60 protein-coding genes and 1 pseudogene (2 of these 61 running past the window's edge) are annotated in these 54,261 nt (G+C 58.0%); 33 read left to right on the top strand and 28 right to left on the bottom strand.

The features are described from left to right. Positions 1–155: the 3' end of an MFS transporter gene (locus GKN89_RS11850; protein WP_063919282.1), read on the top strand. The gene continues 1,105 nt to the left of window position 1, outside the view; only the last 155 of its 1,260 coding nucleotides appear in the window; its start codon lies off the left edge, out of view; the stop codon is at positions 153–155. Beyond that, positions 152–1,594, top strand: coding sequence for a glycoside hydrolase family 32 protein (locus GKN89_RS11845; protein WP_063919281.1), 1,443 nt, complete (start codon positions 152–154; stop codon positions 1,592–1,594). Before GKN89_RS11850 ends, GKN89_RS11845 begins: the two co-directional genes overlap by 4 nt. Positions 1,595–1,635: 41 nt before the next feature. On the opposite strand, the gene GKN89_RS11840 is transcribed toward GKN89_RS11845, so the two are convergent. The 3 genes from GKN89_RS11840 to GKN89_RS11830 all read right to left on the bottom strand — a co-directional run bounded on the left by GKN89_RS11840 (position 1,636) and on the right by GKN89_RS11830 (position 4,640). Next, positions 1,636–2,637 carry a LacI family DNA-binding transcriptional regulator gene (locus tag GKN89_RS11840; RefSeq protein ID WP_063919280.1) on the bottom strand — a complete coding sequence of 334 codons (1,002 nt, stop codon included), beginning with the start codon at positions 2,635–2,637 and terminating at the stop codon, positions 1,636–1,638. 69 nt (positions 2,638–2,706) lie between these two features. Then, entirely contained in the window at positions 2,707–3,270 is a 564-nt protein-coding gene (locus tag GKN89_RS11835) for a HutD family protein (RefSeq protein WP_063919279.1), read from the bottom strand. After that, positions 3,270–4,640, bottom strand: coding sequence for a formimidoylglutamate deiminase (locus tag GKN89_RS11830; RefSeq protein WP_019454849.1), 1,371 nt, complete (start codon positions 4,638–4,640; stop codon positions 3,270–3,272). Before GKN89_RS11830 ends, GKN89_RS11835 begins: the two co-directional genes overlap by 1 nt. Positions 4,641–4,820: 180 nt before the next feature. On the opposite strand from GKN89_RS11830, the gene hutC reads away from it, so the two are divergent. The 4 genes from hutC (at position 4,821) to GKN89_RS11810 (ending at position 9,538) form a co-directional block, all read left to right on the top strand. After that, positions 4,821–5,576 (top strand): histidine utilization repressor, encoded by a 756-nt coding sequence (hutC, locus tag GKN89_RS11825; RefSeq protein ID WP_025160260.1) that lies wholly within the window; start codon positions 4,821–4,823, stop codon positions 5,574–5,576. A gap of 157 nt (positions 5,577–5,733) precedes the next feature. After that, on the top strand, positions 5,734–6,957 hold the full coding sequence (gene hutI, locus GKN89_RS11820) for an imidazolonepropionase (protein WP_154747034.1): 1,224 nt from the start codon (positions 5,734–5,736) through the stop codon (positions 6,955–6,957). Beyond that, positions 6,954–7,757 (top strand): N-formylglutamate deformylase, encoded by an 804-nt coding sequence (gene hutG / locus GKN89_RS11815; protein WP_154747033.1) that lies wholly within the window; start codon positions 6,954–6,956, stop codon positions 7,755–7,757. The genes hutI and hutG overlap by 4 nt, the downstream gene beginning before the upstream one ends. A 245-nt stretch (positions 7,758–8,002) precedes the next feature. Further along, positions 8,003–9,538 carry a serine hydrolase gene (locus GKN89_RS11810; protein WP_154747032.1) on the top strand — a complete coding sequence of 512 codons (1,536 nt, stop codon included), beginning with the start codon at positions 8,003–8,005 and terminating at the stop codon, positions 9,536–9,538. A 3-nt stretch (positions 9,539–9,541) separates the two neighbouring features. On the opposite strand, the gene GKN89_RS11805 is transcribed toward GKN89_RS11810, so the two are convergent. Both GKN89_RS11805 and GKN89_RS11800 read right to left on the bottom strand, forming a co-directional pair. Then, the gene (locus GKN89_RS11805; protein WP_154747031.1) at positions 9,542–10,072 is read right to left on the bottom strand and encodes a chorismate mutase; all 531 of its coding nucleotides are present in this window, start codon (positions 10,070–10,072) and stop codon (positions 9,542–9,544) included. A gap of 121 nt (positions 10,073–10,193) precedes the next feature. After that, positions 10,194–10,700 (bottom strand): anti-virulence regulator CigR family protein, encoded by a 507-nt coding sequence (locus tag GKN89_RS11800; RefSeq protein ID WP_019454842.1) that lies wholly within the window; start codon positions 10,698–10,700, stop codon positions 10,194–10,196. A 442-nt stretch (positions 10,701–11,142) separates the two neighbouring features. Here GKN89_RS11800 and GKN89_RS11795 point away from each other — a divergent pair, with 442 nt between their 5' ends. Beyond that, positions 11,143–11,322, top strand: a complete 180-nt coding sequence (locus tag GKN89_RS11795) for a hypothetical protein (RefSeq protein ID WP_025160261.1) — start codon at positions 11,143–11,145, stop codon at positions 11,320–11,322. A 54-nt stretch (positions 11,323–11,376) separates the two neighbouring features. Here GKN89_RS11795 and GKN89_RS11790 read toward each other — a convergent pair whose 3' ends face one another. The 5 genes from GKN89_RS11790 to GKN89_RS11770 form a co-directional block, all read right to left on the bottom strand. Further along, positions 11,377–12,255, bottom strand: coding sequence for a nucleoside-specific channel-forming protein Tsx (locus GKN89_RS11790; RefSeq protein ID WP_046898557.1), 879 nt, complete (start codon positions 12,253–12,255; stop codon positions 11,377–11,379). A 374-nt stretch (positions 12,256–12,629) separates the two neighbouring features. Beyond that, a complete protein-coding gene (locus GKN89_RS11785; protein WP_025160263.1) occupies positions 12,630–12,902 on the bottom strand; it encodes a hypothetical protein in 273 nt (90 codons plus the stop codon). 73 nt (positions 12,903–12,975) lie between these two features. Beyond that, positions 12,976–13,869, bottom strand: coding sequence for an aromatic amino acid DMT transporter YddG (gene yddG / locus GKN89_RS11780; RefSeq protein ID WP_154747030.1), 894 nt, complete (start codon positions 13,867–13,869; stop codon positions 12,976–12,978). A 91-nt stretch (positions 13,870–13,960) separates the two neighbouring features. Continuing rightward, on the bottom strand, positions 13,961–15,331 hold the full coding sequence (locus GKN89_RS11775) for an APC family permease (protein ID WP_019454837.1): 1,371 nt from the start codon (positions 15,329–15,331) through the stop codon (positions 13,961–13,963). 307 nt (positions 15,332–15,638) lie between these two features. Continuing rightward, entirely contained in the window at positions 15,639–17,057 is a 1,419-nt protein-coding gene (locus GKN89_RS11770; RefSeq protein WP_019454836.1) for a glutamine synthetase family protein, read from the bottom strand. A 219-nt stretch (positions 17,058–17,276) separates the two neighbouring features. Here GKN89_RS11770 and puuD point away from each other — a divergent pair, with 219 nt between their 5' ends. The 4 genes from puuD to GKN89_RS11750 are packed head-to-tail and all read left to right on the top strand — an operon-like array spanning position 17,277 to position 21,396. Then, a complete protein-coding gene (gene puuD / locus GKN89_RS11765; protein ID WP_025160264.1) occupies positions 17,277–18,038 on the top strand; it encodes a gamma-glutamyl-gamma-aminobutyrate hydrolase in 762 nt (253 codons plus the stop codon). Further along, positions 18,035–18,592, top strand: a complete 558-nt coding sequence (puuR, locus tag GKN89_RS11760) for an HTH-type transcriptional regulator PuuR (protein ID WP_019454834.1) — start codon at positions 18,035–18,037, stop codon at positions 18,590–18,592. The genes puuD and puuR overlap by 4 nt, the downstream gene beginning before the upstream one ends. 15 nt (positions 18,593–18,607) lie before the next feature. Then, positions 18,608–20,104: an aldehyde dehydrogenase PuuC gene (puuC, locus tag GKN89_RS11755; protein WP_019454833.1), complete on the top strand. Its 1,497-nt coding sequence runs from the start codon at positions 18,608–18,610 to the stop codon at positions 20,102–20,104. An 11-nt stretch (positions 20,105–20,115) separates the two neighbouring features. After that, positions 20,116–21,396 (top strand): FAD-binding oxidoreductase, encoded by a 1,281-nt coding sequence (locus GKN89_RS11750; protein WP_019454832.1) that lies wholly within the window; start codon positions 20,116–20,118, stop codon positions 21,394–21,396. 43 nt (positions 21,397–21,439) lie between these two features. Here the strand turns inward: GKN89_RS11750 and GKN89_RS11745 are convergent, their stop codons facing one another. Together GKN89_RS11745 and GKN89_RS11740 are read right to left on the bottom strand one after the other, a co-directional pair. Then, positions 21,440–22,195 (bottom strand): SDR family NAD(P)-dependent oxidoreductase, encoded by a 756-nt coding sequence (locus GKN89_RS11745; protein WP_016928044.1) that lies wholly within the window; start codon positions 22,193–22,195, stop codon positions 21,440–21,442. A 314-nt stretch (positions 22,196–22,509) separates the two neighbouring features. Beyond that, positions 22,510–22,938: a universal stress protein gene (locus GKN89_RS11740; RefSeq protein WP_019454831.1), complete on the bottom strand. Its 429-nt coding sequence runs from the start codon at positions 22,936–22,938 to the stop codon at positions 22,510–22,512. Between the two features lie 269 nt (positions 22,939–23,207). On the opposite strand from GKN89_RS11740, the gene GKN89_RS11735 reads away from it, so the two are divergent. Next, positions 23,208–23,825, top strand: a complete 618-nt coding sequence (locus GKN89_RS11735; RefSeq protein ID WP_019454830.1) for a LysE family translocator — start codon at positions 23,208–23,210, stop codon at positions 23,823–23,825. Here the strand turns inward: GKN89_RS11735 and GKN89_RS11730 are convergent. The 3 genes from GKN89_RS11730 to GKN89_RS11720 all read right to left on the bottom strand — a co-directional run bounded on the left by GKN89_RS11730 (position 23,815) and on the right by GKN89_RS11720 (position 25,971). After that, positions 23,815–24,459, bottom strand: a complete 645-nt coding sequence (locus GKN89_RS11730) for a Qnr family pentapeptide repeat protein (protein WP_154747029.1) — start codon at positions 24,457–24,459, stop codon at positions 23,815–23,817. The two genes, GKN89_RS11735 and GKN89_RS11730, sit on opposite strands and share 11 nt — an antisense overlap. 75 nt (positions 24,460–24,534) lie before the next feature. Further along, positions 24,535–25,608 carry an SMP-30/gluconolactonase/LRE family protein gene (locus tag GKN89_RS11725; protein WP_154747028.1) on the bottom strand — a complete coding sequence of 358 codons (1,074 nt, stop codon included), beginning with the start codon at positions 25,606–25,608 and terminating at the stop codon, positions 24,535–24,537. A gap of 153 nt (positions 25,609–25,761) precedes the next feature. Beyond that, entirely contained in the window at positions 25,762–25,971 is a 210-nt protein-coding gene (locus GKN89_RS11720; RefSeq protein ID WP_025160266.1) for a hypothetical protein, read from the bottom strand. Positions 25,972–26,112: 141 nt separating this feature from the next. Between GKN89_RS11720 and GKN89_RS11715 the strand changes: the two genes are divergently transcribed. Further along, a complete protein-coding gene (locus GKN89_RS11715) occupies positions 26,113–26,463 on the top strand; it encodes a GFA family protein (RefSeq protein ID WP_019454826.1) in 351 nt (116 codons plus the stop codon). 12 nt (positions 26,464–26,475) lie between these two features. On the opposite strand, the gene GKN89_RS11710 is transcribed toward GKN89_RS11715, so the two are convergent. Together GKN89_RS11710 and GKN89_RS11705 are read right to left on the bottom strand one after the other, a co-directional pair. Beyond that, complete coding sequence (locus GKN89_RS11710) at positions 26,476–26,892, bottom strand: DUF2000 domain-containing protein (protein ID WP_004941246.1); 417 nt, start codon at positions 26,890–26,892, stop codon at positions 26,476–26,478. Positions 26,893–26,990: 98 nt separating this feature from the next. Further along, positions 26,991–27,449: a hypothetical protein gene (locus tag GKN89_RS11705; protein ID WP_019454825.1), complete on the bottom strand. Its 459-nt coding sequence runs from the start codon at positions 27,447–27,449 to the stop codon at positions 26,991–26,993. 231 nt (positions 27,450–27,680) lie between these two features. Between GKN89_RS11705 and GKN89_RS11700 the strand changes: the two genes are divergently transcribed. Beyond that, a complete protein-coding gene (locus GKN89_RS11700) occupies positions 27,681–28,889 on the top strand; it encodes a CynX/NimT family MFS transporter (protein WP_154747027.1) in 1,209 nt (402 codons plus the stop codon). Here the strand turns inward: GKN89_RS11700 and GKN89_RS11695 are convergent. Continuing rightward, positions 28,864–29,766, bottom strand: coding sequence for a LysR family transcriptional regulator (locus tag GKN89_RS11695; RefSeq protein ID WP_154747026.1), 903 nt, complete (start codon positions 29,764–29,766; stop codon positions 28,864–28,866). The two genes, GKN89_RS11700 and GKN89_RS11695, sit on opposite strands and share 26 nt — an antisense overlap. 122 nt (positions 29,767–29,888) lie before the next feature. Here GKN89_RS11695 and GKN89_RS11690 point away from each other — a divergent pair, with 122 nt between their 5' ends. Beyond that, on the top strand, positions 29,889–30,629 hold the full coding sequence (locus GKN89_RS11690; RefSeq protein WP_154747025.1) for an SDR family NAD(P)-dependent oxidoreductase: 741 nt from the start codon (positions 29,889–29,891) through the stop codon (positions 30,627–30,629). Between the two features lie 16 nt (positions 30,630–30,645). After that, positions 30,646–30,855, top strand: a complete 210-nt coding sequence (locus GKN89_RS11685; protein WP_063919266.1) for a 4-oxalocrotonate tautomerase family protein — start codon at positions 30,646–30,648, stop codon at positions 30,853–30,855. 85 nt (positions 30,856–30,940) lie between these two features. Here the strand turns inward: GKN89_RS11685 and GKN89_RS24305 are convergent, their stop codons facing one another. Beyond that, positions 30,941–31,078, bottom strand: coding sequence for a hypothetical protein (locus GKN89_RS24305; RefSeq protein WP_019454820.1), 138 nt, complete (start codon positions 31,076–31,078; stop codon positions 30,941–30,943). A gap of 294 nt (positions 31,079–31,372) precedes the next feature. Here GKN89_RS24305 and GKN89_RS11680 point away from each other — a divergent pair, with 294 nt between their 5' ends. The 3 genes from GKN89_RS11680 to GKN89_RS11670 all read left to right on the top strand — a co-directional run bounded on the left by GKN89_RS11680 (position 31,373) and on the right by GKN89_RS11670 (position 33,155). Continuing rightward, positions 31,373–32,488, top strand: coding sequence for an AI-2E family transporter (locus tag GKN89_RS11680; RefSeq protein WP_063919265.1), 1,116 nt, complete (start codon positions 31,373–31,375; stop codon positions 32,486–32,488). 94 nt (positions 32,489–32,582) lie between these two features. Further along, positions 32,583–32,795, top strand: a complete 213-nt coding sequence (locus GKN89_RS11675) for a hypothetical protein (protein ID WP_063919264.1) — start codon at positions 32,583–32,585, stop codon at positions 32,793–32,795. A 66-nt stretch (positions 32,796–32,861) separates the two neighbouring features. Next, entirely contained in the window at positions 32,862–33,155 is a 294-nt protein-coding gene (locus tag GKN89_RS11670; RefSeq protein WP_154747024.1) for a hypothetical protein, read from the top strand. A gap of 158 nt (positions 33,156–33,313) precedes the next feature. On the opposite strand, the gene tolA is transcribed toward GKN89_RS11670, so the two are convergent. Next, positions 33,314–33,757: a cell envelope integrity protein TolA gene (tolA, locus tag GKN89_RS11665; protein ID WP_063919262.1), complete on the bottom strand. Its 444-nt coding sequence runs from the start codon at positions 33,755–33,757 to the stop codon at positions 33,314–33,316. 219 nt (positions 33,758–33,976) lie between these two features. Here tolA and GKN89_RS11660 point away from each other — a divergent pair, with 219 nt between their 5' ends. Both GKN89_RS11660 and uspF read left to right on the top strand, forming a co-directional pair. Beyond that, the gene (locus tag GKN89_RS11660) at positions 33,977–34,522 is read left to right on the top strand and encodes a GNAT family N-acetyltransferase (protein ID WP_063919261.1); all 546 of its coding nucleotides are present in this window, start codon (positions 33,977–33,979) and stop codon (positions 34,520–34,522) included. Positions 34,523–34,755: 233 nt separating this feature from the next. After that, complete coding sequence (uspF, locus tag GKN89_RS11655; protein ID WP_154747023.1) at positions 34,756–35,211, top strand: universal stress protein UspF; 456 nt, start codon at positions 34,756–34,758, stop codon at positions 35,209–35,211. Between the two features lie 316 nt (positions 35,212–35,527). Here the strand turns inward: uspF and umuC are convergent, their stop codons facing one another. Both umuC and umuD read right to left on the bottom strand, forming a co-directional pair. Continuing rightward, positions 35,528–36,796: a translesion error-prone DNA polymerase V subunit UmuC gene (gene umuC, locus GKN89_RS11650; protein WP_154747022.1), complete on the bottom strand. Its 1,269-nt coding sequence runs from the start codon at positions 36,794–36,796 to the stop codon at positions 35,528–35,530. Between the two features lie 2 nt (positions 36,797–36,798). Then, the gene (umuD, locus tag GKN89_RS11645; protein WP_154747021.1) at positions 36,799–37,254 is read right to left on the bottom strand and encodes a translesion error-prone DNA polymerase V autoproteolytic subunit; all 456 of its coding nucleotides are present in this window, start codon (positions 37,252–37,254) and stop codon (positions 36,799–36,801) included. 319 nt (positions 37,255–37,573) lie between these two features. On the opposite strand from umuD, the gene GKN89_RS11640 reads away from it, so the two are divergent. The 4 genes from GKN89_RS11640 to GKN89_RS11625 all read left to right on the top strand — a co-directional run bounded on the left by GKN89_RS11640 (position 37,574) and on the right by GKN89_RS11625 (position 41,013). Beyond that, a complete protein-coding gene (locus GKN89_RS11640; RefSeq protein WP_230328967.1) occupies positions 37,574–38,419 on the top strand; it encodes a hypothetical protein in 846 nt (281 codons plus the stop codon). Between the two features lie 450 nt (positions 38,420–38,869). Next, on the top strand, positions 38,870–39,496 hold the full coding sequence (locus GKN89_RS11635; protein WP_154747019.1) for a hypothetical protein: 627 nt from the start codon (positions 38,870–38,872) through the stop codon (positions 39,494–39,496). A gap of 252 nt (positions 39,497–39,748) precedes the next feature. Continuing rightward, complete coding sequence (locus GKN89_RS11630) at positions 39,749–40,879, top strand: DUF4238 domain-containing protein (RefSeq protein WP_154747018.1); 1,131 nt, start codon at positions 39,749–39,751, stop codon at positions 40,877–40,879. Then, positions 40,876–41,013, top strand: a complete 138-nt coding sequence (locus GKN89_RS11625) for a hypothetical protein (protein WP_154747017.1) — start codon at positions 40,876–40,878, stop codon at positions 41,011–41,013. The genes GKN89_RS11630 and GKN89_RS11625 overlap by 4 nt, the downstream gene beginning before the upstream one ends. 568 nt (positions 41,014–41,581) lie before the next feature. On the opposite strand, the gene GKN89_RS11620 is transcribed toward GKN89_RS11625, so the two are convergent. Both GKN89_RS11620 and GKN89_RS11615 read right to left on the bottom strand, forming a co-directional pair. After that, the gene (locus tag GKN89_RS11620) at positions 41,582–42,646 is read right to left on the bottom strand and encodes a hypothetical protein (RefSeq protein WP_154747016.1); all 1,065 of its coding nucleotides are present in this window, start codon (positions 42,644–42,646) and stop codon (positions 41,582–41,584) included. Further along, positions 42,643–43,269 carry a DNA-binding protein gene (locus tag GKN89_RS11615; RefSeq protein WP_370520197.1) on the bottom strand — a complete coding sequence of 209 codons (627 nt, stop codon included), beginning with the start codon at positions 43,267–43,269 and terminating at the stop codon, positions 42,643–42,645. Before GKN89_RS11615 ends, GKN89_RS11620 begins: the two co-directional genes overlap by 4 nt. 434 nt (positions 43,270–43,703) lie before the next feature. Between GKN89_RS11615 and GKN89_RS11610 the strand changes: the two genes are divergently transcribed. Then, positions 43,704–44,081: an Ltp family lipoprotein gene (locus GKN89_RS11610; RefSeq protein WP_049300669.1), complete on the top strand. Its 378-nt coding sequence runs from the start codon at positions 43,704–43,706 to the stop codon at positions 44,079–44,081. Between the two features lie 240 nt (positions 44,082–44,321). Here the strand turns inward: GKN89_RS11610 and GKN89_RS11605 are convergent, their stop codons facing one another. Next, positions 44,322–46,571, bottom strand: coding sequence for a P-loop NTPase fold protein (locus GKN89_RS11605; protein WP_154747014.1), 2,250 nt, complete (start codon positions 46,569–46,571; stop codon positions 44,322–44,324). 2 nt (positions 46,572–46,573) lie between these two features. Next, positions 46,574–47,644: a hypothetical protein gene (locus GKN89_RS11600; protein WP_154747013.1), complete on the bottom strand. Its 1,071-nt coding sequence runs from the start codon at positions 47,642–47,644 to the stop codon at positions 46,574–46,576. Between the two features lie 585 nt (positions 47,645–48,229). Between GKN89_RS11600 and GKN89_RS11595 the strand changes: the two genes are divergently transcribed. The 3 genes from GKN89_RS11595 (at position 48,230) to GKN89_RS11585 (ending at position 50,075) form a co-directional block, all read left to right on the top strand. Continuing rightward, positions 48,230–48,565, top strand: coding sequence for a hypothetical protein (locus tag GKN89_RS11595; protein ID WP_154747012.1), 336 nt, complete (start codon positions 48,230–48,232; stop codon positions 48,563–48,565). 53 nt (positions 48,566–48,618) lie between these two features. Beyond that, positions 48,619–49,083: a hypothetical protein gene (locus tag GKN89_RS11590; protein WP_230328966.1), complete on the top strand. Its 465-nt coding sequence runs from the start codon at positions 48,619–48,621 to the stop codon at positions 49,081–49,083. Between the two features lie 227 nt (positions 49,084–49,310). After that, positions 49,311–50,075: a site-specific integrase gene (locus GKN89_RS11585; RefSeq protein ID WP_195934007.1), complete on the top strand. Its 765-nt coding sequence runs from the start codon at positions 49,311–49,313 to the stop codon at positions 50,073–50,075. 152 nt (positions 50,076–50,227) lie between these two features. Here GKN89_RS11585 and GKN89_RS11580 read toward each other — a convergent pair. Together GKN89_RS11580 and icd are read right to left on the bottom strand one after the other, a co-directional pair. Beyond that, positions 50,228–50,458, bottom strand: a pseudogene (locus GKN89_RS11580) (IS3 family transposase); the annotation flags it as partial. Between the two features lie 504 nt (positions 50,459–50,962). Next, positions 50,963–52,216, bottom strand: a complete 1,254-nt coding sequence (icd, locus tag GKN89_RS11575) for an NADP-dependent isocitrate dehydrogenase (protein ID WP_015377612.1) — start codon at positions 52,214–52,216, stop codon at positions 50,963–50,965. A 132-nt stretch (positions 52,217–52,348) separates the two neighbouring features. On the opposite strand from icd, the gene rluE reads away from it, so the two are divergent. From rluE to mnmA, 4 genes are all read left to right on the top strand, one after another. Continuing rightward, entirely contained in the window at positions 52,349–52,975 is a 627-nt protein-coding gene (gene rluE / locus GKN89_RS11570) for a 23S rRNA pseudouridine(2457) synthase RluE (protein WP_025160268.1), read from the top strand. Between the two features lie 22 nt (positions 52,976–52,997). Beyond that, positions 52,998–53,336 carry a lysozyme inhibitor LprI family protein gene (locus tag GKN89_RS11565; protein ID WP_019454810.1) on the top strand — a complete coding sequence of 113 codons (339 nt, stop codon included), beginning with the start codon at positions 52,998–53,000 and terminating at the stop codon, positions 53,334–53,336. Between the two features lie 9 nt (positions 53,337–53,345). Then, entirely contained in the window at positions 53,346–53,792 is a 447-nt protein-coding gene (locus GKN89_RS11560; protein WP_019454809.1) for an NUDIX hydrolase, read from the top strand. A 106-nt stretch (positions 53,793–53,898) separates the two neighbouring features. Next, a protein-coding gene (gene mnmA, locus GKN89_RS11555) for a tRNA 2-thiouridine(34) synthase MnmA (RefSeq protein WP_019454808.1) crosses the window boundary here: on the top strand, positions 53,899–54,261 show its start. 738 nt of this gene lie beyond the right edge of the window; 363 of the gene's 1,101 nt are visible here — the first part of the coding sequence; its start codon is at positions 53,899–53,901; its stop codon lies off the right edge, out of view.

Genomic DNA, 54,261 nt, shown 5'->3' with positions numbered 1-54,261 from the left:
GTTATGACCGCATCGGCTTTGCCGACACCTATCTGCTGATGGGGTGCGCGGTCGCCGCCACGACGCTTGTCTCCTGTTTCCTGCTGCGCGGCGAACGTTCCGCCAGCGCAACCCCCTTTCAATCCGCCATTAAATCAAGTGAGTCTGTCCAATGAACACTGCCTTAGCTCAAGCCGACCATGCGGTCGAAGCCCTGCGCGCAGAGCGCCGAGACGAATACTACCCGCAGTTCCATCTCGCGCCGCCCGCCGGCTGGATCAACGATCCCAACGGCCTGATCTGTATTGACGGCGTCTATCATGCCTTCTTCCAGCATCACCCCTATAGCGAGCACTGGGGCCCCATGCACTGGGGGCACGCGACCAGCCGCGATCTGATCCGCTGGCAGCACCAGCCCATCGCCCTGGCGCCCGATGCGCCCTATGACAAAGACGGTTGCTTTTCCGGCTGCGCCGTGGATGACAATGGCGTGCTGACGCTGATTTATACCGGCCACGTGTGGCTGGGCGAGCCCGGCGACGACAGCCAGGTGCGGGAAGTGCAATGTCTGGCCACCAGCGAAGATGGCATACGCTTCGTCAAGCACGGGCCCGTGCTGGCCCCGCCGGACGGCATTCAGCATTTCCGCGATCCGAAAGTCTGGCGCGAGAACGGCGAATGGTGGCTGGTGATCGGTGCCAAAGAAAACGGCCTGGGCCAGGTGCGCCTGTACCGTTCTGCAGATCTGCGCGCCTGGTGCTTCGATCGGGTGCTGGCCGGTGCGCAGGCGGCGCATCAAGGGTATATGTGGGAATGCCCGGATTTCTTCCCGCTGGGGGAACAACACCTGTTGTTGTTTTCCCCGCAGGGACTGGCGGCACAGGGCTACCGCTACCGCAATCGCTTCCAGAGCGGCTATCTGCTCGGCCACTGGCGGCCTGACAGCGACTTTAGGGTGACCCAACCCTTCTGCGAGTTGGATGCCGGCCACGATTTCTATGCGCCGCAGACCTTCACCGCCGCCGACGGCCGTCGGCTGCTGCTTGCCTGGATGGATATGTGGGAATCCCCAATGCCCAGCAAAGCGCACCGTTGGGCCGGTGCCCTCACCCTGCCGCGTGAGCTGACGCTGGCCGCCGACGGCAGCGTCAGCATGAACCCGGCGCGTGAACTGACGGCGCTGCGTCGAGAATCGCACATCTTTTTGGCACAGACGCTGACCAATCAGCATCTGCCGCTGGCGGACGACGTGCAGGAGCTCATCCTGACGTTGAGACCGGCCGACAACGACGCCGAGCGTTACGGGCTGGCCATCGGGAGTGCGGCGCGGCTGTTCGTCGACAATCAGGCGCACCGGCTGGTGCTGGAACGTTTTCATGAAAACCGCGCCCTGTGCACCTGCCGCAGCGTGCCGCTGCCAGAAGGTGAGACCCTGTCGCTACGGATCTTCATTGACCGCTCATCGCTGGAGATCTTCGTCAATCAGGGGCAAGCCTGCCTGACCAGCCGAATTTATCCGACGGAGGGCGATCGCCGCCCCAGCCTGTTCGCCGAAGGCGGCCGGGCAGAGTTCGAGCCCATCACGGGATGGCAGTTGGCAAGCATCTGGGGATAATGGGAATAAGCACCGGGCGCACAGCGACGCATCCGGTGCGCTTACAGCGAACCACGCTCCAACAGTGGGCAAGGCACTTTCACCGTCTCACGCTGCTCCCGCTGCTCAATCACATGCAGCGCCGCAAGGCGGCCCAGCTCGTAATGCGGCAGCTGCACCGTCGTCAATGCCGGCAGGAACAGCTCGCCGGTGCCGACCATATTGTCGTAACCCAGCACCGCTACCTGTTGCGGTATGTGCCATCCTTGCGCCAGCAATACCTGATACACCAGAAAGGCTATCCGATCGTTCCCGCACACCACGACATCGCAATCGCGCCTTCCTGCAGAGAAATGCCGCTCCAGCAGCGCGACGCAGTCGCGATAGCTTTGGTCGCCGCCGCTCAGATCGAGATGATACTGCCGCAGCTGTTCAACATCGCGCCCCGCTTCGCGCCAGGCGCGTTCCAGACCGCGACGGCGCAGGCCCGCCGCCAGCGTATCCGCCGGTAAATGAATGCACAGTGGCGCGCGATAGCCTTTGGCGATCAGCGCGCGCGTGGCGTCATACTGTCCTTGCTCGTCATCAGGAATATAGCTGGCGATCGCATGCGTCGGGCTAACGCAGTTGGCCAGCACCAGCTTTTTGTCCAGCAGTTTGGCCGGCAATGTCACCTCGCGCAGCCCCATCGTGGTGAATATCACCCCATCCGGACGATGCGCCAGCAGCAGATCGACGGTCTGTTCGGCGTTGTCGTCGGCGAACAGGTTGACGACGAAGCTGTTCCAGCCTCGCTCGCGGGCGGTTTTCTCAATCGACAGGATCATTTCCACCGAGAACGGCGTCGTGGCGGTGTCCAGCGCCAGCACGCCGAGCGTCTGCACGCGATTTCCGTCACCGCGAATACGCCGCGCCGACAGATCCGGCACGTAGTCCAACTGGTCGATAGCCTGTTTGACGCGGCGGTAGGTTTCCGGCCGCAGCTTGCCGGGTTCATTGATGGCGCGGGACACCGTCATCAGCGAGACTCCGGCAAGTTTTGCGACGTCTTTCAGCGAAGCCATGCGCCCTTCTTTATGATTAATGGGGAAAAGTGAATAATCCCATAACCGGGCGCAGGACTCTACCTTGCGTTAGCAGGCTGTGATGTTCGCCCACAGGATAGCGCCGTCGGCCGTCAACGGCTTCACCTCGCCGCTCGCCGCCTGCGCCGCCCACCAGACGCCCTCGCGCGCGCTCAATTCGCCGCCCCCCGGCAGCGACCAGACCCCGCTCAGCACATACAGCACGCCCGCCCGGTTGGGTGACAGGGTGACGGGCGCCGTGCTGCGCCGCACCTCGGCCGCCTGCCGGCCGCGGCGCGTCATGATGTTGAAATCCTGACTGGCGCCGCCCAGCAGCGTCGCCTCCAGCGCCACGTCGCCCGAGAATGCGAACGGCTCCCCAACCTGCGCCAGCTGATGATCGATATGCCCGGCGCTGTACAACCGCACGCCGTCGCCTTCCAGCAGCGTAATCGAACGGTCGATGCCCGCAAAGGCGGAAAACGGCCCATCCTGCGCGATGGTGGCGATGCTGGCGCGCCAGTCGAAATTCTGCTCGCCCGGCGGCCAGCTGACGATTTCACGGGTTTCCCCGCCGCCGTTGCGCCATGGGCTGACCGGCAACGCGGCGAAGTTGAAACGGTTCAGGCTCATTACGCCTCCTGCTGGAAGGTTTTCAACACCTGCAGGAACTCGGCGCCGCTCTGCTGCTGCAACGCATGCCGCCCCTGCTCGATCACCTGTCGGCCGCCGACGAACACATCGCGAATTTGTTCCTTGCCGCCGGCGAACAGCCAGCGGTTGAGGATTGAGGCGTCAGGCGCCGCCGCCAGATACGGATCGTCGCCGTCCAGCACCAGCCAGTCGGCGCGATAACCGCTCTGCAATCGGCCGATCGGCGCGCCGCACGCCTGCGCGCCGCCCTGCAAGGCCTGGTGGTACAGCACATCGCCCACCGCCGGCTGCTGCGGCGTGGTCAGGCGGTTGCGGCGCTGATCGCGCAGCCGCTGGCCGTATTCAAACCAGCGCAGCTCTTCCACCACGTTGAGCGAAACATGGCTATCGGAACCGATGCCCCAGCGCCCCTCCTGCTGCAGATAGGCGTCGCCGGGGAAAATGCCGTCGCCGAGGTTGGCTTCGGTGGTCGGGCACAGGCCGGCCACCGCGCGGCTGCGCGCCAACGCTTCCAACTCGCTGCGATCCAGATGAGTGGCGTGCACCAGGCACCAGCGCTGATCCACCGGCAGATGGTCATACAGCCAGGCCACCGGGCGCTGCCCGCTCCACGCCAGGCAGTCATTCACCTCTTTTTGCTGTTCGGCGATATGAATATGCACCGGCAAGGTGCGATCCGACGCGGCCAAAATCTGCTGCATCTGGCCGAGCTCCACCGCGCGCAGCGAGTGGAAACACAGCCCCTGATTCTGCAGCGGGCGATCCGCCAGCTGGCGGGCAATCACCTGCTGCTGTTGCAGATAGCCTTCGGTATCCTGGATAAAACGTTTCTGCCCCGGCTGCGCCGGCTGCGCGCCGAAACCGGCGTAGCTGTAAAGCACCGGCAGCATCGTCATGCCGATGCCGGCCTGATGCGCGGCCGCGCTGAGGCGCCCGGTCATCTCACCGCGATCGGCGTAAGGCTTGCCGTCGGCGTCGTGATGCAGGTAGTGGAATTCGGCCACCTGGGTGTATCCGCCCTTGAGCATTTCGATATACAGTTGACGGGCGACCACCTCCACCTGTTCCGGCGTCAGGCGCTGCACCAGGCGATACATCAAATCGCGCCAGGTCCAGAAGCTGTCCTGCGGGTTGCCCGCCACTTCCGCCAGCCCGGCCATCGCGCGCTGGAAAGCGTGCGAGTGCAGGTTCGGCATCCCCGGTACCGCGTCGCCGTGCAGCCGGGTGCAGCCTTGCGGTTCTGCGTTGGCGGTGACTTGAGTCAGATAACCTTGCGCATCGACGTCCAGCCGGACGTTATGCGCCCAGCCCTCAGGGAGCAAAGCGCGTGGGGCAAAATAAGCAGGCATGGCAGTATTCCACTGTTGGTGTAACGGTGAATGAGGCGCGGCGATGGCGCGCATTCAGGAATTTTTGTCGGTCGTCGGCAAGTTTCTGGCGCGACGGCTCCTAGTTGTATATACATATACATACGCCGACATCAACAGTAAACTGGTGTTATTATTTTTTTATTTGACGAGGTTAACGTCGTGGCTGAACAACAGACCGTGTTACAACTGGCGGCTGCAATGAGCGATGCCCCCGCCCCGATCTACCAACGGGTCAAACAGGCGATCGTGAATCAAATTCGTGCGGGGCATTGGCAACCGCACCAGCGCGTGCCCTCCGAAAGTGAACTGGTGGCGGAACTGGGCGTCAGCCGCATGACCATCAACCGCGCGCTGCGCGAGCTGACCAGCGAAGGTTTTTTGATCCGCATGCAGGGCGTCGGCACCTTCGTCGCCGAAGCCAAGGCGCATACCGCGCTGCTGGAAGTGCACAACATCGCCGACGAGATCGCCGCGCGCGGCCATCGCCACAGCAGCAAAATCCTCGAACTGAAGGCCCGGGCGGCCAGCGATGAAGAAGCGACGGCGCTGGGCATTCAGCCCGGCCAGCGGCTGTTCTATTCGCAGATTGTGCATTACGAAAACGACGTGCCGGTGCAGGTGGAAGACCGCTGCGTCAACCCGCTGGTGGCACCGGATTACCTTAAACAGGATTTCGACCGCGTCACCCCTTACACCTACCTGACCCAGGCCGCGCCGCTGACCGCCGGCGAACACATCGTCGAAGCGGTGATCCCTACCCGGCGCGAGCGCGAGCTGCTGCAGCTGGAGGATCACGAACCCGGCCTGCTGATCCACCGCCGCACCTGGTCCGGTAAAACCGTGGTGACCTCGGCGCGATTGCTGTACCCCGGCAGCCGCTATCAGCTGTTCGGCCGCTTCACCAGCGAAGTCTGAACCCCGGCGGGCGCGCCCTGCGCCCGCATCTCCGCTGTCGATCACATCCTGATAACAAAATCTCGCCCGCCTCTTGTGACATCCCGGTGAATGCGTTAGGTTGTTTTTAATTGTATATACAACCATGTGGGAGCTGCGGCTCCGGCGGAGGAAAGCAATGACGTCTGAGATTCACTGTGACAGCCTGTGGCACGGCGCCGATATCGTCACCATGCGCGACGGCAACTATCACACCCTGACCGACGGCGCGATCGCCGTGCGCGACGGCAAGATCGTCTGGATTGGCGAACATGCGGCGCTGCCGCCAGGCCTGATCGCGGACGAAACGGTGAAATTCGACGGCGGCATCATCACCCCCGGCTTTGTCGACTGCCACACGCACCTGGTGTTCGGCGGCAACCGCAGCGGCGAGTTCGAACAGCGGTTGAACGGCGTAAGCTACGCCGACATCGCCGCGCAGGGCGGCGGCATCATCTCCACCGTCAAAGCCACCCGCGAAGCCGACGAAGCGCAGCTGCTGGAGCAGGCGCTGTTCCGCCTGCGGCCGCTGCTGGCGGAAGGCGTTACCTGCGTGGAGATCAAATCCGGCTACGGCCTCAGCCCGGAAAGTGAACTGAAAATGCTGCGGGTGGCGCGCAAATTGGGCGAGCTGCTGCCGGTCGAGGTGAAAACCACCTGTCTGGCGGCCCATGCGCTGCCGCCGGAGTACGCCAACCGCGCCGACGACTATATCGATCTGGTCTGCGACACCATCATTCCTCAGGCCGCGGCCGCCGGCCTGGCGGATGCGGTTGACGCCTTCTGCGAACATCTGGCGTTCTCCCCGGCGCAGGTGGAGCGCGTCTTCGCCGCCGCCGAAGCCGCCGGTCTGCCGGTCAAACTGCACGCCGAGCAGCTTTCCGCGCTCGGCGGCAGCACGCTGGCGGCGCGCCATCACGCGCTCTCCGCCGACCACCTCGAATACGCCACCGAACAAGACGCCCGCGCCATGGGCGACGCCGGCACCGTAGCGGTGCTGCTGCCCGGCGCCTATTACCTGCTGCGCGAAACCCAGTGCCCGCCGGTGGAGCTGTTCCGCCAGCACCGCGTGCCGATGGCGATCGCCAGCGACGCCAACCCCGGCACCTCGCCGGCGCTGTCGCTGCGCCTGATGATCAACATGGCCTGCACGCTGTTCCGCCTGACGCCGGAAGAAGCGCTGGCGGGCGTCACTACCCACGCCGCCAAAGCGCTGGGGCTGCAACACAGCCATGGCACGCTGGAAACCGGCAAGGTAGCCGACTTCGTTCACTGGCCGCTGTCGCGGCCGGCGGAACTGGCTTATTGGTTGGGCGGTCAGCTGCCCTGTACGGTGATTTTCCGAGGAGAAGTACGTCAATGACCATTCGCGATCCTTTTAGCTTCCAGACCGGCAGCCTGCCGCTGCTGATCAGCATCCCGCACGCCGGTACGCAACTCACGCCGGCGGTCGAGGCCGGGCTGACCGACGACGCCCGACCGCTGCCCGATACCGACTGGCACATTCCGCAGCTGTACGATTTCGCCCGGGCAATGGGTGCCAGCATACTGGTCGGCAACTATTCGCGCTTCGTCATCGACCTGAACCGTCCGGCGGACGACAAGCCGCTGTACACCACCGCCACCACTGGTCTGTATCCCGACGTGCTGTTCGACGGCCACCCAAGTTTCCTGCCGGGCCAAGCGCCGACGGACGAAGAACGCGCCGGCTATCTGCAGCAGATTTGGCAGCCTTACCATCAGCAGCTGCAAAACGAGCTGGCACGCCTCAAAGCGCGGCACGGCTATGCGCTGCTGTTCGACGCGCACTCCATCGCCTCGGTGATCCCGCGGCTGTTCGACGGCCAGCTGCCGGATCTCAACCTCGGCACCAACGGCGGCGAAAGCTGCGCTCAGGCGCTGAGCGATCGACTGGTCGCTTGCTGTGAGCAACAACAACAGTACACCCACGTACTGAACGGCCGTTTCAAGGGCGGTTACATCACCCGCGCCTACGGTCAGCCGCAGCAGCAACAGCATGCGATCCAGCTTGAACTGGCGCAGGTGAACTACATGTCCGAACAGTATCCTTACGCGTTTGAACCGCAGCGCGCCGCCTCGCTGCAGCGTCTGCTCAAGCAGATGATTGAAAGCCTGTTGGACGGCGCGGCCAGACTGAATTAATCCCCCTTTTACAGGCGCCGCAGGGCGCCTGTTTTTCTCCCGCCTTAACCGCAACGCCGCCAGCAATCTGCGCTCTATATCAAAGTTTCGCGTGATTCCTCGCTAACTGGTCTAAACAGCGCACAAAACAGCGGCCGACGAAAAACGCACTGCGCCACAATCAGCCGAAAAGCCCGCGCTCTTCACCAGCACCGGGCGGCGTGTGGCCGAGCTGGCCCGTTTCGAACCATCACTCTGGAGGCCCTATGTCTGTAACACCGTTAAACTGGCGCGCTGCCGGCGCCGTCGCCGAACAACTGTTGGCCGGCTGGCAACGGCGTGGTGAACCCGGCGGCGCCATCACCCTGTTTGACGCCGAACAACTCCGCGCCACCGCCTGCGCCGGCCTGGCCGATCTGGCGCAAAATACGCCCTTCACCGCCGACAGCGTGGTGCGTTATGCCTCAGTGACCAAGCACATCTTCGCCGCGCTGGCGCTGAACGCCACCGATCGCGCCATTCAGCTGGAGCAGCGTCTGGGTGAGCTGTTGCCCGCTCTGCAGCCCGCGTTGGCGGACGTCACCGTCGGCCAGGCACTGGACATGACCGGCGGCCTGCCCGACGTGCGCGAAACGCTCGGCTTGCTCGGCATATCGCTGCACGCCGTCAGCGAGGCGCAGCCGGTGATGCAGTTTGTCGAGGGGCTGGAAAAGCTGAACTATGAAGCCGGCAGCGAGATCGCCTACAGCAATACCGGCTATCGGCTGCTGGAAGCGGCGCTGCGCAGCAAGGGGTTTGATTTCGACCAGCTGGTGCAACAGCGTATCGCCCAACCGCTGCAGGTGCAAATGCGGGCGCCGGAAAGCTGGTTCGACGTGGTGCCGGGGCTGGTGCCGGGTTACTGGCGGGCGCCGCAGGGCTGGCAGCACGCCAGTGCCGGCCTGCACCTTTCCGCCTCCGGCAGCCTGACCGGCAGCGTCAACGCCCTCACCCGCTGGCTGCAGACGCTGCTGGCCGACGAAGGGCCCGGCCAGGGCGTGCTGGCGCAACTCAGCGCACCGCGCCGCCTCAATCAGGGCCAGCTCAGCGCCTATGGCCTGGGGCTGGCGCAGACGCCGCTGGGCCGCCGCCGCTTGCTGGGCCACGGCGGCTCCCACGCCGGTTACAAAACCTATTTCCTGCTGGCGCCCGATCGCCAGGCCGGCGTGGCGCTGGTGGCCAACCGCGAAGACTGCGACAGCTTCGGTATGGTCTTACAGGTGATGGCGACGCTGCTGGGCGAACCTTTGCCACAGCGCAGCGCGGCGATCCCCGATGGCCTCTACGCCACGCTGGCCGAGCCGCACTGGCTGGAGGTCAAAGACGGCAACCTGGCCTATCTGGGCAGCGGCGAACCGCTGTATCAGGGCGAGGACGGCTATGCGGTGTCGCTGTCCGCCCATATGCCAATCAAATTGAAGTGGACCGGCGAAGCGGTCGAGGGCGAGGTCGGCCACGTGGCACGCCGTTTCCTGCCGGTGACGGCCAACGGCGACTGCCTGAAGCATGTGCAGGGGCTGTGGTATCACCCGCACTATCGTACCGCCTTTGAAATTTGCGGCGATCGGGTGCATATCGGCGTCGGCCCGGCGGCACAGACCGGCACGCTCAGCCCGTTGGGCCAGGGGCGCATGCTGGTCGAGTGCCAGGACGGCCCGTGGTTGAAACGCTTTTGCCTCTATTTCCGCGGTTACAACGTGGATCTCATCGCCAACCGCAGCCGAATGCTGACCTTCCGTCGCAGCACCGTCGGCCGCGACTGACGCTCAGCGTGCGCGCGCGGCTTTGACCGCCAACAGCGCATCCGCCAGCCGCCGTTTGTCGGCGGCACTGAGATTCATCTGATCCACGGACGCCATAAACGCCGCCCGATCCGCCTCGTCGAGTGGGCCGGCGCGCAGCCGCTGCGCCAGACGCTGCAGTATCTGGCTGCTCAGCTGCGCGATCTGCGCGCGCACCTGAGCCAACGGGCGCGGTTGCCAACCGGTTTCCGGGCTCGCCAGCCAGTCAGCACGATAGCGGTACTGAATCGCCTTGGCGGCATCCATCTGCGCGGCGATAAAAGGCCGCACCGACGCCGGCTCCAGCCCCAAACGCCCCGCCTCCTCCTGCGCGCTGGCCAACACCTTCGTCTCTTGCGCCAGGTCTTCGATCGGCAAATGCTGCTGCGCCTTGTAACCGGCGACGTCTTTCATCAGCGACAAACGTTGGTTCACCAGCTCGCCGAGAGCGGCGGTGCCGTCCGCCAACGCCGGAAAACTGGTCAAACAACAGGCTATCAACAACGCCCTGAACATGGCATCTCCTTATCATCATGTCATGCAGTGAAAACGTCAGGCACAAAGTTCACCACGTCAGCCCGACGCTGGCAAATAAAAAGGCCCCGCCGCAGCGAGGCCTGATCATGCTCCACAGGCGTTAGTTGAACACGCCATTGATCACGGAAGCCACAATCGCGGTGCTGAGCGCAACCAGCACCAGATCATCGCCGGCGATACGCCACTCATAACCCGGGTACTGCGGCAGTTCACGCAGCATCGAGTACGGCACCACTTTTTTGGCGATGCCCGGCGGCAGCGGCTTGCCGCGCGCCAGATTCTTGGCGATGCCCGGCGGCAACGAACGGTAGCCGGTCAGCCCATGGTTGTGCGCCAGCGAACGGGCGCGATCGCGCGAGAGGGTGACGGTGATCAGATTGTTGTCGTTGCGATAGACGCCGTTATCGTATTGGTCTTTATTGCCTTTGTTACCGTGATTGCCATTATTGCCGTGATTACCGTTATTGCCATGGTTACCGTTGTTACCGCTGTTGCCATGGCCGTTACCGTTGCCGTTACCGCCTTTGTCGGCCAAAGCCGGTGCGGATGACAACCCCAGCGATGCAATCAGCGCTAACACCGTAAGCGTCGTACGACCTTTGTTCATGTTATGTATTCCTGCATGGGTGACTCTGTTTACTATAGTTGGCCTTTTCCAGACAAAGTATAAGGAAAACTCCGAGATGGCGGTGCGGTTTTACGGCGATCGCGTCCAAAGCTTGCTCTGACGCAAAATCCCTCGAAAATTCCGAAATCAACTTCGGATTTTTCTTGAAGAAAAATAAGCCTTTCGTTAATTTGGCAGAGTAACAAGAAAGAGTTAACGTGCTCTTTTTCGTCGCACCTCAAATCTTATTCTTATCATCCATAATGATAATAGCGAACACTTCCCGCCTCTCCGTGCGGGACTCTTTTTACCCTTTCCGCCGCACCAATGTGGTGCTTTATGTTGAGATTTAGTTGCCGATAATTTACATTCGCTGTCTGAGAAACCTCAACCTCCCGCGGTGGCCAGGCTGGCAACGGGTGGGCGTTCAGGAGCAAGAGACGTGCAAATGACCCTCATGGAATACATCACTCGGCACTTTAACGGCGATCTTCATCGTTATGCGCAGTCGGAAGGCGTCAGCCGTGAACAAATCATTAGTTGGATAAATAATGAATGTCACGTGATCAAAGGCAGGCTGTTTATGCCGGTGAAGCATCTCCCGGTTGAACAAGCCCAGTGATGACGAAAAAAAACCCCGCCAGGCGGGGTTTTCTGTTTCTGATAACACGGAAAATCAGAAGTTATAGCCAACCACGAGGTAATAACCCCAACCGGTAGACTTGATCGGGCCCTGCGGCGTACCGATATCCGCGCCATCCTGCCACTGGCCGCCGTTATGGAAATAACGCGCCACGAAAGAATAGTGCCAGTGATCGTAGTTCAGCGCCAAAATGTGGCTGGAGGCGATCGAGTTGCCGGTGCGCACCTGTTTGCCGTTGATCGCGTTACCACTGTCCTTGCCCAGATCGGAGCCGAAGTCGAAGTTGGTGAAGCCGATGTAGCTCAGGTTGCCGCCCCACACCTGGGTCAGCGGCACGAAGTACTTCACCTTGAAGCGGTAACCGTCCCAGCTGTTCTCATTGGCAGCCTGGTAGTTTTCCCACTGGTATTTGGCATAGATGTTCATCGACAGGCTCATCGGCAGGCCGGTGTCGATATCGGTGCCCAGACCCATGTACCAGGTGTTCTGACGGCCGTCGGCGTTATGGCCCAGGTCATAGATGTAGTTGTTGGCGAAGTACCACTCTTTGAACGGACCGAAGCTCAGATCGGTGCCGGTCAGCTTGTCGATGGAGAAGCGCGGTTCGATCTCCATAAACAGCGGCGAACCTTTGTTCCAGATGCCGCGATCCGGCGTGTTGCCCACGCCGAAGAATTTCGGCACGTCAACGTAACCGTAGAAATCGAACCAGTCTTTCTTAGCGAAGGCTTCATATTCGAGATACACGTCGTTGTTCAGCTGCGGTCCGAAGCGGGTGTGGTAGCTGCCCACCACGTTAACGCTCTGGTGCCACCAGTCGGAGACATATTGACTGTCTTTGCTATCAGCCATTGATGATGCACTGTAAGACGCTGCGAGCAGTACACCTGCTGCGAGAGCTATTTTTTTCATTTTATTACCACATGCTTAAAGGGCCATTTCCTGCCCGTTTAGAAAAGATGACAATGAGTCTGCCGACACCTGGCGTTGTCTTCACACAGAAACTCGGATGACGCGCGCATTATAGAAACCACTGACTGTAAGAATCTGTGATCCAGTTACGCATTTCGCGAATAGGTAATCGATTGCGTTCACATTTGTCAAATTATGTTTCATGCAAATTCACATTCGCTGTGATTTTTGTCATGCACATCGATTTTTAGCGCAGTTTTTGAGCCAAATGTCATCAGGGCGTCACCCTGCTCGTCATCGCAGCGTGGAAAAGAAAAAGCCGACGCATAAACGTCGGCATTCATCAGAATCGGGGGAAAACGCGCACAGCGAAGTCAGTTCACCGCCGGCACCGCCTTGGCGATGTTTTCCTGGCGGAACGCCACCTCTTCGCCGTTTTTGACCTCCCAGCTGGCGACCGGAATATCGGTCTTGGGCGCCGCCGCGACGACCGAACCGTAAATCAGCTTGTCGTCGCGGCGCAAAATATACACATCGAGCTGATACTCGTGCCGCAGATTCGCCGTGGTCAGGCGCACGGTATCGCCGCGCTCATAGTGATGCGCGTCGATATCGGGTTGTTGAATAAATTGAATGTCGCTTCTCATCATCGTCGTTCCTTCAGGCAACATGGCTAGTTAAATTCTAGTCCAACATTGCGCTGACGGCAGATAATTTCCGTTAATTTCCGCGAGTTGCCCGCCAACAGATCAGTGAACCGAGGATGACCATCGCCACGCCCTGCCAGAAATTGACGGTCAGCGAGGTGTGCAACACCAGCGCGGCGAACACCGCTGACAGCACCGGGGTAAAATAGGAGACGGTGGCCAACAGCGTCATGTTGCCGTGCAAAATGCCGACGTTCCAGGCGGCGTACCCCGCGCCCATCGCTACCCCGGCGCACAGCAGCGTTACGGTCACCCCGACGTTGAACTGCATGCCGCTCTCCGTGCTGAAGGCGTACTTCAGCCACAGCGCCAACGCGGTCAGCACGATAAACAGCACCACGCCGTTGCTGCCCTGAGCGATCTTCTTGGTCAGGTTGCAATACAGCGCCCAGATCACCGCGCCGCTGAACGCCAGCGCGTAGCTGAGCGGGTTGCTGCGCACGTTGACCAGCATCTGCGCCGGCGACCAGCCGCCCTCGCCGCTCATGATCCAACCGATGCCGAACAGCGACAGCAGCAGCCCCGGCAGCAGCCACCATTTCGCCCGTTGCCCGTTGAGCGCCAGCGCCATCAGCACGGTGAAACAGGGCCACAGGTAGTTGATCATGCCCACTTCTATCGCCTGCAGGCGGGTATTGGCATAGCCGAGCGACAGCGACAGGCAGATCTCGTAGCTGACGAACAGCAGGCTGCCGACGATCAGGTAAGGCCGAGGAAAGCTGCGCCATTTCGGTACGCCGAGCGCCACCAGCAAGAACGCCGCGCTGACGCTGTAGATCATCGCCGCGCCGCCGATCGGCCCCAGCCCTTCGCTGACGCTGCGGATCAGGCCAACGACGCTGCTCCACAGCACGATAGCCAACAAACCGAACAGCGTGGCGCGGGTACGCGAGGGCAAAGCGGGCATAAGACAGGTCCAATGGGTTATTTTTTATCGAGTTTTTCACTCTACTGCCGCACGCGCCAAAAAGAAAGGCGGGAAATTCCCGCCTGTGATTTTATTGCTGCGGCTGCCGCTCGAGCTGCGGCGGCGGCTGGCGAAAACGCCGCGTCAGCCAGGCCAAATAGCCGAAGCCCAGCGTCGCCCAGATAAGCCCCATGGTCAGCGAGCTTTTCTCCAGATTCAGCCACAGCACCCCCACCGTCAGCGCCCCCACCAGCGGTAGGAACAGGAAGTTGAAGCGATCCTTCCAGCTTTTGTTGCGCCCTTCGCGGATAAAGAAGTGGCTGATCACCGACAGGTTGACGAAGGTGAAGGCCACCAGCGCACCAAAGTTGATCAGCGCCGTGGCGGTGACCAGATCGAACGACAGCGCCGACAACGCCACCAGCCCGACCATCAGCACGTTCAGCGCCGGCGTGCGCCATTTGGGGTGGATATAGCCGAAGAATTTCTCCGGGAACACGTTATCGCGCCCCATCACGTACAGCAGGCGCGACACGCTGGCGTGCGACGCCAGGCCGGAAGCCAACGTGTTGATAAAGGTCACGCACAGGAAGATCGACTGGAACAGCTTGCCGCCGACGTACAGCGCGATCTCCGGCAGCGCGGCGTCGGGCTGGTGGAAACGTTGAATGGACGGGAAAAACAGCTGAATGAAGAACGACACGCTGATAAAGATCACCCCGCCGTACAGTGCGGTCAGGAAGATGGCGCGCGGGATCACCTTGGCGGCGTCGGGCGTCTCTTCGCACAACGTGGTGACCGCATCGAAGCCGAGGAACGAGAAGCACAGAATGGTGGCGCCGGTAATGATCGGCAACAGGTGGGCGTTCTCGCTGAGGAACGGCCGCAGGCTCCACACCGTGCCCATCCCCTCGCCGTTGTGCAGGCCGCGCACCACCAGATAGATGAACACCAGAATGATCGCCACCTGCGCCAGCACGAACAGGGTATTGAAGTTGGCCACCAGATTGACGCTTTTCAGGTTGATGGCGGTAATCAGGATAACGAAGCCCACCACCCACACCCAGGGCGGCACTTCCGGGAACAGCGCGGTCAGGTAAATCTTCGCCAACAGCGTATTGATCATCGGCAGGAACAGATAATCCAGCAGCGACGACCACCCCACCAGAAAACCGACGTGCGGGTTGATCGCTTTCTGCGCATAGGTGTAGGCGGAGCCGGCGGTGGGAAACTGGCGCACCAGTTTGCCGTAGCTGATGGCGGTGAACAGCACGCCGGCCAGCGCCAGCAGATAAGAGGTCGGCACATGGCCGTCGGTGAGGCCGGAGACGATGCCGAAGGTGTCGAACACCGTCATCGGCGTCAGATAGGCCAGGCCCATCATCACCACCTGCCACAGCTTAAGGGATTTGCGCAGCTGCGGTTTGCCCGCCGGGCCGCTGTCGATGGCTTTAATCGTCATGGCAGTTCCCCTCTTGGTCCTCTGCTGTCAATCGTGCAACGTGATTCAGAGAGGCCGCGGGGAAACTGCAGTTCAGGCGGCGGGAAAAACGGTTTGGGGTCACTGTCGGGCGGCCGGCGACCGGCCCGTAGGCACTGCGGCACAGGCAAACGCCTGCGCATGGGGATGACTGAGTCATGGTTATTTCCTCGTCGGCGTCCTGTACGCCGTGATAGAAGAAATTCTGTACCGCAGCGCGCAGCCTCACCGGCCACAGGAGAGCCGATGAAATGCGCCGGACGCGCGCGGTAGTGCCAGGTGAGCGGGATCAGGCGTTTTTCAGCATCCACTCGATTTCGGTTTCGGTGATCAGGCGCTCAAACTGCACCAGCTCATCGGTTTTGCAGGCCAGGTAGACGTGGCTGAAGCGTTCACCCAGCAGCGCATTGAGCACCGGCTGGTGTTCGAACTCGTACAGCGCGTCGCTCTGGCGGATCGGGAACGGCAGCCCGTCCTGTTCCAGACCGTTGCCGGTCACCGGTTCAGGCAGCGGCAGCGCGGTTTCCAGGCCGTAAACGATGCCGGCCAGAATGGTCGCCATCACCAGATACGGGTTGGCGTCGGCGCCCGCCACGCGGTACTCCACGCGGTGGTTGTCGCGATCGCCGCAGGGAATGCGCAGCGCCACGGTGCGGTTGTTATGCCCCCAGGAAGCCTGGGTCGGCACATACATGCCGGGCTGGAAGCGGCGATACGCGTTGACGTTCGGCGCCAGCAGCGCCATCGAGGACGGCATCAGGGCGATCATGCCCGCCAGCGCCTGTTTCAACAGCGCCGAATCTTCACCGTCGTCGTCGGCGAGCACGTTGTCGCCTTGCGCGTTCAGCATGCTGATGTGCACGTGCATGCCGCTGCCGGCGTGCTCCTCATAAGGCTTGGCCATAAAGGTCGCCTGCATGTTGTGGTTCTCGGCCACCATGCGTACCAGCCGCTTCAGCGCCAGCGCGTGGTCGCAGGCTTGCAGCACGTCGTCGGTATGATGCAGATTGACCTCGAACTGCCCCGGCGACGCCTCCGCCACCGCGCCGTCCGCAGGAATGCCCTGCAAACGCGCCAGTTCGTCGATCTCGCTCAGTACGTCGGCGAAATGGTTCAGGTTATCGACGGAATAGACCTGGCTTTGGGTGTTGCGCTCTTGGGTGCCCGGCGCGCACGGCGGCTGCAGATAGCCCTCCGCATCGCGCTGACGATCGATGAGATAGAACTCCAACTCTACCGCTACCACGGGGGAGAGCCCGCGCTGACGCAAACGCTGCCACACTCGGTTCAGCACATTGCGCGGTTCAACGTCAAAGGGAGTGCCATCTTCATCCAGCATGGTGAGCAGCACCTGCGCAATATATTGCGGATCCGCCGCCGACGGCGTCAACGTGCCCGGCACCGGCACGCACACGTGATCCGGCTCTCCCAGCTCCTGCCCCAGCCCGGCTTCTTCCACCACGTTGCCGAGAATATCCATCGCAAATACCGACGCCGGGAAGTAACAGCCCTTCTCCAGCTTGCTCAGGCCGCCGACCGGGATGCGTTTGCCGCGGAAGCTGCCGTTCAGATCGGTCAACAGTACGTCGACATGTTGCGTTAATGGATAACGTTCCAGGTACTTCTTCACTTCGCGCTGGAACGCGCTACTTCGTCTCTCTTCACTGTGCTGAACAAAGTTTTCCACTTCTACGATGTTGGTCTGCATGGTTCACCCGCCGTTTGTGTTTTGCTGTCGTCGATGTTTATTGACCGCATTGTTCAATATAATGCCCACAAATGAAACGTAGATGAAACAAATTTGTTTTGCAAGTGTTACTTTTGGTTTGAATATTGGCCAATCGACTGCTAGATTTATAGAATATTGAACGAAATAGGCGGTATGGCAGCTTGTCGTTCATAATTTCGAACGTACCAAGGGGATAGCATGGACAATATATTTAACAGACCAGTCATCGGTGTCGTCATGTGCAGGTATAGGTTAAACGGGCACCTCACACAGACCTTGCAAGAAAAGTACCTGAATGCCGTTATCACCGCCGGCGGTTTGCCGATCGCCCTGCCGCACGCGCTGGCGGAACCGGAAATGCTGGCGGAACTGTTGCCGCGCCTCGACGGCATTTTGCTGCCGGGCAGCCCCAGTAATGTGCAGCCGCACCTTTATGGTGAAAACGGCGATGAGCCTGACGCCGATCCTGGTCGAGACGCGTTGAGCCTGGCGCTGATCCGCCAGGCGTTCGACAGGCGCATTCCCCTTTTCGCCATTTGCCGCGGCATGCAAGAGATGGTGGTCGCCACTCAAGGCACCCTGCATCGCCGCCTGTATGAACTGCCCGAGCTGCTGGAGCATCGTGAAGATCACGACCTGCCGCTGGAACAGCAATACGCCCCCGCCCACGAAGTGATCGTTCAGGAAGGGGGGCTGCTTTCGCAACTGATACCGGATTGCAACAGATTCTGGGTGAACTCGCTGCATGGCCAGGGTGCCAAAACCCTGGGCGCCAGTATTCGCATCGAGGCGCACGCCGCCGACGGGCTGGTGGAGGCGATCAGCGTGCGCGATCAGCCCTTCGCGCTCGGCGTGCAGTGGCACCCGGAGTGGAACAGCGACGAGTACGCCCTGTCGCGCCTGTTGTTTGATGGTTTCATCACCGCCTGTCGGAACTATCAAAAGGAAAAACGCCCATGAGCGACGTCAGCTTGGCACCGGGAAAACGTCTGTCGCAGATCCGTCAACAATTGGGGTTGTCGCAGCGCCGGGTCGCCGAACTGTCTGGGTTAACCCACAGCGCCATCAGCACTATCGAGCAGGACAAGGTCAGCCCGGCCATCAGCACGCTGCAAAAGTTGCTGACGGTATACGGTCTGTCGCTGTCGGCGTTTTTCGCCGAGCCGGAAAAACCGGCAGAACCGCAGATCGTGATAAGCAGTGACGATCTGATCGAAATCGGCAGCCAGGGCGTTTCGATGAAGCTTATCCACAACGGCGACCCGAACCGCACGCTGGCGATGATGATCGAAACCTACGAACCGGGCACCACTACCGGTGAGCGCATCAAACACCAGGGGGAAGAGATCGGCACGCTGCTGGAAGGCGAAGTGGTGCTGCAGGTCAACGGCCAGAGCTATCACCTGCTGGCCGGGCAGAGCTACGCCATCAATACCGGCATCCCCCACAGTTTCAGCAACACGTCGGCGCGCATTTGCCGGATTATCAGCGCCCATACGCCGACGACATTCTGATCAACGGAGCCAGGCATGAACTTTCACCATTTGCAGTATTGGCAACAACGGGCGCAGGCCCTGAAGATTGAGCACCAGCTGTTTATCGACGGCCGCTACCAGCCGGCCGCCGCGGGGAAAAGTTTCGCCGTGGAAGATCCTGCCGGCCGCCGTGAGCTGGCGCAGGTCGCGCGCGGCGAAGCCGCCGACATCGATCGGGCGGTCAACGCAGCGCGCGCCGCCTTTGAGCGCGGCGACTGGGCCCAGGCCGCGCCGGCGCAGCGCAAGGCCACGTTGCTGCGCTTCGCCGAGCTGATGGAGCAGCACCACGAAGAGCTGGCGCTGCTGGAAACGCTGGACACCGGCAAACCGATTCGCCACAGCCTGCGCGACGACGTGCCGGGCGCCATCCGCTGCATCCGCTGGTACGCCGAAGCAATCGATAAGGTGTACGGTGAAATCGCCCCCACCGGTCGCGACGCGCTGGCGCTGATCGAGCGCGAGCCGATCGGCGTGGTCGGCGCCATCGTGCCCTGGAACTTCCCGCTGCTGCTGGCCTGCTGGAAGCTCGGCCCGGCGCTGGCCGCCGGCAACAGCGTGGTGCTCAAACCCTCCGAAAAGTCGCCGCTGAGCGCCATCCTGCTCGGCAAACTGGCGCAGCAGGCCGGGCTGCCGGACGGCGTGCTGAACGTGGTACCCGGCTATGGGCACGACGCCGGCAAAGCGCTGGCGCTGCACCGCGACGTCGACGCCCTCACCTTCACCGGCTCCACGCTGGTGGCGAAGCAGCTGATGATCTACGCCGGCGAGTCGAACATGAAACGCGTCTGGCTGGAGGCCGGCGGCAAAAGCGCCAACATCGTCTTCGCCGACTGCCCGGATCTCGATCAGGCCGCCCGCAGCGCCGCCGCCGGCATCTTCTATAATCAGGGGCAGGTGTGCATCGCCGGCACTCGCCTGCTGGTCGAAGCGAGCATTCAGCAAGAATTCCTGCAGGCGCTGCGCAAACACGCGGCGGCCTTCATCCCCGGCGACCCGCTCGATCCCGCCACGGTGATGGGCACGCTGATCGACAGCGGCCACTGCGAGAAAGTGGCCGGCTATATCGATCGGGGGCTGAGCCAGGGCGCCGCGCTGTTCCTCGACGGGCGCGACCATCCGCAGGGCGACCACGCCGGCTATCTGGGACCGACCATCCTCACCCAGGTGAACAACGCCATGAGCGTGGCGCGCGATGAAATTTTCGGCCCGGTGCTGGCGGTGACGGCGTTCGACGACGAGCAACAGGCGCTGCAGCTGGCCAACGACAGCGACTACGGCCTCGGCGCCGCGGTCTGGACCCGCGATCTGGCGCGTGCGCACCGCATGGCGCGCCAACTGAAAGCCGGCACGGTGTTCGTCAACAACTACAACGACGGCGACATGACCGTGCCGTTCGGCGGCTATAAGCAGAGCGGCAACGGCCGCGACAAATCGCTGCATGCACTGGACAAATTCACCGAATTGAAAACCACCTGGATCTCGCTGGAATAAGGGCTTACATCATGACTGAACACGTAAAAAGCTACTATGCGGCCACGGCCAACGCTCATCAGCCCTATCCGCAATTGAATGAATCGATCGAATGCGACGTCTGCGTGATCGGCGGCGGCTATACCGGCCTCTCGTCCGCGCTGTTCCTGGTAGAGGCCGGTTACGACGTGGTGGTGCTGGAAGCGGCGCGCATCGGTTTCGGCGCCAGCGGCCGCAACGGCGGCCAGTTGGTTAACTCTTACAGCCGCGACATCGATGTGATTGAAGAGCGCTACGGCGCGGAAAGCGCCCGCCTGCTCGGCAGCATGATGTTCGAAGGCGCGGAGATCATCCGCAGCCGCATCAGCCGCTACGCCATCGACTGCGACTATCGCCCCGGCGGCATCTTCGCCGCGCTGAACAACAAGCAGTTCCATGCGCTGATCGAGCAAAAGCGCAACTGGGAACGCTACGGCAATACTCAGCTCGAGCTGCTCGATGCGGATCGGCTGCGCCAGGAGGTCGCCAGCGATCGCTACGTCGGCGCGCTGCTCGATCACAGCGGCGGCCACATCCATCCGCTCAACCTGGCGCTGGGCGAGGCCGAGGCGATTCGCCTGCAGGGTGGGCGCATCTTCGAGCAATCGGCGGTAACGAACATCCGCCACGGCGAACCGGCGCTCATCAGCACCGCCAACGGCCAGGTGAAGGCGCGCTTCGTCATCGTCGCCGGCAACGCCTATCTGGGCGACAAGCTGGAACCGCGGCTGGCCAAGCGCAGCATGCCGTGCGGCACCCAGGTGGTGGCCACCGAACCGCTGGCGCCGGAGATCGCGCAGGCGCTGATCCCGCAGAACTACTGCGTGGAGGACTGCAACTACCTGTTGGATTATTACCGCATCACCGCCGATCATCGCCTGCTGTACGGCGGCGGCGTGGTATATGGCGCGCGCGATCCGGACGACATCGACAACCTGATCCGGCCAAAGCTGCTGAAGACCTTCCCGCAGCTGAAAGGGGTGCGTATCGACTATCGCTGGACCGGCAACTTCCTGCTGACGCTGTCGCGCATGCCGCAGTTCGGCCGGTTGGAGAATAACGTATATTACATGCAGGGCTACAGCGGCCACGGCGTGACCTGCACCCATCTGGCGGGCAAGCTGATCGCCGAGCTGATGCGCGGCGACGCCGAACGCTTCGACGCCTTCGCCAAGCTGCCGCACCTGCCGTTCTTCGGCGGGCGCAATCTGCAGATCCCGTTCACCGCCATCGGCGCGGCCTACTACACGCTGCGCGATCGTATCGGCGTCTAAAATAGCAGGCCCGGTCATCCTGGCCGGGCCTGTGGGTTAACGCTTAGACGATCTTCGGTTGGCCGTCCGAGGCGGTCGCCCCGCCATCGACCGGAATGTTGGCGCCATTGATAAAGCTGGCGTCGTCGCTGGCCAGGAACGCCATCACCGCCGCCACTTCTTCCGGCTCCGCCGCACGGCCTAACGCGATGCGCTCATTGAACTTGTCGCGGATCTCCTGCGGCCAGCCGTTGGTCATGTTGGTTTTCACCAGGCTCGGGCAGACCGAGTTGATGCGCACGCCGTCACCACCGTGATCCAGCGCCATGGCGCGCGTCAGGTTGACCACCGCGCCTTTCGCCGCGCAGTAATAAGCCGCGCCCCAGTCGCCGCCCAGGCCGGACACCGACGCGGTATTGACGATGCAGCCTTTGGTTTTCAGCAGGTGCGGCAAGGCAAATTTGGAACAGAACACCACGCCGTCGATATCGACCCCGGCGATGCGACGCCAGTCGTCGATGCTGGTTTCCAGCACGCTGCCCGCCACATGCACGCCGGCGTTGTTCAGCAGGACGTCGATGCGGCCCAGCTTTTCCGCCACCTCATTCATCATTTTTTCAACCGCGACGTGATCGGATACGTCGATATGCACCGCCATCGCCCGGCCCTTCGGCAGTGAAGCGGCGACTTTGTCTACCGCTTCCTTGGCCCAGTCGGCCAGCACCACGATCGCGCCCTCGGCGGAGAAACGCCGCGCCGCCGCTTCCCCCATGCCATTGCCCGCACCGGTGATAACCACGACTTTATTGTCAAAACGCATGAGACCTCCTCCATGTGAACGTATTTATATAAGTCATACAAATCTCATGACCCGAGGATAAGTCGCAGTCCCCCTGAGAGCCAGTCAAAACGTGCGGTTTATTAACCAAAAGGAGGTATGTCAGCTATTTCAATGCGCTGGGTTAACCTTTATCGGATTTTGGCCAACATACTGATAGAGAAAATAAAATTACGGGCAGTCACTATTCACAAGCCGGATTGTCAGCCGGCGGAATTATTGCGAATCAGCGGTTATGGTCATACAGAGATAAGCGATGCGAATGAAAAACGGCAGCCGCCCAGAGGCGGCCGCGACTATTTTTTCTCGATGGGGACCACCAACAGATCGACGTTCAGCTCGTTGATCGCCTGGCGAGCCGAAGAGACCAGCCGGCTCCAGACATCGTGATGGTGGCCGAAAATCACCAGATCGAACCCTTTTTCCTGTGCCACCCGGTTCAGTTCTTCCGTCAACGCGCCGCGGCTGACGATCACTTCTTCGACCGGATAAGACGACTGCCCTTTGATCGCATTGAGCATGTTCTTCACCCGCTCCGAAAAGGTGCGATCGGTGTAGTTATAATCTCCCACGCCCAGATCGACGTAATAACCGGCGCGATGAATGTCGATGTAGATCAGGGAGAGTTTGGCATTGAGCGCGGCGGCCAACCTGGCGCCCTTGCCCAGCAGGAACTCGGCGTCTTCGCTGAGATCCGTGGCGACAACGATATGCTGATAAGCCATAGTGGCGGCCCTCCGCATCAAAACCGTGAACAGGATGGCGCTCCTTGCCGCATGTTTCTTATGCACCTTAAGTTTAGCCCAGCGCCGGGTCGCTCGCCTGCCCCCTCGGCAAACGCTCGACGGGCGCTATCACCTCGGTGCCCCAGGCATGCGCCGCATGCGTAATTCTCCCCGGCCGCCATCGGGACGCCAGTGCAATTGGTCGAGTGGATTCTGTGCGGGATTCGTTATAAAACTAACGGTACTCTTGTTGTAACAGGCAATCTTTCATGGTCGATATGTCCGCCGTACTCGCCGTTTTCACCGTGTATATTGTCGGCGTGGTGATCCCCGGCCCTAATTTCGTCGCCGTCGCTCACAAAGCCGTTTCCGCACGCCGGGCAGAGGCGTTTGCCTTAGTGGCCGGCATTGTGCTGGTCAATCTGTTCTGGGCGAGCAGTGCCCTTCTGGGCATCGGCGTGGTTTTCGCCCTGTTCCCCTGGTTGGCGGTGGCGATTAAAGTCGCCGGCGCCGGCTATTTAATGTGGTTCGGCTATCGGCTTATCGCCCAGGCGGCGCCCTCTTCCGGCACCCCAGCGGCCGCCGGAAAAAGCGGTTTTCGCGCCGCCTTTTTGCAGGGTATCGCCACCAACATCGCCAACCCCAAATCCATTGCGTTTTACGCCGCCGTCTTCTCATCAGCGGCACCCAGCCATGTTTCTACGCCGACTTTTTTCGCCATGCTGCTGGAAGTCGCGGTGATAGCCAGCTTGTGGTACGGGCTGGTCGCCCTGGTGTTGTCGCACGCGCCTGTCGCCGGCGCCTACCGCCGCAGCAAGGCTTGGATCGATCGCGCCTGCGGCACCTTGATCATCGCACTGGGGCTGCGGCAGTTGCTCAGCCGATGATCGCGATCCCCAGCCGCTCCAGCAGCTGCGCGGCCTGGTGGCTGTCCATTTTAACGCCCTGCAGATCGGTGGTGCGCAAATCCAACTCGCCCAGTTCGGCATTGCTCAAATCGCATCCGGTAACGTCGGCGGCGCGCCAGTCGAAACCAGAGAACTCGCCGCCGGACAGATCGGAGCCGCTGAAGCTGGCACCGAGCACCTGCGCGCCGTGCCAACGGTTCTCCCACAGCTCGCACTTCTCCAGCACCACCTTGGCGAAGTTAGCGTAGCTCAGGTTGCTTTTGGTGATATAGGCGCTGCAAAACCAGGTGCGGCTGGTGATCATATTCATAAAGCTGGCGCCGCGAAAATCGGCGCCCTGCGCGCGGCACTCGCGGATCTCGACGCCCAACGCGTCGGCGTGACGGAAATCCGCCATCGATAAATCGCAGCTTTTAAAACTCGCGTCTTTCAGTATCGCGCGGCTGAAATTGCCCCCCTGCCGGCTGTCGCTATCGTAAAACTGGCAGCCGATAAACTCGGTGCCGGTCAGATCGGCGCCTGAAAAATCGCACAGCATAAAGCTACCGTTTTCAATCTTCGCGCCGGTAAAGCGGTTACGGTCAATCTTTTCACCCTTCAATATCAGACTCATCGCAGCACACCTGTTTATTTATACAGTCAGTGCGGCATTTAATCCTATTCCGGCAGGGTTGGCAACCGGCGTCGATCAGCGTGCCTTTGGCGCAGGCTGTTCTAACGCAACCTTGACGATGCTGAACGTTCTGGTTTTCTCCGCCTGAGTGACGTCGGCAAACAACCGGGGATAACGGGAATTGACCACCCACACCTCGCCATCGCGCAGCGCGGCGCCGGTCGGCCCATCCAATTCCGGCGGCGCGGCAACCGCGGCGGTACGCGCGCTAGCCCAGCCGTCGGACGAGGAGAGCAGCGTCACGTCACCGGACATGCTCCCCTTTTCCCCCGGAAAAGACTGTACGATCACCAGTTCGTTGGCGTTTTTGAGCCGCAACCCGTCCGGCCCTTTTAAGCGTTGCGGCAACCTGATTGCACTTACCGCAGGCGCGTTATCCAGCGTCACTTTCCACAGCAGCCCCCGGGTGTAGTCCGCCGCAATCAGGAAGCCGTCCGGGTGATAGACGATGCCATTGAGATAAGGCTGCGTACCCTGCGCTGCGGCGGGTGCGTCGGCCGGCATCAAACGCGCCGAACGCACCAGAATCGACACCTGGCGCGTTGCACGGTCAATCTTGTAAATCTGCGGCTGGAAGCTGTCGGTCACGTAGATATTACCCTGCGCGTCGAGCGTCAGATCGTTGGCCAACGTCGGGCCATGGCTTAGCGATGAAAGATCGTACCTCTGCTGCAGCACGCCGGTATCGAGGCTGAACTCCAACACCTGCGCTACGCGATTGCGCGTGCCGGCGGCAGAGTGGAGGGACACGCCCACGTCTTCGTTGCACACCAGCACCCGGTTGCGCTCGGCGTCCACCAGCATGCCGGAGGTAGTGATTAACCCCTTGCCGATGGAAAAACGCCGATAGCGACCATCCGGATAGACTAACCCAAGTTGGCCACCGCGCAGGGAGGACACCAGAAACGCGCCGGCGCGCGCATTCCAGGCGATGCCCTCAGGGTAGGCGCCGGCGGGATCCGGCGAAAACTCGATGCGTTGCGTCGCGTTTGCCGGCGGCACGCCGCTGAAAAACAGCGTTACGCCGGCCAGCAGGGTGACGCGCCGACTGAGCGGTAATAAGACAGAAAATAGGCTGAAGCGAAACATGGGCGGGCACCTGATGATGACTGGGATCTTCAGAGTAGAGCCGCGCCGGCAGCCGCACCAGCCGGTAAAAAGGCAATGCGCTACTAAAAAAATCGCAGTAATCAGCGCAAAAAAAAACCGCCCGGTATGGACGGTTTAGCTGGCGACAAGCCGTTATTTCAGGGCTTCCTGAATGGCGTCGGCCATCGGACCGATATGCTTTTCCGCCGCCTTCAGCTGAAAGTCCACGCCGTTGCCGTCGTTGGTGTCCGACAGCGTGGCCTTGATCAATTCCAGCGCCGCCTGTACCGCCACCAGCCGTTTGTGCTGCTCGTCCGTGACCGGTTTGGCGCCCATATTCGCTGGGTAGTAATGTTCTAACATCGCGCTCTCCTTTTGATGACGTTAATCTCTAACCTAACAGAAAACCGCGCATTTACTAAGGAAACCGCGCCCGGCGCGGCCGAGTGACGATAAATTGCACTATACTGGGCAAATACTCTCCCCTGTCACAGGATCATCGCCATGTCATTCCAGGGAAGCTGCCACTGCGGCGCCGTCACCTTCTCCGTCGACGCCGAACTGCCTACCGAAGCCCTCAGCTGCAACTGTTCGATCTGCCGCCGCAAAGGGCTGCTGCTGTCCTTCTTTCCCGTCGCAGCCTTCACGCTGAACAGCGGCGAAGACCAGCTCAGCACCTACACCTTCAATCAGCACAAAATACGTCATCAGTTCTGCCGAGTCTGCGGCGCCCAGCCCTTCGCCTACGGCACCGCGCCGGACGGCGCCGCGATGTGCGCCGTTAACCTGCGCTGTGTGCCCGCCATTGCGCTGGATACGTTGCAGATCCACGCCTACGACGGCGCCAGCGTCTGAGATAGCGTGTTTTCAGCGATAGACGGAGAATTTCTTGGTCAGCGGCTTAAGCTGCTCGGTATCCCCGTAGAGCGCCACAGCCACGAAATCCAACTGCTCGTAAGGCGTGTTGGCGGTGTCGGCGATCTGCTGCTCGGCGGAATGCGACAGCATGGTGGTGGTGAAGAAGTTGGACAGCACGCCCTCTTCCTTGCACTTCAGGATCAGGTTGCTGAGCTGGCTGCTGTTCTTGGCCTGCAGGATCACGATCGGATAATGGCTCATGTTGGCGCTGACGCCGTCGAGGCTGCTCGGGTAGTGGTGAAACTCGCGCTGTTCGATCAGATCGGTGATGCCCGCCGTCAGATGGCAGGAGGCGTTAAACAGCGTGGCCGGTTCGTGATTGCGGTTGAGGATGATATAAAACTTTTTCTCGTTGTCGCTGTACATACTCTTCTCCTTGAATAGGCAGCCAGTTTTACCCAACCGGCGCACGGTTTCAAGGCGCGATAAGGGGCCGCGTCCGGCCCCGTGGTAGCACTGCCGGCTCAGACCGCGCCTTCGCCAGGCCCCAGCGGCTGGGCCACCTGATGCAGCACGGTGATGTTCTGCAAAATAGTGCCGCCGTCGATAGGCTTCATCTGGCCGTCGCGATCTTTATAGTGCGTCGGCTTGGCGCCGTGGAAGAACAGGCCGGCGTTGACCTGCACCCCCAGATAGCCCGCGCTGGCCGGCAGGCGCTGCACGTCGGTCCAGGGATTGGAAACCGGCACGAACTGGAAGCCCTCGCTGGTCTTGGCATACAGCGGGCGCAGCAGCGTGACAAAGGCCATGATCGGCGACAGCGCCTCTGTAAAGATCTGCACCGGCCGATCGACCGTCATCAGAAAGCCCTGCGGCTGCTCCTCAACCGTGTCGAGGCTCAGGCTGCTGCTGATATCATCGCCCCGGCCGCCATAGCTCCATTCAATGGCCGGCGCTCCACTCTCGTTCATCATCTCTGACATACACTGCTCCTTATAAAATGAATTCAACACGCCTGCTGCGTGCCGGAACAGTAAACCGCGGCAGAGGGGCGAGCGTCCACGCCGGGCGGCACGCTGGCGCACCAAACAACGAAGGCGTACCGTCAATAAAGCTCGAAATGAATAGTTTCCCCACGTGATAGCGCAGCATTTGAACGGCCTTTGCCGTAGCGCAGAGGCATAGTGATGGCGTTGCCGCTACTGGAGAGTGTTATGACCGCGATTAAACCGGACGCCATCGACCGCGTTCTCCCCGCCGCCACGCCCTGGCTGGCCGTCATCAACGTGCTGTTCGCCGGCATCGCCGCGGCGCTGCACGTAGGCAAGGCCACCATCGCGCTGCCGGCGCTGCAGGCCGAGTTCGGCCGCTCGCTGGCGGCGCTCAGTTGGGTCATCTCGGCCTTTCCCTTCGTTGGGGTGTTCGCCGGCATCGCCGCCGGGCTGCTGGTGCGCCGCTGGGGCGACCGGCGCCTGCTGGCGCTCGGGCTGCTGATCATCAGCGCCGCCAGCTTCGTTGGTGCCACGCTGCACGACTTCAGCGGACTGATCATCAGCCGCTTTGTCGAGGGGCTCGGCTTCGTGATCGTGGTGGTCGCTTCGCCGGCAGTGCTGAACCGCATCGTAGCTCCGGCGCAGCGCAGCCTGGTATTCGGCATCTGGAGCACCTTTATGCCGGCGGGCATCGCCATTTCGCTGTTTTTCGGCCCGCATCTGGCCGACTGGCAGCAAAGCTGGCAGGCCGGTGCGGCGCTGACGCTGCTGGCCGCCCTGCTGCTGCCGCTGACCACATCCCGCCGCGCCGCCGACGCGCACTCGCCGTCTCTGCCGCTGCGGCAAGCGCTGGGAGCGATGCTGCGGGCGCGTCAGCCGCTGTTGCTGGCGCTGATGTTCACCACATACAACCTGCAGTTTTTCTCGGTGATGACCTTTCTGCCGATCTTCCTGATGCAGCGCATCGGCCTGTCGCTGGCGGCCGCCGGCGGCATCAGCGCGGCGGCGGTGGCCGCCAACATCATCGGCAACCTCGCCGCCGGCGTGCTGCTGTCGCGCGGCCTGCCCGCCAGAACGCTGCTCGCCGCCACCAGCCTGTTGATCGGGGTCTTCGGCATCGGCATTTTCCTGCCGATGACGCCCAACGGCCTGCTGATCCCGCTGTGTTTCCTGTTCTGCGCCATCGCCGGCATACTGCCCGCCACCATTCTGGCCGCCACGCCGGCGGCGACGCCGGAACCGACGCTGCTGCCGCTGAGCCTCGGGCTGGTGATGCAGGGAAACTACCTCGGCCAGGTGATCGGTCCGATCGCACTGAGCTCCATCGTGGCCGCGGCCGGCTGGGCGGCCCCGGCGTGGCTGGTGTTGGCGGCGGCGGTGTCTGGAGCGGTATTGGCGCTGGCGGCTACGCTTGCGTCAGGAAATCGATGAATTTCCGTACCTTGAGCGGGACGAAGCGCGCATAGGGATAAAGCAGGATGAAGGGACGCGAGGCGCCGGCGTAATCTTTCAATACCTCGACCAGCGCCCCGCTGCTCAACTCTTGTTCGACGGTAAAGCGATACACCTGCATCAGTCCGGCGCCGCTTTTCACCAACGTCAGCGTAGCGAGGTAATCTTCCTGGCAAAGCCAGCGCCCGGCAGTTTCCACTTTGCTATTTTCGCCCTGAACCTTAAACGTCCAGGCGGTTTTTCTGCCGGTGCTGGGCAACGCATACTGAATGCAATCGTGCCGGGCCAGATCCGCCGGCGTGAGCGGCGCAGGGTGGCGCTGCAAATAGCCCGGCGTCGCCACCACGATCAGTTCAGCCTCCTCCAGACGCCGCGCCGCCAGGCCGGAGTCGTTCAGCTCGCTGCCGCGAATGGCGACGTCGAATTTATCTTCGGAGAAATCGATATTCTGATTGCTGACGTGCAGATTCAGCTTGAGATCGGGATAGCGATGCGCAAACTCGGGCAAGCGCGGCAACAGCCTAAAATGCGCATACAGCGTCGGCACGCTGATGCTGAGCGTGCCCACCGGTTTGTCCCGTTCGCCGGAAATTCTCGCCTCGGCCTCCATCAGCTGACTCAGCGCCCGGCGGCATTCCAGGTAATAACGCTGGCCGACATCCGTGACGCGCATCTGGCGCGTCGTGCGGATAAACAGCTTCGCCTGCAATCGCGCCTCCAGCCGCGCGACCGAGCGGCTGACCGCCGCAGGGGTTATCCCGGCGGCATTGGCCGCTGCGGTGAAGCTGCCGGTTTCTACCGTCAGGCAAAACAGCTCGATACTGCCGACCTGAACGTCGTCAAAATGGCGTTGCATATCTCTTTCTGCCAATTCATTACATGAGGTATAAATTAAAGTTCTTTCCCCCTCATTTTTCAACCAACAGGTATGGATTACCGTTCACATACGGTCAATCACTATCCTGTCGAGGAGAGAAAATGAGCAAAGTAAAAACGGTCATTGTCACGGGCGCATCAAGCGGCTTGGGATTCGCCATCGCGCAAGCCTACCTGGCGCGCGGCTATCAGGTTGTCGCAAACGCCCGTTCGCTTGAACGGCTGCAGGCGGCGGCGGACAAACTCGGCCGCCCGGCCAATCTGCTGCTGGTGCCGGGAGACATCGCGCTGCCGGAAACCACCGAACGGTTGTTCAGCCTGGCAATACAGGCTTTTGGCCAGGTGGATATTCTTATCAATAACGCCGGCATATTTATCGCCAAGCCGATTGCCGACTATACGCCGGAGGAGGTCGACGCGATGGTGGCAACCAATCTGAAAGGCTTCTTCTACCCGGCGCAGGCCGCCGCCCGGCATATGCAGCAACGCAGCGCCGGCCACATCGTCGCCATCACCGCGTCGATCGCCATGCAGCCCAACAGCAAAGTGCCCGCCTTGCTGCCGGTGCTGATCAAGGGCGGCCTTAACCACGCCGTGCGCGAGCTGGCGTTGGAGCTGGCGCCGCACAACGTGATGGTCAACGCCGTGGCGCCCGGCATCATCGCCACGCCGATGCATCAAAATGATGAACAGAGTCTGGCGCAGATGCGGCAACTGGCGCCAACCGGCCGTGTCGGCCAGCCGCAGGACATCGTCGATGCGGTGCTGTATCTGACCGACGCTAATTTCGTCACCGGCACGGTGCTCGCGGTTGACGGCGGCGCAACCGCCGGCGTCTGGTAAAACGGGGAGAAACGTCATGCCATACGTCAACATTAAAGTGACCGACGAAGGGGTCAGCGCCGCGCAAAAGCGCATGCTGATCGAGGGATCCACCGCGCTGCTGGAGCGGGTGCTGAATAAACCGCGCCACACCACTTTCGTGGTGATTGACGAGGTGGCAACCGACAACTGGGGCGTCGGTGGCGAGAGCGTCACCGCCCTGCGCGCCAAAGAACGAGGCGAATGACGGGTGATTTATTCTGTGAGTCCAGTGTCGTAGGGTACAGCCGCTAGTTATCGTTATCGGGTCTGCGTGGTGAGATCAATCACGCTCAGCGCGAAGGATAAGGCCAGTGATGGTCCAGACCCGATAATGACAAGGCACCGGTCGCGGCAAGGTAAATCAGCACGCCGGCGAAAACGATCAGCAGTGCCTTTTCGATAACGGCAAGTCTTTTGTGTTCAGTCATTTGCATACTCCTTCGTGGTCTCGGGCGAACGGCCGCCCTCATCAACACTAGGAAAGCCTGGCGCAGGCGACAAGCTCGGCTCACAAAATGAAACACAATTCATAAATTTTTTTAATTATTTAGCCCTCTTTCTTTTCTCGCGCTGCCACCTGTTCACCCTGCGGTGCCCGCCTTGCCCTTAATACCCCTATGGAATACACCACTAAAAATCCCCTACCGGTTAAGTAAAGGTGATGATAGTGTTGTTTTCATTCAGATCATCTATGCTGAAAATTCATCTTTTGAGGGACGACTATGATGTCTAAAGGCATTTCCAAAGGATTCTTTATTCTGATCCTGTTTATCGTTACCGCCGCCTTTCTCGACGTGCTGGGGCCCTACTACTCCTCGGTGCTGTGGGCGATTATTCTGGCGGTGATTTTCCACCCGGTGAAAAAGAAGCTGAAGCAGTACGTTGGCGAACGCAACGGCGTGGTGTCGCTGCTGACGGTGGCGCTGATCTGCCTGATCGTGTTCACGCCGCTGGCGATCATCGCCTCGTCGCTGGCGATGGAATTCAACGTGATCTACACCAAGCTGCAGACCAACAACAGCCAGTTGCCGACCATGCTGGCGGACTTTATGCGCCACCTGCCCGGCTGGGCGCAGCGCTTCCTGGCGGAGCATAACCTCAACAGCGCCGCCGAGATCCAAAAGCAGCTTTCTGACGTAGCGCTCAAGGGCGGGCAATACCTGGCGGGCAGCGTGTTCCTGATCGGCAAGGGCACCTTCAACTTCGTCGTCGGCTTCGGCGTGATGCTTTACCTGCTGTTCTTCCTGCTGAAAGACGGCCCCTATCTGGTGAACCTGGCGCTTGAAGCGCTGCCGCTCTCCCAGCACGTGAAACACCATCTGTTCGTCAAGTTCGCCGCCGTTTCCCGCGCCACCGTCAAGGGCACGGTGGTGGTCGCCGTGGTGCAAGGTGCGCTCGGCGGGCTGGCGTTTTACTTTACCGGCATCGACGGCAGCCTGCTGTGGGGCGCGCTGATGGCGTTCCTGTCGATCATCCCGGCGGTGGGCTCCGCCATCATCTGGGTGCCGGCGGTGATCTACTTCTTCGCCACCGGCATGCTGTGGAAAGCCATTTTCCTGGTGGTGTTCTTCGTGGTGGTGATCGGCCTGGTGGACAACATCCTGCGCCCGCTGCTGGTGGGCAAAGACACCAAAATGCCGGACTACCTGATCCTGATCTCCACCCTGGGCGGCATGGAGATCTACGGCATCAACGGCTTCGTCATCGGCCCCTTGATCGCCGCGCTGTTCATCGCCTGCTGGAACATCCTGTCCGGCCGCGACAGCGAGGAAAACATCGAAGAGATCGACGAAGAATTCATCGAGGAAGGCAAAAATCATCCCGACGCGGCGGAGTAACGCTCTCGCGCCGTATCAGGCAGGGGCCCGTTTGGGCCCTTTTTTTTCGTCTGTGGTATCCTTGCCCGGCTCACAAGGAAGAACGGGTTTCGTTATGCTTATTCTCTACGCCACGTTGGCCATCGCCTTCACCCTGCTGTGCCTGTTGGCCTTTATTTATTGCGCCTATCAGCTGTCGAAGCACGGCGACGTCAAGTTTTTGGCCTCGCTTTCCGTACTGCTCTTCGCGCTGCTGGCCTTCTATGCCGCTTACGGCTACGTCAGCACCTGGCTGCAACAGCAGTCGGTGGATGTCAGACTGTATTAACGTGCTGGGATAAAAACATCTATAGATGTGACTAAAACACACGCCAAGAAAGGAAAGTATGTCCCGATGAGATTACCGCCAACATCCGTTATCCCCCTGCTGTTTACCCTGCTGCTGGCGGGCTGCCAGTATCACAAAACCGTGTTCCCGCCGCCGTATATCGGCGCCCCGCAAGAGATCAGCACCTACGAAGTGAAAGGGCTGACGTTCGTCACCACCGTCACCTTCAGCGGCCTGTTCGCCGAAGATCTGGTGCGCGAATACGCACAGAAACATCACTATCGCTACTATGTGGTAACGATGCGCAGCAACGGTTTTAAAGATCGGGCCGAACGCGTGAGCGCGATGATGTATCGGTAACCCTGGCGGTATATACCGTGAAATAGTGCCAAAAATCCAGGTTCAGCGTAGAAAAGCGCGATACGGAACGTGGCAAAGCCGCAAAGTCACGGGCCGCATGAAAGTGCGACCCGTGACTTTGGTTTAATTATCTAGCATCGCAGTTACCGCCCTTTATTTCACTGCGGGTGAAATTCCAATGTGATTATTTGGAACGCCTTATGGATCTCTGGCGTTGGCGGCTTAGGCAGACGCGCATCGGTAACCGCCTTCATCGCCGCACGGCAAAGAGCCGGATCGCCACCTTCAGTTCGAACACCGATTGGCAGGCCGTCCGGCGCCAGCGTGATACGCAATGTACAGCGTTGGCCTGAGTAGATGGCGGCGTCTTTTAAATGACGTTGAATCTCAGCTTGCACCTGAGCCATGTAATGTAATTTCTCTTTTCCCGGCGCAGGCGTCTTTGGGTCGCCGAGGTTGGCGAAAAGATCGTCAACCTCTTTATTTACCGGATCGTTTTGGCTGGGGGTAGTATGCTTGGCACACCCCGTTAATGTCAGCGCGGTCATCGCCGCCAATAATGTGGCGACGCCGGTTTTGTAGCCTGAGTGCATTATTTTCATATCCCTGTCTTTATGGATAAATCGGTGGATAATTGGCCCGCCAGCGTTATCAGGTCAATCGAAATTATCGAATTGTCATAAGCCTTGATAAAGGTGTATCTGCGTCAACAATGCTTAAACATCCGTCATTTACTCCGAATTAACAGCAGCATATTTATCCCGGCGTCAACATGGCTAATGTTAGAATAACCGCCAACATACCTATTTTGATGAGGCATTATGATCATCTCCCACACGCCGCGGCTCATCATCCGCACATTTCAGAGCAAAGACGCCAATGCGCTCTTTGACTATCTGTCATTACCCCGAACACCTTGTTTTCATGATGAGAAACTCGCGTCCCCCGCAGAGGCGGTCGAAGAAGTCAAAAAACGCGCTTTCGATGCCAGTCAATTCGCTGTCTGTCTTAAAGAGAACGATGAACTCATCGGTCATCTGTTCGCCGATAACAGCGAAGAACCGGACCCAAATACCTGGAGCGTTGGCTGGCACTTTAACTCGCGCTATGAAGGCCAAGGTTTTGCCACTGAAGCCGTCGCGGCGCTGTTTGATTATTTGTTTACGCAAAAAGATGCCAGACGCTTGTATGCTTACGTTGAAGACTACAACACGGCATCGCAAAGACTTTGCGATCGTCTTCATATGCGCCAGGAGGGCTGCTTCAGGGAGTTTGTCTCGTTTGCATCGGAAAATGACGGCGAAGAGAAATATGATAATACGTTCGTCTATGCGTTGCTTGAAAAAGAGTGGCGGGTTCACACTTAGTCACGGATGTTCAGGAACGCAAGTAAACGCGGCTGTAGTTTTCTGGGCGTTCCGGCTCGTGCTGGCCTTCCTGGCAACCCGACTTCTAACCTATTGCCACAACAATGATTTCCGCATATTTTTACCTTTTGGCGGCCAGTTTCTTTGGTTCTGCCATACCGATCGCCGTTTTCCTGGCGTCGGGCAGCTATAATCTGAGAAGTGGAGTTATTTGAAAACGATAAGGAGGGAGTATGTACAAAACTATCTTGGTTCCCGTGGACATTACCGAGCCGGAATTAACGCAGCAGGTCATCCCACATGTCAACGCGCTCGCTAAGCTCGAAGACTCCCACGTCCATTTCCTGGCAGTGATCCCGTCGCGCGCCACCTACGCCGCTTTCGGCTTTGCCGCCACGGCAGCGATAGAAACCAAAGATGAAACCATTGCGCTAGCAACCGAAGGGCTGGCAAAAGCGGCAAAACAATTCAGCGTTCCCGAGGATAGAGTGACTGCGCATGTCGCCGTCGGCGATCCTAAAGATCAGATCCTGGAACTTGCTGATGCGCTTAACGCGGAGATTATCGTGATGGGTTCCAACCGCCCTTCTGCGATCACTTATCTCCTCGGCTCTAACGCCACCGCCGTTGTCCGCCACGCCAATTGCCCTGTGCTGGTGGTGCGTGAATCGGCTAACGCCGCTCAGTGAGCCTGCCCGATACCTCACCCGTATTTAAACAATAAATAACGGGAGCCCTAAGGCTCCCGCTCTCATTTAAACGCTTAAACACGCTTACATGCGTTTAACGATAGCGCCTCCATGCGCTTAAAGACGAGCACGACACCAAAATAAAGCAACCCTGTTTCATCTATTATCACGAATCGAAAGCACCTATATTTTTCGCCGCGATAAGCCGCCATCATACCGAAGCTAAAAAGCCTCCTGATGATTTCGCCTGGCATCCGGTAGGAAATATCCACCATGACGGCGTTGAGCTGATTAAGCCTATCGCCAACCCACTGGTTTAATACACCCGAGCGCGCGGCAGATCGCTCAGCCGTGTCGTGTATGCCGGCGAAAGCAGCTCACGCTTCATCGACCACGCCTGATGCGCCCCTTGACCAGCGAACCACAACTTCGCCCTACCCGAATTATTGATCCGGTCAAGCACCCCCATCAGTTGCTCGCTGTTATGCCGAGGTTTGTACTCATCGAATAACCCCAACTGAGCCACGCCCTGACTGTAAAAATCCTGCAGCATCACGCCGCCTTTTTGATACCGATGACCGGGTTGCCAAATCGCATCAAGGCAACGCATAGCCGCGGCGATAATGTCGCGAGTATCCTGCGTGGGTAAGCTCAGCTTTATACTTGCGGTGTTGCCGTAATATTCCTCATGCACGGCGAATGGACTCGTTTTAAGCCAAGCACTGACATGCCGACAATATTGGTGCTCCTCCCTCAGCTTCTCCGCCGCGCGCGTCGCGTACATGCAAATAGCCTGATGCATCTGGTCATACTCGGTAATCCGATCGCCAAAGCTGCGGCTGCAGATAATCTGTTGTTTCGTCGGCGCAAATTCATCCAATTCGAGGCATGGCTGGCCACGCAGCTCTCGTACCGTTCGCTCTATCACAACGCTGAAATGCTTGCGGATCATCGTTGTACTCGCGTCGGCCAGCTGCAGTGCGGTTTCAATCCCCATCATGTTGAGCTTTTTCGAGATTCGGCGGCCGATACCCCAAACCTCCTCTACAGGCACGAGCCCCATCAATTTGCGCTGGCGCCCTTCGTTGGATAGATCCACCACCCCGCCAGTCTTTTCCCACTTCCTCGCCGCGAAGTTTGCCAGCTTGGCCAACGTCTTGGTTTGGGCCATGCCAACGCCCACCGTTAGCCCTGTGTTGCGCAGTACCTTGGCCCTCACCTGGCGACCGAAAGTCTCAAGATCAATGCAGTTACGAACGCCAGTCAAATCGAGGAAACTTTCGTCAATTGAATACACTTCTACACGTGGCACCATCTCTTCTAAAACAGCCATCACACGCTGAGACATATCTGCGTATAACTCATAGTTGCTGCTGAACGCGATGCCCCCTGCGCGCTCAAATTCCCGCTTAATCTTGAAATAGGGTTCTCCCATCTTTAAGCCTAACGCCTTCGCCTCCTTGTTCCTGGCTACGACGCAGCCGTCGTTGTTCGAAAGAACGGCCACAGGACGCCCTTTCAGATCCGGACGGAAAACCTGTTCGCAGGCGCAGTACATCGAATTGACGTCAGCCAAGAGAAACATGGTCACCTCACGAATGAGTGCAGGGCATGGATCACTACTCCGAAAATTTCCAGCGTTTCGGGATAAATAGGACTGTAAGCGGGATTCATCGGCGCCAGGCAAACCCTGGGCGTAAGCAGCAGCCGCTTGACGGTAAACTCACCGTCGACCGCGGCGATCACGATGCTGCCATGCATGGGTTTTTCAGCCCGGTCGACGATCAGCAAATCCCCTGAGAGTATGCCGCCATCGCTCATTGACTCGCCCGTTGCTCGGATGAAATATGTGGCGGCAGGGTGTCGAATAAAATCATTTAAATCAATGGATTGTTCAATGTGATCGTCGGCAGGGCTGGGGAAGCCTGCCGGGCATGGTGTCCCGTATAGCGGGATTTTGATGGGTTGGCCTGGCGAAAAAAATACAATTCTCTGGCGTTCATAATAGGCATAATTTATCTGTATATATATACAGTAAATCATAAACGAAACGTGCGCATACGCAAGCCTGAAACCGGGGCTCGTAGCGCGATCCGACGTAATATAATAATTTTCTGAGTGATTTTCTCTGCAGCTTTAGGCGCTCTTCATGGGGTCAGTTTGGAGATCGGGAATTTTTTTACGTTAAGCGTATTATTTAACCGAAATGCATAGGGGTTACGCACTTAGCGTACATTTTCGTTACATTGGGCTTCAAACCCTGATATCTACGCCTTTTAGACATTATTCACGTATCACTATTTACTTACCCGTAAACCTGCCTTACAGTGCATAGGTTAACTAACTTATGCGGAAGTTATCTATGTTTAGAGCCAATGAAGATTCGGAAAAACTGCGCGTCAAGGCATTCGACTACCTGCTAATCAAAGAGAGCTTTCCATGGCGAAAGGACAATAGCGGGACTATTTCCACTGAGGACAGACATCGAGCGGAGCACGCCTTGACTGTAATTCATGAAAAGTTTGGGCCTTTTGTTACGTCTTATCCTGAGTGGCATCCGGTTATTGCTCTTGGCCGTGATGTGCATCACCATTCAGGTACTCAAACTACGCCCCGCTTCCCGCATCTTGATCACACGATTTATATGGCAAATGCGATTATTACTTGCCCATATGGCAGTACGGATGAGCTGATTGTTGCAGTGAAAAGGTCTTACTGGGGGTTAGTTCAGAACCTGAATAATGATGATAGGCGTTATAGCAGCATGGCTGGCTGGTTACGTATGGCCGCTGACTCGATTGAATTACGTGCTGCGTATATCACGGATGAATTAATCGAATCGTTTGCAGATGGTAATTATGACTACGACGATAGTGATGTTTTCAGTGCTGTTTCTGACTTAATTCCCCTATATGCACAAGGCGCAAGGCCAATACTTATATGGTGGAGTTGGAATAATCATCAACTGGAGCCTGACGGCACAATTTCGCCAGCTATCGCTGTTCCGTTAATGCTTTCCCGTACCTTGGCTGATCTGTCATATGCCGAGTTCTCTGAGTCGTGGGAAGATATGCGCTATCTGCTTCTTGGAAACCCACACGGTGCGCGCTCCTCGCTACTCCTCAACCAACTGACGGTTAAACAGCTTCGGACAATGTTTAACGGGTTAATGGAATCTGGCGCGTTTGGACCATCAAGGCACAAATGACATAACGCGCCTATATGGGATCAGTTTGAATATCGAGAATTATTGTACGCAAGTCTGTTTTTTGAACAGACTTACCTATTGCGATAGGATGTACTCCCACGCTATACGGCGTTTTCAGAGATTTGACCTTAATCGGATAACCTAAATGCGATACCGCAAGAGCGACAACTTAAAAGCGATAGCCGCTGACGCAAAATCAATCCGTTACGAATCTCGATTGGTTAAATAATGCGCTTAACGTAAAAAAGTTCCCGATATTCAAACTGATCCCGTCTAGAGCGGTCTCTATCGCTTTTTACCCTTATTATTTTAATTGTCATGAAATTATACTCTCTTCCGTTTTTCCGCGCCGCAGATCTGCTATTTGGCAAAGCAGGATCTGTTGACGTTCTGTGTAGATGGAATATTATTTGATATGTACATTTTTTATTAATTAGTGGAATATATCGTATGAGTCAGAAAATTGAGCAGTCACAGTTAAAGCGCTGGTATAAGGAAATCAATTGGGGTGTACACAGGAGATTGGCTGAAGATATTTTTCATAAGGAGGCTTTGCGGGCTGAACAGGATGGCTTTTTTGAAAAACTTTACGTTTCAGTAAATTATAATAATCGTCAGATACAGCTTGCTGCGGGAACCCATCCAGCAGGACCTCTGGAGCAGGTTTTTGATCAAAAAGGAAACAGGACGGGACAGTTTTTTCCAACAGAGAGTGGCGCTTCCTTAGTGATTTCTCAGGGAGGTGACGGAAGTGTGAGCATTTTTCTTTATCCTTTCGCCTCAGAAAGGATGAGGATGAAGGTACCTTATATCACATGGGCTGTCTTTTCCGACCCAACAAAACTTACATCGTATGTATTACATGACGTAACCCGCGATTTTTTTATCTATATGAATGTATCGAGTGTCCATTTATCCGAGACCTTCTATGAACGATTTAGAATTAAGTTACTTGAACTGAAGGGGCTTAGGTACTCCGATAATGGAGGGATCTTACCGTTTATAGTCAGGAACTGGGTCAAGGAAACGATTTTTCTTGCCGGGGCTACAGCTGGCGTCCTCGCGCTTTTTAAGTGATTGCTATATATATTTGTAGTGCATGGGTTTTAGTTTATTAATAAGGAAAAATATGTCTTTTGATGATTTATCTAAACCAACCAAGGACATTATATTGCCAGGTGGCATATTCCTGAATACCATGTGGATTTAAAGTCAAATTGTGTGTTTTGTTATTCTTAATCAGAATAAAAATCTAATTTCAGACATGCTTAAGGTTCCGCACTATCAGGTCAGATAAAATATCAATCTATATTTATTTTAGGAGGGTAAATGTCATACACAAAAAATCAGCACATGCTTTCACAGTGGTTCCTCAGAAACTTTCGAAGTGACGACACTGCTCTGAGTCCGAAGGATAAGCAACGTGTCTGGTGTCATGTCGTTGTGCCCAACGCTGATGGCAAAAATGATATCAAGGATATTCCTCTACCGATCTCCAGCGTGGCTGTTTGTAAGGATTGTTTTCGCCTCACGGACGGTGATACCGGCGAGGTTTTTGACATCGAACATGAGCTCAGTGACTATGAACAGGATATGGCTTTACTTGTCCGAGATCTGGTTCAGAACCATAACTTTTCGCGGCTGGCTAACTGTAACAGTCATGATTTTCCAGTAGAGAAGCTGGCGAGTTTTAGCACATTTCAGATGATACTCAACCTGAACAACCCACAGAGCAGGTTTCCGGGTAAGAATGATCTTTTTCAGTCATTCATTAAACCAATTCAAGATAATTTGCAGCATATAGTTCACGAAACGCTTTCCTTACCTGAGGTTATGCCGGAGCTGGCTTCTTTAAGCATTTATCAGAAGCTGATGCGCATCGCTCGCTCCTCTACCGGAGACGAAGAGAAGGCAAAAGCCATGTTTATTTTATTTTCCCTGCTCGCGATACAGGGGAAAGTAACGATGATTGACTTGGTAGCCAAATTACGTTGGAAAATTTTCTCCGGTATATATCGTGTCGATATCTTCCATACAGGACACGCTTTTAACAGCACAGAACCACGTCCGGTGTTTACTGTATCACCCAACGTTTTTTGTCAAATGATCGAAGAGCGAGTTATATATCTTCCTCTTGCCCATAATCTTGCCCTGATGTTTTACCAATATCCGAAAGAAGGATTTTTCACACCTTTGGAAATAAATGTATTCAGCCCTGACCCTGGGGAATTGATGATTCATGATCCGTCTTCAGTGAGTATTTATAAATGTTCCTATGATTATATTGACCAGACTATGTCAACGATAGACATGTTTAACGTAGGTTTTTCAAACATTATTTATTCGAGCTGGGAGCTCAGTGATGTCGAAAACTATCTTAGGTTGCAGGATGAACATCGTGATACCTATTACCTTCCCGAACAGCCCGTTCTCTGGACAGCAGCAGGAGATAACTGTTGATGATCATCACTCAGGAACAGGTGGCTCGCCGCAGGCAACTTAACGCCATCGGAACCTTTAAAATGCATAGCCGGCTTGCTGGGGAAAACTGGGAGTATCCGGGTGCAGGTGATGTCGATGCTCCCCCAGACTGACATGCGTTGGCTAATCGCCTGGACGTGGACGAATGCACCATCCGTAACAACAAAGCCGGCAAACCCGGAAGGACTCCGGGTTTGTATAGGTAAAAGATTCAGGGAAAACACAGCGCCGGCCTATGGCCGCAGATCATCACGGCGGTTTCAACCCTTATCGCTGCGAGACGGTTTTCTTCTGTACCTCGGTTCGATTCGATATAATTAATAATCGTGTAATACGGATGTATTACACGATTTCTTAATTTTTAAGTTATTTTATCACCGGACTGAAGAAACTGCTCATTATTCGTAGAAAGCTTTCTGCTGTAAGCTTTTCATCAATTTTTTTAATCTCCGATTTAGAGCTTATTGAGCCGGGAAGAAGTAAATTTGTCGAGCTGCCGGCAGATGCCAGACCTTCTTTCTGGCGCAGCATAGCTGGCAGGGTATACGAAGGGATTCTGCATTCTCTGGGACGGCCCGCCCGCCTGGAGAATGCGATTGCTTCCGGGCAGCTTATTCCCTGCCCGCTCATCGCCCCTATCGACACGTTCTGGACACGGTCTGTGGTCTACTATCTGGTTCGTCATAGGTGCTCAGGCTTCTTCAGATATCCCACAACATAGTCGGTCACCTCACTCAGTGTGTTAAGCAATACCTTCCTTGCGTCTGCGCTGTTCCTAATCGTCCCAACATAATTCTCCTTCTCAATTTTAAAACTGCGTTCGCCGGAATGAGACAGTTTAAGGGTGTCAGAATCGGGATCGAACAGTACGAAAAGCTGTATATATTCCTTGCTCCTGGATCCTGAATTATGTGTCATGGCATTATTATAGATATAAAGTTTGGCGGTTTTTTGCAACCGGTAGTCATCATTGTGTTGCACGATACCCACAGAAATCTGTTTATTCGTCAGGGTATCCCTGATATGCGTGATGTACAGGTTATCCAGCGATTTATAGTGATCGATAATGATAACGTCAAACGCTTCTTTCTGGTTATCATCAATCGCTGTCGGGACCAGGTCACCTGGGTGAAACAGATAGGAAATCAGGGTTTTCAGTTCATCCGTCATGTTATAAAGCGGCTTTGCCCTGATATCGCCACTTCTGTTCTCATCCAGCAAGCCGTGATTAATCAACTTGTGCAGTGATTTCAGCGTGATCCCCTGTTTGCTTGATGTCAGCGCCAGTTCCGCATCCTCCAGGGATGTGTACCCTCTGATTGGAACGGTCTGTCTGATATACAGCTTGCGGGCAAAGTCAATATCAGCCCCGGTCAGTTCGCTCAGCGTGTTGATATAATATATCTTCAGGTCTGGATCGAGTTCACTTCGGGCAAGTTCAATGGTCAGTTTGATATAAAATTCCGTTTTTCGCTTCTCGTCATCCAGTAATAATTTTGTGACGATGGCAGAAAAACATTCGGGGGATAAATCAAAATTATCTTTATCAATCCCTGAGTCCCGAAGGCCTAGCGCGAAATCAAGCATTCGATCCTGGTGTATTTCCTCCCTGATTTTTGCATACGCCTGGCGTAGTTCTAAAGCAACAGCGACGCCGGGGATCTTACGGGATGCTACATTTGCAATCAGATCCAGCATCTTATTCAGCGGAGAACCCGGAGCGAGTGTGATCACCTTGTCATTCATACCGCCTCTCCCTGTGGACTTATTCCCTTCCGTGCCAATTGCAGCAACTCAGCCTGCAGGCTCCGTGTCTCTTCCCGAGCCCCCTTCAGTTCTGCCTTCGTCTCTTTCAACTGTGCTGTCATGTGCTCCCCCGTGGCGGTGAGCCGGGCGACCGCCTCACGCAAGGGTAACGCATCGGCTCGCAACGCCCGCACCTCGTCCAGCAGCCGGTCCCGCTCGGTGACGACTTCGCGCAGTACCGCCAGTTCTGCCTCCAATTGTGCCATTTTCGCCAGGGCGGCATCGCGCTCCTGGTCGGCCTGCATAATGTCGGCGTCAGCCTGCTCGCGGGCGGCCAGGGTATTCGCCTCCGCCTGCTTACAGGCTGCCTGCCATAGTAGCCCCAACTGGCCGGTCAGCAACTGCAGCAGTTCGGGCGGTAGCGCCGGGGTCTGTTCCGCACGCTGTTCACGCAGGCGGGCGCGGAACGCGCGCATCACCGGGGAGATGTGCGACAGGGAGCCACCGCCGAGGTGCTGGCGCACCTGCTCGTTGGTCGGGGTGGCATTGCCGGCCGCGATGAGGGCGGCGGCGGCGTCCTCGATGCGACGGACGATGTCGGGGGACAGAGTCGGGGTGGTCACGGGCAGTCTCCTGGATCTATGGGGTATAGAGAGTGTACGGCGTGGGTAAAATGTTCACAACATGTAAAATACAGATAATACATTTCATACATTCAGTACATACAGTATTGTCATACATACAATTTATACTTTTCTTTGTGTCCGGATCCGAATTCTGGCAGAGTCGAAAGACAGCGCACTGCGCTAAACCTCAGCCAGCAGAGTTGAACAGAATCACCTGAGTGACGAGAGCAACAGGCGTAAAAAAGGCCGCTGAAGCGGCCTGATTAGACGACACGGCATCGTCAATCCAGGCCGTTGCTAAACACCGCTGCTTAAAAACAGACCTAACTTAGGATGTTTTCCCTTTTGCACGCGACCCCTGTAAAATTGGCTCGCGAGACAAGGATTTAGAGGGCGTGAAAGGTGCCATATGGAATTATGGAGATATTTCAATGAAGTTTTTGAAGATAGTACTGACTGCCGCTGTGTTTGTCGCTGCGCCCACATGGGCGGGAGATTTGACTGGGCCTCAAAAAAATGCCGCTAGATCTGCGAAGCAGTATCTCAGTGTGGCGGGCTTTTCACGGGACGGACTGATTCAGCAACTCTCATCGGATGCAGGGGATGGTTACGAGATTTCTGACGCTACGGTAGCCGTGGACAGCCTGAACATTGATTGGAACCAGGAGGCGGTGAAATCGGCCAAACAGTATCTCAGTATGATGGGCTTCTCGTGCAAAGGCCTCATTCATCAACTTTCCTCAAGTGCCGGAGACAAATACACCGTTGACCAGGCAACCTACGGCGCAAAACAGGCAGGTGGCTGCTAAAACACGGCGTGGATCAAATGATGGTGACACTTGAGCCACTGAATTCCATTGCGCCGGTGTTTGCTCCCTCCGCATGCGGGTTTTATTCACGTTGGATAATATCCTTTTTCCAAGCGGCCCCCCTGTTAACTCAGCCTGGCGACGGGAATGGTCGCACAGGCGCGTTGTGTTGCAGGGGGGACAGTCATTCGTGACGTGATCCCCTAGCCGGCAAGATCCCATCAACGAATTCCACTGTGATTAACGGCTTCTACTGATCGACTGTTCGATCTGTTTAACCTGTTCCGCGAACTTGCCGGCCTGCTTGATGTGTTCAATACGCGCTAGCACTTTCTGAGTATCGCCCAGATATTCAGTCATATTAGTCAGTGGCATCGCTTGATAATACCCATGCGCGGTACTGAAGCCATGATACCGGAGCTGCAGCAGCAGGCTCAGAAATGCCTCATCCTTCTTGACTTGGCGATCGACCCATTTCCGTACTGCCTGGATCCCGCTAATATCACGCCATGCCCAGATATATCTATTCAGCAGGGGAAAGCCCGCCAACTGTTTGGTGATGGCCGGGCTGTTCAGTCTCTTCCCCATGGTTTTCTGTAAGATGACGACGTTACTCCGCTCCATCCACTCTTCCAGCTGATGGCCCGTTCTGTCTCCGACTATCCCATGTTGCCACAGCAGGTGACGGACATACTCAGCGCCCCAGTACCAGGCTTTCCCAAGCTGGAGTTGCGCAGTCAGGAACTTATTGGTAGATGTGACATCCTCACGTAGCATTCGTTGGATTAGCCGATCGGCCACGCTGTAGGTATCCAGGTCCTGCAGCTCAAACCACTCGTTGTCTTGCCGATAGCGTTTCACCATGTCATCCCCGTTGTCGAAGAAGAACTGCAGCAGACCCTGGCACTCGGCCAGCGTTCTGGAATCAATCTGGGGGGATGTTAGCTCGGCCAGCATGTGCTGAAACCAGGTGCGGGAAGATAAGTTCTTTTTTCTCTGGATATGACCGAGCAGGCGTTGTGCCAGTTCCTGCTGCTTTTCAGGCTGGTCATGCTGGCCGGCGAGCGCGAAGATTTGGTCAAAATCTTCCGGTAACAGGATATTTTGTGGCGCGCAGAAGGCGAAGTAGTAACGCCAGTATGCCTGGCTGCCAAGCCGCTTCCCTGCGGTGAGCAAAGCACTTTCATGCGGACCGGTGTTTACAAAGAGTTTATCGGGGTGCACTGTCAGTCCATCTAAGATCCCCGGGACCCATTCACTCAGCTCCGTGATGGAATGCGCTTTGGCCGGGAAATACCGCATCAGGTGTTGCTTAAGGTTGTCTGTCAGGACTTTCTGCACCTCTTTACTGACATGGCCATCTCCGGTCTGCACCACGTTCCGTTCCGACAGGTATTCTTCCACCCAGTCATACAGACCTGGATTCGTCGTGCGGAGCAGCTGCAGGAAGCACAGATCGGGGAAATACACATAGTCCCGTATGCCTGCATAACGGAACCGCAGTGCATTGAGGACGGTCTGGACTTCCCGGGGCGATTTCAGCATGGCGCCATAAATATTCGCGACTGCCGTCAGGTCATCCAGTATGCCCTTCTCCGGGGGAGATTTATTCACCGTTTGGTATAACTCAATGGCGTCATCACGAAATTGCTGGCGCAGCGCAAAGGATTCCGGGCGCGGCAGTCCGAATGAGATCTGGACAATTTTCTGCAGGTACAGGCTCCCGTCGGTGACGCCCAGCCCCTGGCTGATGGCCTGTGACAGCACCGCCTTGTCATAACAGAGCAGGTAGCGGAAGCGGGGAAAATCCGCGACCGACTTCACCAGTCGGATCACCTCCACGGCCTGGGCCGGTTCGAGGCGATCGAGATCGTCCAGCAGGATAATGAAGCTCAGATCCAGCTCTTCGATTTTCTGAGCAATCTCGGCGCGCATGTCGGCCGTGGTTTTTTCCTTTTCTTTCAGCCAGTGCGAGTCGGCCACGGCGCTCAGTGCGCCGCTGGCATCGGGGACACCGGGAATGACCGCGGCGATCTGAGCGACAGGCGACAGATTCCGGGCGGTGGCTCGGGTGTAGTCCATCAGCGTCTTGGCGGTACCGGTCAGCGCTTTTTTCTTTTTGAGGGCTGCCCGTTCCTTCGCTGAAAGCCGGCGTTCTTCTTCCTCGGCAATGATGCCGGCGACCGGAAGCAGTAAGGACGCCACCAGAGGCGTATCACTGCCATCGAGCCAGGGGGAAATATTCAGCACGAAGGTTCGCGCTTCCTGTTGTTTATCCAGTGCCGTGCGCAGCAGATTAAGGAGGCTGGTTTTCCCCGTCCCCCAGGCGCCTTCGATACCGATCACGGCACTGCCCTCCCGGCCGATCTCCTTAATGGCGCGGGCCAACTCGGTGGCAATGTGGGTGAAACCATAGCGGTCTTCATCGTTATGGCGGATGGCGCGATCGGGATGTTGCCCCTGGCGGTTTTCTTGCGGTGAATGCGTCATGGTTACAGATCCCCGTACAGCGCGGCGAGCTCGGCCAGCGCCGCGGCCGCCGCCGGGCGCTCCAGCTGTGCCAGCAGCTCGGCCTCGAGCGCGGTGAAGGTGTCCGGCGCCAGCCGCAGCCGCAGATTCGGCAGCACCAGACCGATGTCGCCGCTCTCCGGCACATGCAGCGAGATGTGCCGCCCCTGATAGCTGCGGGTGCGATCGCCGTGCTGACGCGCGCACAGCAGGCGGCGCAGCTCGGCGAACACCGGCCAGCTGAAGGTCGACAGGAAGACCGCGCCGCTGATGTGCAGGGACAGGAACGGCGGCAGGCTGTCGTCGGCGCCCGGATAGGCGCCCTGCCCGGCGACGATCTCCACCGTGGCACTGAGCTCGCCGGCGGCGGCTGTAAGCTGCAGACGCTCCACGAAGGGCGCGGTCAGCGCCAGGTAATCGGCCAGCGCCGGATCGTCGGCGCGCTGCGCGGCGACCGCCAGCGGGAAGATCGCCCGCAGCCGCACCGGGGTGCAGGCGCGGGCCAGCGCCTCGTCGCTGAAATCATCGAGGTTCAGCACGCCGCTGGCCAGCGGCCGGGCGAAGAACTCGGCGCTGCCGGCCGGCGGGGTGCGTGTCGCCGTAAAGCGGTCACGCAGCGCCTGCAGCCAGTCCTCGCCGCGCAGGCCGAAGGTGCGCCGGTAATAGTAGGGATCGACCTCGAGCCCGCCGCCCACCGCCGTCTCCAGCAGCGCATCGGTGATCAGCAGCAGCGCGGACAGCGGCGCCCGGTTGACCGGCCCGCGGCCATCGCGGTAAGCGATCTGCGCCTGGCTGAACAGCCAGCGCAGCTCGGCGCGACTCAGCGCCTGGCCGTCGACGGTTTCCGCGCGCACTACCTTGCGGTACAGCTGGCCCAGGGTGGTGTACGGCGCCGCGCAGAGCGCGCGGTATTCGTCGCCGGCGACCGAGGTGGCCAGCGTTTGCTGCAGCAGACGTTCGGCCAGGGTGTTGACCGGCACCGCTTCGGCGGCGGCGCGGTTTTTCAGGGCGGCGATCAGGGATTTCGGAAAGCGGAGGTTCATCTGGCTTAGCATGGCGGTGTCCTGCTGTCATAGGAATGTATTGTGATGATAGCAATATTTTATAAAGCAGCAGTGGAAATTAGAATGCTATATCTAATACAGCTAGCTTCATTTTTCTGAGATAGCAGAAGTGATAAGTTGCTAACAGCCCTGGCGGACTGCTAGCGAAGCTCCATGCCGCGGTCGGCGTTTTTGCGTCGCAGATCCGTTTTCTGGCAGTCTCGGATCTGCTGATCGTCACCCTCCCCCGTCGACCCAGCAAACACAATATATGCCACCTGACCAGCTGCATTTTCTTCTAGATGTTGTGTTTGATCGGGCTGATCGTTAATGGCGGTTTTCGGCCGAAAACCGCGATGTGATTAGTTAACCGCCGTGGTACGCTTCCGAAAAGTTACTATAAACGGAAAAGTCGGATCAGCCGGAAACCCGTACCAGGTAATTTAACGACATGTTTATATGGCTGCTTATTATCATGCGAGTGAAGTTTACGGCAGGAAACTGCAAGGGCGATCATCGTTACTGGGGTGATGGTTGGAGTGATTGCGGGGCGAGATAGTTAGGGGAGGGGTTGATTTGACATTAGGTGAGTTAGCTATGGATGAAGATGAACCTGTTACACATTTTGAATGCCTGGATGATTTGCTCACTGAGTTGAGCAAATATGGCCACACTGAGTTCTGGTACAAGGAGACGGGTATTGGTGTGCCTGGAACACCGGGGGCGCGACGACTTAAACGCATATTTACACGTGATAACCGTGAAATTGCCAGGTGGGGAATTAACGGGCACCGGTGGGATTTCTTACCCGCGTATCCTGTCCCCAATAAGAATAGAAACTGCAGACCTCCGACCGATGCAAATTTTATTGACCCGGAGCTCCGTTCATTAATTCAGTTTAATGCTGACTTGGATGATGTTCAAACCTCCTGACAGACAAGGTAACGAATTGAATGACGAGATTTTGTACTTAATAAGGAACACACATGGGTGACTGGTTTATTGCCACCGAAGGCGTGAAGATTGTCAAAGGCAGCCCCGGCCTGTGGCCGCAGATCATTACGGCGGTTTCAACCATCATCGCGGCGGTGGGTACTGTTAATTTGAACCACCGTTTGCCCCTCAAGCGGGAGCAGGCAGCCGCTGAGCGGAAACTCGCGGGGGAGCGTTATTTCATCGCCACGGAGCTGGTTTTCAAGCTGGAAGACTTTGCCGAGGCCTGTGCAGCGGCCGCCCAGGATGATGGTAAGCCGGATGAACGCAGGTATTGGCGTGCAACAACCCGAGTACCGCCGCTCGAATTTGATGATGTGACTGGCGACTGGCGCGCGCTGCCGGCTTCGGTCATGTACCGCGTGCTGGAGTTCCATGTTCTTCAGCCGGAAGCCAGTGGAGCGATTGCTCATGCCTTTGAACATGATTCTCCCCCCGACTATTCCTGGGGATTTTGAGAAAGGCGGTATCAGTATGTGCGCCTCGGCCTGCGGGCGCTGTTCCTGGCTAAGCGTCTGCGTAAGATCACCGTCATGCCCTCCTCCCGCCTCGACAAGTACGACTGGTCACCCCAGAACACTATGTGGCAGCGCTGGCGAAAAGAGCGTAAGTCGCGGAACAAACAACGACTGGCCGAGAGGAGTGATACATGAGCGGTTTAGTGGTGCCGGAATTCTACCCGGCGATGCCAGCGCAACGTTCGGCACCAGGCGTTTCGTTGCCGGTCGCCATCGACTACCCGGCCGCGCTGGCGCTGCGCCAGATGGCTCTCGTCCATGAGGAACTGCCCAAATACCTGCTGGCGCCGGAGATCAGCGCCCTGCTCCACTACGTGCCGGATCTGCACCGCAAACTGCTGCTGGCCACGCTGTGGAACAGCGGCGCCCGGATCAACGAGGCGCTGGCGCTGACGCGCGAGAATTTCTCGCTGGCGCCGCCCTACCCGTTCGTGCAGCTGGCTACCCTCAAGCAGCGCACGAAAAAGGCCACCCGCAGCGCCGGCCGGTTGCCGGCGGCCAGCACGCCGCCGCGTGTGGTGCCGCTGTCCGATCCGCAGTACGTGGCGCAGCTTCAGATGATGGTGGCCACGCTGAAAATTCCGCTCGAGCGCCGCAACGCGCGCACCGGCCGGATGGAAAAGGCGCGGCTGTGGACGACCACCGATCGGACGGTGCGCAGCTGGCTGACCGAGGCGGTGAACGCTGCGACGCGCGACGGCGTGACATTCTCGGTACCTGTCACTCCGCACACCTTCCGTCACAGCTACGCGATGCACATGCTGTATGCCGGCATTCCGCTCAAGCTGCTGCAGGCGCTGATGGGGCACAAGTCGATCAGTTCGACGGAAGTGTATACGAAAGTGTTTGCGCTGGATGTGGCAGCGCGGCACCGGGTGCAGTTCTCGATACCGGAGGCGGAGGCGGTGGCGATACTTAAAGAACGTCGCTGAATAGTGGCTGTTCTGCGTGAATCTACAAAGAATGGGAGAGGGATTTTTGTAATTCCAATCCTGCTTATTAAGGATAGGTATCCTTCTTGACTAGGAGCGTAGGTGGTCATGATAAAAATGGTCGATCTTTATATTAAATTGTTTTTTGGCGTTGTTAGATACTCCTTCGTGAAGTCGTCCACACAAGTCAGGCACTTTATCCTGCGACCGGTGGCCAGTGCGCTCATGACGAAATACATCGACCAGGTCAGGTTGGGCGCTGCCGGGCGGAGCAGCGGCAGACGTTCCGTTGCCAGTCCTTTACGACGTCGTCTGCGTTTTACGTCCAGCCTGCTGAGATGATAAAGGCGGTACATTCGCTTGTGATTAACCTGAAGGCCTTCATGGGCAGAAACCCCGGCTTCAGCCTCGCGGAAGATACTGATGATCTGTTCGCCGGTAAAACGCTTCTTCATGGGGATATCCTCATGTGGCTTATGAAGACATTACTAACATCAGGGTGTATTAATCAACGGGGAGCAGGCCAGTCATCCTCTGTCTCTCCAAGCGGATCCCCGCCTTCAGTCTCGAATCCTGCAGCAGTGCGAATTTTCTCACCGCTGAATGGCGCCGTATCACCGCTCTCTATCAGGTCTTGTTCACCTCTGCCATGGCTTTAGAGTCAGCCAGGCGCTCAGTGCGTGTCTGTTGATTGAGGTCGCCTCAAATAACCGTTTTTTGGCCGATAGAATCGATAATTCTCCGGTCGATCGGCTTGTCACAGAAGTCCTCAATTTCGAACGACAGATCACCGCGGCGATTGATAATTTTTTGATAACCGTTGCAGTTTAAACAATAAAAAAACGGGAGCCCTAAGGCTCCCGCTCTCATTCAAACGCCAAACACACTTACATGTGTTTAACGATAGCGTCGCCAAACTCTGAACATTTCAGCAGCTTAGCGCCTTCCATCAGGCGTTCGAAGTCATAGGTCACGGTCTTGGCGGCGATAGCGCCTTCCATGCCTTTAACGATCAGGTCAGCCGCTTCGAACCAGCCCATGTGGCGCAGCATCATCTCTGCGGACAGGATGATGGAGCCTGGGTTCACTTTGTCCTGGCCGGCGTACTTCGGCGCGGTGCCGTGAGTCGCTTCGAACAGCGCGCAGTCGGAGCCGATGTTGGCGCCCGGTGCGATACCGATGCCGCCTACCTGGGCCGCCAGGGCGTCGGAGATGTAGTCGCCGTTCAGGTTCATACAGGCGATCACGTCGTATTCCGCCGGGCGCAGCAGGATCTGCTGCAGGAAGGCGTCGGCGATCACGTCTTTAACCACGATCTCTTTGCCGGTGTTCGGGTTCTTGATCTTCAGCCATGGGCCGCCGTCGATCAGCTCGCCGCCGAACTCTTCGCGCGCCAGCTCATAGCCCCAATCCTTGAAGGCACCTTCGGTGAACTTCATGATGTTGCCTTTGTGAACCAGGGTCACGGAGTCGCGGTCGTTGGTGATGGCGTATTCGATCGCCGCACGCACCAGACGCTTGGTCCCTTCTTCGGAGCATGGCTTCACGCCGATACCGCACTGCTCTGGGAAGCGGATTTTCTTCACGCCCATTTCGTCGCGCAGGAATTTGATCACTTTGTCCGCTTCGGCGGAGCCGGCTTTCCACTCAATGCCGGCGTAGATGTCTTCGGCGTTTTCGCGGAAGATCACCATGTCGGTCAGCTCAGGCTGTTTCACCGGGCTTGGGGTGCCCTGGTAGTAACGCACCGGGCGCAGGCACACGTACAGGTCCAGCTGCTGGCGCAGGGCCACGTTCAGAGAACGGATGCCGCCGCCGACCGGGGTGGTCAGGGGGCCTTTGATGGCGACGCGGTAGTCGCGGATCAGGTCCAGAGTTTCGTCCGGCAGCCACACGTCTTTACCGTAAACGTGGGTAGATTTTTCGCCGGTGTAGATTTCCATCCAGGAGATTTTACGTTCGCCGTGGTAAGCCTTTTTAACGGCCGCATCAACCACGTGGATCATGGCAGGAGTCACGTCAACGCCGATGCCGTCGCCTTCGATGAACGGGATGATCGGGTTATGAGGAACAACCAGTTTACCCTGGGCGTCAACCGTGATTTTTTTACCTTCTGCCGGAACAACTACTTTGCTTTCCATCAACCTCTCCTTCAAGCGCAATTTTTGTTAATGCTTTGTAAGATGCGTGTAGATACTACTTGAATATTCGGTCCGCGCCAATCCGAAACGGATTCGGTTATAATGCGCTTATCATCCGTAATCTCAACTGTTATGAAAAAATTCTCTGTTAGAAATCACAACGTTAAACGATTCAGCAAGCCGAATACCGCCAAACCCGCCGCACCGAAGGGGCCGCGTCGAATTGTGTTATTCAACAAGCCCTTCGACGTGCTGCCGCAGTTCACCGACGAAGCCGGCCGCGCCACGTTGAAAGAATACATCCCCTTCCCCGACGTTTATGCCGCCGGGCGCCTGGATCGCGACAGCGAGGGGCTGCTGGTGCTGACCAACGACGGCCAGCTGCAGGCGCAGCTCACCCAGCCGGGCAAGCGCACCGGCAAAATCTACTATGTGCAGGTCGAGGGCGCGCCGCAGGAGAGCGATTTGGCGCCGCTGCGCAGCGGCGTCACGCTGAAAGACGGGCCCACGCTGCCGGCCGGGGTGGAGTTGGTCGCCGAGCCGCAGTGGCTGTGGCCGCGCAACCCGCCGATCCGCGAACGCAAATCCATCCCCACCAGCTGGTTGAAAATCACTCTGTTCGAAGGGCGAAACCGTCAGGTGCGTCGCATGACGGCGCATATCGGGTTCCCTACCCTGCGCCTGATTCGCTACAGTATGGGTAATCTTTCGTTGGGTTCACTGCTGCCCGGTGAATGGAAAACCATCGATTCCCTGTAGACCGACAGTTGATGGAGGCGTTATGAAACACACTCCGATCGCGCTGCTGCTCGCCGCTCTGGCAGCCCCGCTCGCCGCCCAGGCCGCCAGCTTCGACTGCGCCAAGGCGGCCGGCGGCGATGAGCGCGCCATCTGCGCCAACCGCACGCTGAACGATCTGGACGTGCAAATGGCCACCAAATACCAGTTCCTGCGCGGGTTGTTCGCCATGGGCGCGCGCGGTGCGATGCAGGACAGCCAGCAGGCCTGGCTGACCAAGCGCCAGCGGTGCGGCGGTGACACCGCCTGCCTGCTGCAAAGTTACCGCACCCGCATCGCCGAGCTGGACGAGATCTACCGGCACATCGACAAACCGCTGTAAGGAGACCGCATGTTCAAACCGCACGTCACCGTCGCCTGCGTGGTGCACGCCGCCGGCAAATTTTTAATTGTCGAAGAAACCATCAACGGCAAAGCGCTGTGGAATCAGCCGGCCGGCCACCTGGAGGCCGACGAGACGCTGGTGCAGGCCGCCGAGCGCGAGCTGTGGGAAGAGACCGGCATCCGCGCCGCGCCGCAGGCGTTCCTGCGTCTGCACCAGTGGATCGCGCCCGATCGCACGCCGTTTCTGCGTTTTTGCTTCGTTATCGAGCTGGAACAACCGCTGCCGACCGAGCCGCACGACAGCGACATCGATCGCTGCCTGTGGCTGAGCGCCGAAGAGATTTTGCAGGCGCCCAACCTGCGCTCCGCTCTGGTGGCGGAGAGCATTCGCAGCTTCCAGCAGCCGGAGCGCTACCCGCTGTCGCTGGTCGGCAGCTTCGCCTGGCCGCATTAAGCGCGCCGGGCAGCACAAGATGAACAGTGCGCCGGCGCGGCCAACGTGGTAAAATCCTGCGCTTGTTTTTATCAGCACGGTTCGTGTTCAAGTTCGTGAGATCCCCATGTCAGACAACAGCCAGAAAAAAGTAATCGTCGGTATGTCCGGCGGCGTCGACTCTTCCGTTACCGCCTATCTGTTACAGCAACAGGGCTATCAGGTCGCTGGGCTGTTCATGAAGAACTGGGAAGAGGACGACGACGAAGAGTACTGCTCCGCCGCGACCGATCTGGCCGATGCGCAAGCGGTCTGCGACAAGTTGGGCATCGAACTGCACACGGTGAACTTTGCGGCGGAATACTGGGACAACGTGTTTGAGCTGTTCCTGGAAGAGTACAAGGCCGGCCGCACGCCGAACCCGGACATCCTCTGCAATAAAGAGATCAAATTCAAAGCCTTCCTGGAGTTCGCCGCCGAAGATCTGGGG

The sequence above is a fragment of the Serratia sp. YC16 genome, assembly GCF_009707615.1.
Classification (GTDB): domain Bacteria; phylum Pseudomonadota; class Gammaproteobacteria; order Enterobacterales; family Enterobacteriaceae; genus Serratia; species Serratia surfactantfaciens.
The sequence above is the reverse complement of the archived record's forward strand: the minus strand, read 5'-3'. Positions and strand labels throughout refer to the sequence as shown.

Excerpts from the sequence above, each read along its gene's own strand:
- GKN89_RS11845 (WP_063919281.1), top strand. The coding sequence starts at position 152 with ATGAACACTGCCTTAGCTCAAGCCGACCATGCGGTCGAAGCCCTGCGC.
- GKN89_RS11840 (WP_063919280.1), bottom strand. The coding sequence starts at position 2,637 with ATGGCTTCGCTGAAAGACGTCGCAAAACTTGCCGGAGTCTCGCTGATG.
- GKN89_RS11835 (WP_063919279.1), bottom strand. The coding sequence starts at position 3,270 with ATGAGCCTGAACCGTTTCAACTTCGCCGCGTTGCCGGTCAGCCCATGG.
- GKN89_RS11830 (WP_019454849.1), bottom strand. The coding sequence starts at position 4,640 with ATGCCTGCTTATTTTGCCCCACGCGCTTTGCTCCCTGAGGGCTGGGCG.
- hutI (WP_154747034.1), top strand. The coding sequence starts at position 5,734 with ATGACGTCTGAGATTCACTGTGACAGCCTGTGGCACGGCGCCGATATC.
- hutG (WP_154747033.1), top strand. The coding sequence starts at position 6,954 with ATGACCATTCGCGATCCTTTTAGCTTCCAGACCGGCAGCCTGCCGCTG.
- GKN89_RS11810 (WP_154747032.1), top strand. The coding sequence starts at position 8,003 with ATGTCTGTAACACCGTTAAACTGGCGCGCTGCCGGCGCCGTCGCCGAA.
- GKN89_RS11805 (WP_154747031.1), bottom strand. The coding sequence starts at position 10,072 with ATGTTCAGGGCGTTGTTGATAGCCTGTTGTTTGACCAGTTTTCCGGCG.
- GKN89_RS11800 (WP_019454842.1), bottom strand. The coding sequence starts at position 10,700 with ATGAACAAAGGTCGTACGACGCTTACGGTGTTAGCGCTGATTGCATCG.
- GKN89_RS11790 (WP_046898557.1), bottom strand. The coding sequence starts at position 12,255 with ATGAAAAAAATAGCTCTCGCAGCAGGTGTACTGCTCGCAGCGTCTTAC.
- GKN89_RS11785 (WP_025160263.1), bottom strand. The coding sequence starts at position 12,902 with ATGAGAAGCGACATTCAATTTATTCAACAACCCGATATCGACGCGCAT.
- yddG (WP_154747030.1), bottom strand. The coding sequence starts at position 13,869 with ATGCCCGCTTTGCCCTCGCGTACCCGCGCCACGCTGTTCGGTTTGTTG.
- GKN89_RS11775 (WP_019454837.1), bottom strand. The coding sequence starts at position 15,331 with ATGACGATTAAAGCCATCGACAGCGGCCCGGCGGGCAAACCGCAGCTG.
- GKN89_RS11770 (WP_019454836.1), bottom strand. The coding sequence starts at position 17,057 with ATGCAGACCAACATCGTAGAAGTGGAAAACTTTGTTCAGCACAGTGAA.
- puuD (WP_025160264.1), top strand. The coding sequence starts at position 17,277 with ATGGACAATATATTTAACAGACCAGTCATCGGTGTCGTCATGTGCAGG.
- puuR (WP_019454834.1), top strand. The coding sequence starts at position 18,035 with ATGAGCGACGTCAGCTTGGCACCGGGAAAACGTCTGTCGCAGATCCGT.
- puuC (WP_019454833.1), top strand. The coding sequence starts at position 18,608 with ATGAACTTTCACCATTTGCAGTATTGGCAACAACGGGCGCAGGCCCTG.
- GKN89_RS11750 (WP_019454832.1), top strand. The coding sequence starts at position 20,116 with ATGACTGAACACGTAAAAAGCTACTATGCGGCCACGGCCAACGCTCAT.
- GKN89_RS11745 (WP_016928044.1), bottom strand. The coding sequence starts at position 22,195 with ATGCGTTTTGACAATAAAGTCGTGGTTATCACCGGTGCGGGCAATGGC.
- GKN89_RS11740 (WP_019454831.1), bottom strand. The coding sequence starts at position 22,938 with ATGGCTTATCAGCATATCGTTGTCGCCACGGATCTCAGCGAAGACGCC.
- GKN89_RS11735 (WP_019454830.1), top strand. The coding sequence starts at position 23,208 with ATGGTCGATATGTCCGCCGTACTCGCCGTTTTCACCGTGTATATTGTC.
- GKN89_RS11730 (WP_154747029.1), bottom strand. The coding sequence starts at position 24,459 with ATGAGTCTGATATTGAAGGGTGAAAAGATTGACCGTAACCGCTTTACC.
- GKN89_RS11725 (WP_154747028.1), bottom strand. The coding sequence starts at position 25,608 with ATGTTTCGCTTCAGCCTATTTTCTGTCTTATTACCGCTCAGTCGGCGC.
- GKN89_RS11720 (WP_025160266.1), bottom strand. The coding sequence starts at position 25,971 with ATGTTAGAACATTACTACCCAGCGAATATGGGCGCCAAACCGGTCACG.
- GKN89_RS11715 (WP_019454826.1), top strand. The coding sequence starts at position 26,113 with ATGTCATTCCAGGGAAGCTGCCACTGCGGCGCCGTCACCTTCTCCGTC.
- GKN89_RS11710 (WP_004941246.1), bottom strand. The coding sequence starts at position 26,892 with ATGTACAGCGACAACGAGAAAAAGTTTTATATCATCCTCAACCGCAAT.
- GKN89_RS11705 (WP_019454825.1), bottom strand. The coding sequence starts at position 27,449 with ATGTCAGAGATGATGAACGAGAGTGGAGCGCCGGCCATTGAATGGAGC.
- GKN89_RS11700 (WP_154747027.1), top strand. The coding sequence starts at position 27,681 with ATGACCGCGATTAAACCGGACGCCATCGACCGCGTTCTCCCCGCCGCC.
- GKN89_RS11695 (WP_154747026.1), bottom strand. The coding sequence starts at position 29,766 with ATGCAACGCCATTTTGACGACGTTCAGGTCGGCAGTATCGAGCTGTTT.
- GKN89_RS11690 (WP_154747025.1), top strand. The coding sequence starts at position 29,889 with ATGAGCAAAGTAAAAACGGTCATTGTCACGGGCGCATCAAGCGGCTTG.
- GKN89_RS11685 (WP_063919266.1), top strand. The coding sequence starts at position 30,646 with ATGCCATACGTCAACATTAAAGTGACCGACGAAGGGGTCAGCGCCGCG.
- GKN89_RS24305 (WP_019454820.1), bottom strand. The coding sequence starts at position 31,078 with ATGACTGAACACAAAAGACTTGCCGTTATCGAAAAGGCACTGCTGATC.
- GKN89_RS11680 (WP_063919265.1), top strand. The coding sequence starts at position 31,373 with ATGATGTCTAAAGGCATTTCCAAAGGATTCTTTATTCTGATCCTGTTT.
- GKN89_RS11675 (WP_063919264.1), top strand. The coding sequence starts at position 32,583 with ATGCTTATTCTCTACGCCACGTTGGCCATCGCCTTCACCCTGCTGTGC.
- GKN89_RS11670 (WP_154747024.1), top strand. The coding sequence starts at position 32,862 with ATGAGATTACCGCCAACATCCGTTATCCCCCTGCTGTTTACCCTGCTG.
- tolA (WP_063919262.1), bottom strand. The coding sequence starts at position 33,757 with ATGAAAATAATGCACTCAGGCTACAAAACCGGCGTCGCCACATTATTG.
- GKN89_RS11660 (WP_063919261.1), top strand. The coding sequence starts at position 33,977 with ATGATCATCTCCCACACGCCGCGGCTCATCATCCGCACATTTCAGAGC.
- uspF (WP_154747023.1), top strand. The coding sequence starts at position 34,756 with ATGTACAAAACTATCTTGGTTCCCGTGGACATTACCGAGCCGGAATTA.
- umuC (WP_154747022.1), bottom strand. The coding sequence starts at position 36,796 with ATGTTTCTCTTGGCTGACGTCAATTCGATGTACTGCGCCTGCGAACAG.
- umuD (WP_154747021.1), bottom strand. The coding sequence starts at position 37,254 with ATGATTTACTGTATATATATACAGATAAATTATGCCTATTATGAACGC.
- GKN89_RS11640 (WP_230328967.1), top strand. The coding sequence starts at position 37,574 with ATGTTTAGAGCCAATGAAGATTCGGAAAAACTGCGCGTCAAGGCATTC.
- GKN89_RS11635 (WP_154747019.1), top strand. The coding sequence starts at position 38,870 with ATGAGTCAGAAAATTGAGCAGTCACAGTTAAAGCGCTGGTATAAGGAA.
- GKN89_RS11630 (WP_154747018.1), top strand. The coding sequence starts at position 39,749 with ATGTCATACACAAAAAATCAGCACATGCTTTCACAGTGGTTCCTCAGA.
- GKN89_RS11620 (WP_154747016.1), bottom strand. The coding sequence starts at position 42,646 with ATGAATGACAAGGTGATCACACTCGCTCCGGGTTCTCCGCTGAATAAG.
- GKN89_RS11610 (WP_049300669.1), top strand. The coding sequence starts at position 43,704 with ATGAAGTTTTTGAAGATAGTACTGACTGCCGCTGTGTTTGTCGCTGCG.
- GKN89_RS11605 (WP_154747014.1), bottom strand. The coding sequence starts at position 46,571 with ATGACGCATTCACCGCAAGAAAACCGCCAGGGGCAACATCCCGATCGC.
- GKN89_RS11600 (WP_154747013.1), bottom strand. The coding sequence starts at position 47,644 with ATGCTAAGCCAGATGAACCTCCGCTTTCCGAAATCCCTGATCGCCGCC.
- GKN89_RS11595 (WP_154747012.1), top strand. The coding sequence starts at position 48,230 with ATGGATGAAGATGAACCTGTTACACATTTTGAATGCCTGGATGATTTG.
- GKN89_RS11590 (WP_230328966.1), top strand. The coding sequence starts at position 48,619 with ATGGGTGACTGGTTTATTGCCACCGAAGGCGTGAAGATTGTCAAAGGC.
- GKN89_RS11585 (WP_195934007.1), top strand. The coding sequence starts at position 49,311 with ATGCCAGCGCAACGTTCGGCACCAGGCGTTTCGTTGCCGGTCGCCATC.
- icd (WP_015377612.1), bottom strand. The coding sequence starts at position 52,216 with ATGGAAAGCAAAGTAGTTGTTCCGGCAGAAGGTAAAAAAATCACGGTT.
- rluE (WP_025160268.1), top strand. The coding sequence starts at position 52,349 with ATGAAAAAATTCTCTGTTAGAAATCACAACGTTAAACGATTCAGCAAG.
- GKN89_RS11565 (WP_019454810.1), top strand. The coding sequence starts at position 52,998 with ATGAAACACACTCCGATCGCGCTGCTGCTCGCCGCTCTGGCAGCCCCG.
- GKN89_RS11560 (WP_019454809.1), top strand. The coding sequence starts at position 53,346 with ATGTTCAAACCGCACGTCACCGTCGCCTGCGTGGTGCACGCCGCCGGC.